The sequence below is a fragment of the Shimia sp. genome (assembly GCF_039969785.1).
GTDB lineage: Bacteria > Pseudomonadota > Alphaproteobacteria > Rhodobacterales > Rhodobacteraceae > Shimia.
On sequence record NZ_JBDVNC010000039.1, the window covers coordinates 54,230 to 107,043 of the forward strand.

Below are 52,814 nucleotides of genomic sequence, written 5' to 3' on the forward strand. Positions count from 1 at the left end.
AAGTACCGTGCCGGGAACGCGATCTGTTCTCGCATAGCCTTAGCGGACTTGGTGCGGTAGCGCCGGGCAGTGGTGTTGATCGCCCGGGAAGCGAACTTCTTGACGCGCTCGGGCACCTCGTCAAAATCGAGAGCCGCAAGGCCCTCGACCGCCACAACGTAGTGTTGGGCATCGCTGGAGACGGTAGGTTGCGCCATCGCTCTACAGCGCGCTCGGCGGGACCGGCAGGCCCTCGGCCTGTTCTTCGGTCAAGCGGGTGCACTGGAATTTCTGAGTTAAACCTTCGGGAGGATTAGGAACCTCGACTCGGAAGGCTTCACCCGCGACGATGCTGAACACACCGCCACGGGTGGGGCTAACTTCTGCCGACAGGCAGATGATCTCCGGCACCTCCTCAAGTCGCGCGGCGGGCTGGAAGTCGAAACCCGCCATGTCGCCGAACGCCTTATTGTTGAGGTGGACCCGCACGTTGCAAAGCACAGGCTCGCTCTGTTCGTCGGCCTGGTAGAAGGCCGGAACCGCAAAAACGGCATGGAGCGCCTTTGTCTTACGCGCGCGGAGATCACGGATACTCATCAGCCCAGCATTTCGTCGTCGTTACCGGCGCTGCCGGAGTTGCCGTTGCCACCGGTCGGCTTCTTGGCCGGGGCTTTCTTAGCTGGAGCTTTCTTAGCTGGAGCTTTCTTGGCCGGGGTTTTCTTGGCCGGTTCGCCCGGCACCGTTTCCGCCGCCTCCTCGGTCCCGTCCCGTCGGGCCGCTTTCAGGTCCAAGTATTCCTGGCCTTCCGGGTCGGGGCAACTAAACGAACTCCCGGGCGCGACGCCCACGTCTTCGCCGTTGACCCGGCGGACAATTTTGTTGATGGCAATAAGTTTCATGTTCTGGCTCCTCTTTTAGCCGAAAGGTGAAATCGTCCCGACGCTTTGCCGGGACGATCTAGTGTTTACGCTTACGGTGCGACCGGGGTGGCCTTCACAGTGGCGTTCGGGTTGACCGGGATCATCAGTGGCGCGGACTGCGACATGATGAAACGGGCCGACGGGTCGTTCTCGTCCCACATCTTCGGGAAGATGTCGGCGGGCTGGAGCGACTCGACGTCGAGGATCGCGCCGAACGCTTTCACGCCGTCCACAGCGCGCGACGCCAACAGAACCTCATGCGGCTCCAGCACGTTCGCGGTAGCGTTGTTGGACTTGAACGTGTTGCCGATGCCCGAAACCAGCCAGACCGTGACCGCGCCGATGTACCCGACCTTGGTGAACGGATCGAGCGGGTCCTTGACGATGAGGCCCTGGTTCAGTTGAACCGAGTCAACGCCTTTGACGTCCTTGTCCAGTTTCTTCTGAACGTCCTCGTCGGCCATGAAGGCCGCGTAGGCTTTGGAACCCAGCATCACGTCAGTCGGAGCCGCGCCAAACTCAGCCGCAGCGGCCAGGTCGAACCACTCCTGCACGTCGTCCCACGCCGAGACGCCGGAATCGCCCCAACGCGCGCCTACGCCCTTGACGATGGTGTGCGCAGCGTCACGGCCAAAGTCGATGGTCACGGGTGCCGCACCCTCGTAAGCGATGGTGATCTCGCCGTCGATGATCGCGCGGGCACCCATGTACTCCCACAAGCGGGTGATAGCGTCGCGGTGGAACTTGGTGATCTCGATCACCTTTGCGTCGAAACGCGCCTTGGGCGACATCAGGGCCTTGCGGCGCGCCAATTCACCCGGTTGCAGCGAGAGCGCCTGCGACGGACGTACCGGGTCCTTCGGCTTGGTGTACGCCGGTTTGAAGGTCGAGATACGTTCGCCCTGCGGACGGTAGATCGGCTTGCCGGGCACGTTCGGAAGCATGAACGGGGCGATCTCGCGCGAAGCGTCGATCTTGTCGAACATGATTTCCTCTTGCTCGGACATGTGAGCGTTCGGGAAGAACAACTCCAGCCACTTCGAGTTGCGGACAGTCTGGCGCTTGTCAAACATGACAGCGTAGAGGTCCATCGGGGTATAAATATCCAGAGGCATATTCTGCGTCCTTTCAGGTTACGCGATCAGACCGAGAAGGTCGTAATCGAGCGGATAACGATTTGGGTGGGGGACGGCGCGCCGTTGAAGGCTGTGGCCTTCTCCGCGTCGGTGTCATACGAGGCGTCCCAGACGAGCATGTCAGGGTTGAACATGCCGCCCCGATAGACGTGACCCGGGGCGTCGCCACCGGTCGCGTCAACGGCGTAGACCAGGACGCCGATTGCCTGGACGGGCGTACCGCCGTCAGCGGCGACCGCCGGGACGATCTTGCCGTTGCCGTCAAAGCCGACCACGGTGAGCGCTTCCAGGTCCTCGCCGCTAAGGATCGTTTCGTCGGTGCTGAACACCGCTGGCACGTCGCCCGTTACCAGGGCCTCGGCCTCGGGGTTGATGCTTTCGGCGTATTGACCGGCAATGCCCGCCGTCAGATCGCCGTTATTCGGAGTGATAGTCATAGCGTTTTCTCCCTAATGACTGATTTCAGTTAGCTCGCCGGGCCGTGGCCCGCCGACGCGAAGATCGAGTCCGATACGGACATCTCGTCGTCACCACTTTCGTTGGTTCCCAAGCCGAGGTCGGGGTTGTCGCCAGAGGTCATTGCGTTCTCGAAGGTGGAGGTGCCGGGTGCGGTTTCCTGCTTGGCTTCCTCCGGCAGCCCGGCCAGGAACGTCGCGGCGGCCTCGGCGGTCATGTCGGTGGTCATCGCAACTTGACGCGCGGCGGAGGGGCGAGTTTTCGCCTCGTCCGAACCGAGGATCGTGTTGATGCGGTCGCGTTCTGTGGCGGCACCAGCGGTCAGGCCCTCAGTCTTGCCGCTGGCGTGGCCCTCGGTGCGCGCAGTCTCGACTGCGGTGTCGTGGACGGCCTTATCGACCGCCGTGGTGTCGTTCTTCGACATTTCGTCATCCTCATTTTCGTTGGAGGGATCGGCGTTGGCCGATTGGGAGTCGATTAGGCCGACGGCATCCGCCAGGCCGTTTTCGACGGCTTCGTGAGACAGGAACACGGCGGCTTCGGTGCCACGCACCGCCCCCTCGTCCAGGTCTCGATTCCGCGCCACAGTGGCGACGAAAATTCCGTAGGAGTTGTCCACTCGGGCCTGCATACGCTTGCGGGCTTTCTTCGAGAGCGGGATCGCTGGGTGCGCGTGGACCTTTTCGTCGCCAGCATGGATAAGGCTCACCGTGACGCCCCGGTTTTCCAGAGACTTTGAAACCTCGGTGTGGGCAGCCAACACGCCGATGGAGCCGACCAGGCCCGTGCGGACAACGTTGATAGAATCTGCGGAGGACGCGACCGCGTATGCAGCGGAGGCCGCGACGCTATCGACAAAGGCCCGAATCGGTTTCTCGCCGCGTAGGGCGTAAAGCCCGTCGGCGCATTCAAAGCAGCCGGGGACGTACCCGCCGGGCGAGTTCACGTCCAAGACGATTTCAACTACGTTGGAGTCCTCGACGCCACGCTGAACCGCGCGCAGCACGTAGTCGTAGCCCGTGAGCCAGCCGCCGAACGCGTAAGTGAAACGGCCCATGAGTACACCCTGGACCGGGACGGTCAGAACGCCGTCCTTCACCTTGTACGGACGCGCCCAGGCCATCCGTGGGTCCCAGAAGTCAGGCTCGTCGTCGCTTGACGCCATTTCGGCCTCCACCATATTCACCTTTTGGGTGAAATTCTGGGCAAACTCGTCAGACATCATTTTGGTGAGAGCAGTTTCAACCCAGGTTTGGTGTTCCTGGGCGATCAGTAGATCGCCGTTGGGCAGTGCAAACTCATTCATCTTTGGTCTCCGGTGCTTCCCGCGTGTCGCCAGAGGCGGCGTTCATCATGTTCGTGTCAGGCGTAACCGCGATCCCTTCGTCCTCCTGCATCCGCATTTCGCGGCCACGCTGACGGAACAATTCGCGATAGTCCTTGCCCAGCCGGGCGGCCTCGTCCTCGTGCGTGGAGAGGTTGTATTTCAGGCGCAAGACTGCCGCCTGCGTCTCTTTGAGTTCATCAATCTGGCCTCGCGAAGCGCCGATCCAAGTGCAGTTCGACAGCATATCGAGGTGCTGGTCTTCGTAGAGCCAGCCATCGCGTCGGGCCACAGATGGCATCGACGCGATCCGGCGTTTGTTGATGGCTTCCTCCAACCACAGTCGGTAGACCGTGGTGGCGAAACGGTCAGCCACGCGTGCTTTGAGCGTGCCCATGTGCTTCCAGGTCTCGGCCATCGCCGCGCGCGCCGAGGAATAGTTCGTATTCGTGTAGTCGCGTGAAAGCTGCTCGTAGGAGACACCCAGGGCTGCCGCGATATACCGCAGAAGCGACTGTTCGAACTCCTGGCCGAGAGGGCCGCCCTGCCCTGCGGGCATCATGTGCAGCTTCGTGCCGGGGAACAGGTGCGGAATCTTCACGCCGTCAAGCTGGAGGTTCTTCGCGCCGCCCGAATACTCCGCGACCTGACCCAGGTATTGCTCGATGTACTGCCCCATCGCGCCTGCTACGTTATCCGTGCCGCCGAGAGTGGCGAAAGCGTCAACGGGGGGAAGATCGGACTCGATGGCCGCCGCGTAAGTCGCGTTGACCACGGCGTTCTGGAGAACCACGTCGCGAAACTGCTTGGTGATTTTTATCTCTTTCAACGCCGCAACCATCTCGGCCACGCCGCGCGATTGCTCGGGGCGTTGTTGCTCGTAGATGTGGAGCATCTGAACCCGGCCCCAGGGCTTGCGGACTGGCACGCGTTTCCAGCGGTAGTTGTCCCCCGCGACGCGCCAATCTGCGGGGTGGGCCACGCGGATGTGGTGCGCTACGGCGGCACCATACTTGTCGCTTTCAACGCCTGCCACCAGTCGGGGGTCGTTGTACTTGCTCGGAGGGGTCGAGAGTCGGTCGGTGTCGATCATCTGGACCGCTGTATTGTAGGGCCGCCCGGCTCCGCGTAGCCACTCAGCCGATGCCAGGACTTCCCCGCCTGCGGTGTGGACACCGACGGCAAGGCGGACCAGTTCGGTCAAAGTGTTGTGGCGGCTCGCGTCCACCCAATTGTCCGGGGATTCCGCCCAGAGGGTGAAGCGGTCCTCCGCCTCCTCTTGGAACTCCTCGACCCAGATTTCGTCAAAACCTGCCCCCAGCAAACGTTCCTTGGGCTTGGCGCTCAGTGCGTAGAGCGCGCCGACGATGTTGTCCTGGTGGATCGTCGCACCGCCGCGCACATAGGCGTCGTTGCGGAGCGCGTCGCGTGTTCGGGCGTCCATAGTCGCCTTTTCGGGAATCAGGTCCATGTCGGCGGACTGGAGGGCCGGTTGCCAGCTTGCCAGCGTCCGGTCATTCCGAGTAGCCGCGTCAAACGCGCCGCCCACGAAGGCGGTCTCTCTCGTCGGCTCTGGGCCGAGCATTTCGAGGGCTTCCTGGTCCAGTTCTGCCATCAGAAAATCACTTTCATCGGGCCAGGGCGCGTCCCGGCAACTTCGCGGTCGAGGCGTTGGATGTACGCGAGCAGGGCACCGCGATTCGCCTGGGTGTATTCGACGCGTTCGCCGTTCTGGTCCACGAAGACCTTCGCCTGTTGGCCTGTGACAAGCAGGTGATACTGCGCCTTCGCGTCGTCCAATTTCTCTTGGGTGGTCACGTCTGCCTCCGTCATCCCAGCCGCTCGGCCAGTGTTTTGAGTGTATTATCACCTTTTGGGTGAATTTCAAACCGAAAGTTGTTTTCGCTGCCGATAAGATCGTTCACATCCCACTCGGCGGCCCACGCAGGCGGCTTGTCCCAGTTGATGTGCGGGAGGCCGATTTTCGAGGAGTGGCAGAGCGCCACGCAGTAGACTAAAAGGTCCCACGCTTCGTTGCGTTGTTGGCCGGGGTTCACCCACCCTTTCGCGGTTTTGGTCTCCGCGCAAAGTTCCACGAACCACCAGTCGGGCAGCCAGTCCGGGAACTCGACAAATCCGCCGCCGGGCATCTCACGCGAAAGCATGTTGTTCACCATGTCCTTCGCTTGGTTCGTGTTGACCATCAGCACGGGGACTTCCCCCCGCGCCTGCGCTCGGCGGTCCTTGCGCTCGGCGTTCGGGTAGTCGATCCGAACCAACGGTATCTTGTCCCGGCCATCCCCTTTCAGGAGTTGAACTCGCCGGTGGTAGTTCCGGCCTTCCGGGTCCGAGCGAAGCTGCCGCCAGAACTCATACGCGTTCGCGGTCGCGGATTCGGCACCGCCGGAGTCCACCGCCATCATGCGGATTTGCATGTGCCGTCCCGAGTCGTCGGCCAAGTCGTAGGTTTTCTCCAGAACCTTGTCGATCAGGAGCCACCAGTCCTCAACATAGGTGCCGGGCTTGAGGGGCCGGGGGTCCCCGTCCTCGTCCAGCCGGTTCGCCTTGCGGATTTTGAAGCGGTCGATCACGACAATATCGCCGTGAGGTTTGACGCCGTGGATTTGCACCTCAAAGCGCGATTTCTGCGTGTCCACCGTGGCGATCAAGAACCGGACTCCCTCGGGCACGACTTTCTCGCCGATGTCCTTGGCCCGGGTTTTGACTTCCTCCGGCAGCCTCTCGGCCTCGATCCCGGCAGGCAGGAACGGCAAGCCTTGGTCGGTGTTGACGGTCGTTTTCAGGGCCTCCTCCGAGCCGGTGGCCTCCATCTCGGCCAGGGCTTTTAGGTACTTAAGAGTCATGTCTGTCCAGTCGGCGAACGCCGCCGCCGGGCCTTTCAGCCAGAAGGACGCCGTGAGCGAGCGGATAGGTTCGCCGATGATCTCACCGGATTCCGGGTCCATCTTCTCGTTGTCCCGCAGCCAGAAGCCGCGCTTGTTCATCCCGCGCTTGCCGGGGGTGCCGCTTTCCTCGTGGTAACTATCCCGGAACGGGTGGGCGCAATGCGGGCACTCCAGGACCACCTGTTCGGCGGCGGCCAGCAAGTCGTCGGTGTCAGGCCACTTGAACAGGGAGAAGTCCGGTTCAAACGGTGTACCACACGACAGGCAGGGCCAATACCACCGACGCCGATCTCCCCGATTATAGAGGGCGAGGATGCCCGAGGTTGGCGGTGCCTGGTGCGGAGTCTGAGGTATCCAGCGGGAGTTCTCGATGACCCGGCTGGGCGAGGACTCTGCGGCGCACATGCCGAACCGCTTAAAGGTTTTCATCCGCTGGGACGCCAAGTCGTAGGGCGAACCTTCGCCGCCGACGTCTTCGTCCATCCGGTCATAGTCGGCGAGCCACAGACGGCCCACGGGCTTACCCGAGAGTTCGTTCACCGTAGGCCAGGACAGCGTGTATAGCATCCCGGAGGTGAACTTGGTCGAATACGTGGACGAGTTTTGCTTGCCGGGCAGAAGCCGGTTTCTGATCTCCGGGTTATCCCGGAACAGCTTTTCAACCCGGCGTTGGTGCCAGTCGCGCGCCGCCGACTGTGATTTGTCGATGTGCATGAAGTCCGCCGGATCGCAGATCGCGCTATGGTTCAACCAATTTAGAGACATGTCGGACTTGCCACATTGGGCCGGGCCGACGAACGCCATGCCGGTGAAGTCGAGGGAGTTCAAAACCTCCATCGGCTCAACCAAGTACGGCGTGGTGTCATTCTTGAACGGGCCGACGTAGGAGCCGGGGTTGTTTACAAAACGGTATTTCTCGGCGGACTCCGCCACCGTTAGCCGCTCGGGCGGGCGCACCGCCTCGGCGGTCGCCAGAACCATATTTTCGAGGGACTGGAACTTACCCATCTATCACACCCTCGTCTTCGCCGTGGTCCGCCTCCTGAGAGGGCGTCGTTCGATCTTTCGGCATCTCGACCAGGCTGTTGTGCAGGTCGGTCTGGAGGCCATCCACGAGACTCATAAGTTCGGTGCGCGCGTCGGTGGTTAGAGCGTTGTTCTCGGCCACCTGGTCGATCCAAAGCTGGGTAGTGGTCTTGAGGCGCTGAAAGGTTTCACCCAGGACACTCAGCACGTCCTCCGTGGCCCACAGTTCGCCCGCTTGCTCTCGCCATTTCTGTTCCTTGAGCCGCGCGTCCCAGACGTCCTTCTGGAGTGCGACAGGCAGGTCGGCCACGCCCATCTTTCGGACGTAGGCCGCAATATCGACCTTGGGCTTAACCAAGAATTGCATCGCCTGGCGAAAATCGTATAGCGGGATGTTTCCCCGGTGGTGCGAGATCGGAGTCAGTTCTGCCAGCTTCTTCGTGACCGTCTTGCGGTCCATCGACATCGCCTCAGACAGGAACGTGATTGATACGGGGCGGTGGAGGGCCTGGACCGCAGCCGCGTCCGACTTGCGACGGGCGCTCGGTTCGGGCGTCTTCCGGGGCTTCGTCTCGGTCACGCCTTTGGGCCGACCGGGGCTACGTTTTGCCGGGCTGGTTTCTTCGGGTTCGGGGCCGAGGAGGTCGTCCAGTTCCGCGCTCATGGGCGGCCCCCTTGGGCTTCAAGCCATCCCGCCCACTTCGTCGGGGCGTTCGAGTTCGGGCTTCGCAGAGCAATCCGCCACGCCATCCAGGAGTCCACCTCCGACTCTAGAAACCCTACCGCGCGTTCGTGAATTTGGATGGGCTGCGGGAAGTCGCCTGCGCTGACCATCCGCTGAACCGTGCGCTTCTCAAGACCGATTCGCTCCTCGACCTGGTTCATGCGGAGGAATCGCATGGCCGGGGGCGGAGCGCTCGGCTTTTCCGTTGTCGCGTCTTGAGGCGTCATAGGGTGACTCGCTTTCTGTTTGTCACTACCTAAATCACCTTTTGGGTGAATTTCAACCGAAAAGTTATTTATCCCCTTTCGGGTTCGTGTAAGGTGGTCGTGTAGGGGAAACCCTTTTCGCGGGGCCGGGTCGATGTCGCTCCTCCCTTCCTGGCCCCGCAACCAATTGCGTACAGCGCGCCGAGAGTCATTTCTCCGCTCTCACCAGCGCCATCTGTTCGCCTAGCCAGTCCGCCCACCATTGCATCATTTCCGAACGCTGCTCTAGGTACTCCGCTGCGTTGTACGCGCCGCGCACCTCGTTGCGCTCCTCGTGGCTCAGTTGCTTTTCGATCCAATCTCGGTTCCAACCGCCCTCATTTGCGTTCGTGGAGAACGTCGAGCGAAACCCGTGATGGGTGTGTTCGGTTTTGGTGCAGTAGCCCATGCGCCGGAGCGCTGCGTTTAGGGTCACGTCTGAAATACATTTTTGGTCGCTGCGCGGAGCAGGGAACATTAACTCGCCGTTGCCCGAGAGCGCGTGGAGCCACTTCAACACCCCTAGCGCTTGATCCGAGAGAGGGACAATGTGATCACCGTGGTCGCCCTTGGTGCGCGCCTCCGGGATCGTCCAGCGGCGGCGCTCCCAATCAATCTCGCACCACCGCCCGGCGCGCAACTCGGTCGAACGTAGGAAGCAGTACCCGGACAGGAGGAGACCGGCTCGGGTTTGCGGGCCGCCCTCGTAGCCGTGGATCGCCAGCAAGAGGCCGCCGACCTTCTTCGGGTCGGTCAGGCCGGGGCGCTTGGTGTGCTTCCGCTTGACCGTCGCAATCGTGATGACGGACGCCGGGTCGTGGAGGCACCTGTCTTGGGCCGCCGCGAAACGGAACACCTGGCTCATTTTCTGTCGAACGTCCTTGGCGGTATCGAACAGTTCGGCGGCCTCCAGACGGCGGACGATCTCCAGGACCTCCGATGGTCTGATCGTCGCGATGTCGCGCGCGGCGAAGTCCTGGTAGGTGCGGCGCAGGTTGCGCTCCAGCTTCACGAAAGTCAGCGGCGAGATGCCGTCGGCTTTCCTCTTAGCGATAAACTCCTCGCAGTTTGTCTCCCAAAGCTGCGAGTCCGCTGCGGGCGTCTGAGCGTCGTCGCCAAGGTCCGCCCGCTTGAGGTCCACCCCCGACCGGGCGAGGTGCTTCACACGTCGGGCCATTTCGCGCGCCTTCGCCAGTTTGAGCGCCGGGTACTCGCCGAGGGTGTGGGTCTTTTTGTGCTTCTCACCCCTTGACCGGAACGTGACGCGGAAAATCTTTTTTCCAGTGGGCCGCACTTCGACGTACATTCCCTCGCCGTCCGTCAGGCGTTGGGCTTTGGTTCGCGGCTTGGCCGCCTTGATTTGTGATTCAGTCAGCATGATTTGCTCCTCTACTTGGGAGAATCGAGGGTGGTGTAACTTTTCCCGGGGGGTGGTGTAACATTAGCCTTAAGTTGATCTTTCAACCAATTATACTAAAAGTTACACCAAGTTACACCACTTTTTTCCCGCATTAAGTCGCCTTATGTCGCGCTATGTCGCAAATAAAAGCTAATAAAATCAGCCTGTTGTCGCGTTGCGTCGCTTTATGTCGTGTGAAATTGGCGCTCTGGGGAGGATTCGAACCCCCGACCCCCTGATTCGTAGTCAGGTACTCTATCCAGCTGAGCTACCAGAGCGCGGTGGAGTGGGATTTAGAGGGAGTGCGGCGGGTTTGCAAGGGCAAAAAGCAAGAATTTTCAAGTATCCGCCACATCGCCTTTGGGCAGGCAAATTTCAAAGCACGTTCCGTCTGATCCGGTCTTCTTTAACCGAACAGTTCCACCATGACCGCGCACCAGTTCTGCCGAAATCGCCAGCCCCAGACCGGACCCGCCCTTGCGGATTCCCCCCTGAAACGGCGTGAACAGATGTTCCTGCGCCTTTGGCGGCAACCCCGGGCCGGTGTCACTGATGAAGATGAACCAAACGTCGTCGTCTTCCTGACAGGACACCGATATTTCCCCGGCCTCACCACTGGCCATGATCGCCTGTCGCGCATTACGCACAAGGTTTGAGATCACCCGATAAAGCTGTTCCGCATCCGCGCGCACCATCATTCCCGCAGGGATATCTTCGGCAAAACTCAGATCATAGTCACCCACGGCAAGCCGTTCGCTTTCGATGACGTCCGCAACGATATCAAGCAACGGTAATCGCGTCAGCTTGGGCGGCGGCTCTTCGGCCTTGCCAAATGCCAGCGTGGATTCGCACAGATGCACCGCGCGGGTGATCGAGTTCACCAGCTTGGGCGCCAGCCTCGTTACGGTTGGATCCTGACTCATTTCAATCCGGTCAGTGAACAATTGCGCCGACGTCAGGATGTTGCGCAGATCGTGACTGACCTTGGCCACTGCCCCGCCCAACTGGGCCAGCCGTTCTTTTTGCTTAAGCGACGCCGTCAGCTCGACCTGAAGGCTCTGCAGCGCCTCTTCGGCTTCGCGCAGCTCGATAATACCGGCCGACGGTTGGATGATCCTGCGCGCATCCTCCGGGGCGTCCGCGTAAGATTGCATATACCCAATCACGCCCTTGATGGGGCGCACCAAAAACGCCCGCACGGCCAAAAACAACAGGAATGCGGTCACGACCGAAATCACAGCCGACAAAGCAAGAATGCGCACGCCATAGTCCAGCATGGCCAGTCGCAACCCCCTTGTGTCCATGGTCACTTCGATCAGTATACCGGCTTCGCGCACCGGCGCGCCCATCACGCGGATCACACGGTCTTTGCCGTCGAAACATCGCACCAAAGCATCGCGGATCAAGCCAAATGCGCCGGCATCGCGCATGTCAAATGTCGCGTGAATTGGGCTTGGGATCGGGGAACTCAATATCAACTGGCGCATCTCATCACGCCGCAACACAACGTTAAAGACTTCGGCATTCTCCAACAGCTCTGTCTCAAGTTCGGCATCGATCATATCATCTGCCAGCAACGCCAATGACGCGATTTGCGCCCGCTCCAGACGCAACAGCAAATAGTCCTCACGAAACCGGGCAACCGACGGCACAAAGATCAACACTTCGGCCAGCATCACGAAGATGACTGTCAAAATCAGAAACCGACCCGAAAGTGAGTTTAGCATATCATTGGCCCGTTGGTGTCATGGCAGCCATCGCTGAACCAGCCCGACCACCATCTTGACCTTTGGACTATCAAATAGCTTCGGCGAAAAATAGGCCCCGGCCACGCGCTTGTTAATTTCACCCACGGTCGGATAAGGCGCCACCATGGCCGCGACGGCCGACATCTTGAGCCTATTTGCGATTGCCAGTGCCCAAAGATTGATCAGCTCGCCCGCATGAGGCCCTGCAATCGACACGCCAACCGGACGTCCTTTGACAACCATCGCCTTGACCAACCCTTTTGCCTTACGCTCCGCAATCAGCCGGTCGTTATGTTCGATATCAAACCGCACAACGGTCAGCTTGTCGCCGTATGTCTTACGGGCTTCGGCTTCGGTTGGACCAATCTGGGCCAGTTCCGGGTCTGTATACGTGGCGTAAGGAATGTGGTCCGTGCGCGCCTTGGCGGGCAATCCAAACAAGGCCGATCGGATGATAACCCCTGCGTGATACCCGGCCACATGCGTAAACTGCGCACCGCCCGCAACATCTCCAATCGCGTAAACCTTGCGGTTGGTCGTTTTCATGCTGTCATCCACTTTGATGCCGGTCCGCGTGGTCTCGATCCCTGCCGCCTCAAGGTTCAGCGTGTCCACGTTTGATTTACGTCCAACCGCCATCAACAGGTGTGACCCGGAAAAGCTCCGCCCGTCTTTGGTCTCGACCGTAATCGTATCGCCGCTCTGGCTGATATGTGCAGCCAGAGCGTCTTCGGCAATTTCGACACTTTCGGCGCGCAGATTATCCAGCACAAAAGCCGCCATTTCCGGATCGTCACGCCCCAAGGCCTTCATGCCCTCGATGACCGTGACCTTACAGCCCAGACGCACATGCGCCTGCGCCATTTCCAGACCAATCGGCCCGCCACCAATCACCAAAAGATGGTCGGGCTTTTCCTTCAGATCAAACAAAGTCTCGTTGGTCAGCCATGCCACATCTTCCAACCCCGGAATCGGCGGCACCAATGGGCTAGACCCCGTGGCGATCACGACCCGCCGCGCAGTAATCCGATGCGCGCCAGCCTCAACAACCGAAGGCGAAACAAACTGGCCGTATTCGCGGATCACCCGCACGCCCATGTCTTCGAACCGTTCCTGACTATCAAGCGGTGCGATCTGCGCGATCACGTCTGCCACATGGTCCTTGGCTGCCGCATAGTCCACCTTTGGCGTCACATCCGCGACGCCGTAAATGCTGGCATGCGATTGCGCATAGGCCGCCTTGCCGCTGGCGATCAGCGCTTTGGACGGGACACACCCCCAGTTCAGACAGTCACCGCCCATGACATGGCCTTCCAAAAGCACAACACTTGCGCCCATCTGGATTGCGCCCGCCGCCACAGACAATCCGCCGGATCCGCCCCCGATGACCAAAACATCGGTTTTGATCTCTTCCATTACAGTGCCTCCTTGCCGCGCACTGCTTTGAGAATGATTGGCAACGCCGCCAACGCACACAGGCCCAGAATAGGCAACAGAATGTGAGGCTCGAAAATAACACTCAGGTTGGGCGTTTCACCCCGCGCAAACACTTCTCCCAGCCCCGCGCCCACAGACGTGAACACCAGACCACCGGGAATGATTCCAATGAATGTCGTAACAGCAAAGCGCCAAAGGCTGACACCAACCAACGCAGGCACCAGATTGGCCACAAAGAATGGCACCAATGGCACCAGACGGATCAGAAACAGCATCGACCACTGATTCTCATCGATCCCCTGCTTGATCGCTTTGACTTTGCCACCTGATGAATCCATCCGCGCCGCCAGCCGTTCGCCAAGCCCCCAACGGGCAGCAAGGAAAATCAGGACCGCACCCAACGTGGCCGCACTGACGTTGAATAACACGCCCGGGAACGTCCCAAACAGAAATCCGCCAGTCAGCGTCGCAACCGTTGCACCGGGCAAGGAAAACCCGACAATCACAATGTAAACCGACATGAAAACCAGAACAGCGGCCAGATAATGACTGTCACGATACGCAATCAGCATCTCGCGATTGGCGCTCAGCGCCTCAAAGGTCAACACATCGCGCAATGTAAAAAAGCCAACAATGGCTGCAACCAATATGCCAACAAGAGGCAGCGCTCTGGTCCAACCGGCTTTATCTTTGTCGTTCGTGTTCATCACATCCGTCATATTCTTTCCAAACCTGGCCTTGGCAACACAAACCGTGTGCCGCTTGCCAGTCAAAATGCGCTGACACGCGCTGAAACAACACCCAACTCACGGCGGGTTGATCACAAACACCCGTTATCGTGAAGAAATCCGCCCGTATCGGCGAGATTGAAACATTAGCGCCCCAAACAGGTTGCTTTTTTGTTGCAATACCGCGATCTGCCGTTTGACTTATCCCCGCCACAGTCCTATAGACCGGGCTTCAAATAGCACTTGGGCCAGCGATTCCGCGCTTGGCGCCCTGATCAGACGGAGACGGAGCGATGAAACGCACCTACCAACCCTCGAACCTAGTTCGTAAACGCCGCCACGGCTTCCGTGCGCGCATGGCTTCTAAAGCAGGCCGCAAGATTCTGAACGCACGCCGCGCACGCGGTCGTAAGTCGCTGAGCGCATAAGCTCACCGACACAGTTCTGACGAACATGACACCGCCGGAGGCCCCCACGAATGGCATTGCCGTTCCTGAGGAAACGCCCCCGGCGGTGTCCGTTTGTCTTGAGGTCATCAAGAACCGCCGCGATTTTCTGCTGGCGGCCCGTGCCCGTCGACAGGGTACAAAGGCCATGATGCTTCAGGCCCGTCAGCGCCGCGAAGGCGAAGACGTGCCGGATCACGTTATCCGTATCGGCTATACCTGTTCCAAAAAAGTTGGAAACGCAGTTGCACGCAATCGCGCCAAACGCAGATTGCGCGAAATCGCACGCCTGACGCTGCCGCAACACGGTAAACCGGGTTGGGATTATGTCCTGATCGGGCGCGCCACCGAAACCGCCGCCCGTGATTTCGAAGCGCTGCAATCTGATCTGAGATACGCGCTGGGCAAGATACATTCCCAATAGATCACCTGCTGCATGGGCATACAGGCGTCGCGCACCGCACGGTTTGTTAACGGTGTCGCTGGCAGGAAACGATACCGACGCAATACCGACGTGATGCCGACGCGCCGCCGATGGCCAAAACCCCGCAAACCAACGGCGTTAACCATGATTCGCACCAAATGCCTTTGTCACGGCAACGCCCCCTTGGCACTGCGGCGCTGAGCGGCTAACACCTTTTGTCAAAGAGGTCAGCCGAGATGAAGAAGCAAAACATGAACCGCGATTGGATCGCCACCGCCAGCACCCTGTCCCAAGCCCTGCCCTATTTGCAGCGTTACACGGGCGCAATTGTCGTCATTAAACTGGGCGGTCACGCCATGGGCAGCGATGCCGCGATGGATGATTTTGCCCGAGACGTCGTGCTGATGCGACAAGTCGGGGTCAATCCGGTGATCGTGCATGGCGGCGGTCCGATGATCAACGCGATGTTGCAACGGCTTGATATCAAATCCGAATTTGTGAACGGGAAACGCGTCACTGATACAGCAACGGTCGAAGTTGTTGAAATGGTGCTCTCTGGGCTGGTCAACAAACGCATCGTTCAGGCGATCAATCGCCAAGGCGGCAAGGCCGTCGGATTGTCGGGCAAAGACGCCAATCTGATGATCTGCGACCAGACCAACCCGGATCTGGGATTTGTCGGAACACCCGCCGATATGAACCCAGAATTTCTACATGAACTGTTTGCCAACGACACAATCCCCGTGATCGCGCCACTGGGTGCTGGCCGCAATGGCGAGACATTCAACGTCAATGGCGACACCGCCGCAGGTGCCATCGCCGCCGCGCTCAAGGCTGACCGTCTGTTGCTGTTGACCGATGTGGCAGGTGTAAAAAACGCCGAAGGCGAAGTCATGACAGAGCTGAAATCCCAACAAATCCGGGACCTTACCAATTCCGGCGTCATCGCAGGCGGCATGATCCCCAAAACCGAAACAGCGCTGGATGCCATCGACGGTGGTGTGCGGGCTGTGGTCATTCTCGACGGGCGTGCACCCAATGCCTGTCTGCTGGAACTCTTCACCGAACACGGCGCCGGCTCGCTGATCCGACCAGACTGATCCGCGATGGCTATTAATATTCTCAAACGGGAATATTATAGGGGGTGATGACAACGCCCGAGGCTTCATGGATTCTGACACGCTAATCCGGTTTGGCACCTTTGCGTGCCTCTTTGCACTGTTTGCGATCGTTGAGGCTTTAGTCCCTCGCCGCCCGCGCGCGCAGCCTCGCAAGACCCGGTGGCTGACCAATCTGGCCATTTCTGCGCTCAACAGCGTCTCTTTGCGTTTATTGTCCTTTGCCCTGCCTGCACTGACCGTAGGCGCCGCACTGGACGCGAACAACAACGGCTGGGGTCTGTTCAACACTCTTTCACTTTCACCGGTAATTGAAACTGTTCTGGCGATTTTGATCTTCGACTTTGCGATTTGGTTTCAACATCTTATCACACATAAAATACCGATCTTGTGGCGCTTGCACCGTGTGCATCACGCAGATCGCGACATCGACGTGACCACCGCGATCCGGTTCCATCCGATTGAAATTGCATTGTCGATGCTGCTCAAAATCGGATTGATCTACTTGATTGGACCGTCTGCACTTGCCATCATTTTGTTTGAAATCCTGCTGAATGGTACGGCCATGTTCAACCACGCCAATATTGCCCTGCCACCCGCGCTGGACCGCATCCTGAGACGGATATTGGTCACTCCCGACATGCATCGCGTTCACCATTCAACCCTTCGCAAGGAGCACGACAGCAACTATGGGTTTGCCCTTTCGATCTGGGACCGTGCGCTGGGAACCTATATCGCGCAACCCCGCGACGGGCATGATATGATGACCACCGGCCTTGAGTGGCAAGATGAGCGCCCGTCACGCCTGGGGTGGAGCCTCGCGCTGCCATTTCTGCGCAAATGACATATGAACTGATCGCCCGCGCGGCTGCGGCCATGCAACTTGAACTCCTTGGCGGGTTTCATCCTGGCGATTCCGATGCGGATTTGGCGGGCTTTGAAACATTGATTTTGCTTGGCCCGCGTGAACCAGGGTTTTGGAGCGCATTCTCGCAATCACGTGAATTTCTGGATGGTGCGCCCAATCCGATGGATCGTTGGTCAGTGCGGGTTTTGACCGGACTCGCCGTCGCCTTTAATGCACAGCCATTTTATCCCTTTGGCGGTCCGGCCTATCGCCCCTTCTTCCAATGGGCCTTGCGCACCGGACGTTGTCACCCTTCGCCAGTCTCTCTGCTCGTGCACGATCAGGCCGGACTTTTCGTCAGCTTCCGGGGCGCACTTGCGCTCACTCAACGTCTGGACCTGCCACCAACGGACCCAAATCCGTGTTCAACCTGCGCCGGTCAACCCTGCCGTTCGGCCTGCCCGGTCGTCGCGTTTGAGACTGGTCAATACGATGTAGCCGCCTGCCGTGCATATCTGAAAGGCGTTCCGGATAATGATTGTATGACAATGGGTTGTGGTGCCCGCCGTTCTTGCCCACTGTCAAAGACATACGGCAGGCAAGCTGCGCAGTCAGCGTTTCATATGAAGGCATTTCAAACCAATGGCTCTTAACCTCATCCTCGTTCGCCACGCCAAATCCAGCTGGCATATTCTGGACCAGTCCGATCATGACCGCCCGCTGAACCAGCGAGGGCGGGCTTCCGCCGCAGCACTGGGCGATTGGGTTCGAAAAGAAGAGGTGCAGCCGGATCAGGTACTGTGTTCATCCGCCCAAAGAACGCGCGAAACATTTGAGCGGATGCGTCTGGACGCGCCACTTATCGTCACGCGATCGCTCTACCTAGCCAGTGTTGATACCATGCTGGCCCAACTGCAAACCGCGCAGGGTGCCAGCGTGATGATGATTGGGCACAATCCTGGCATTGGCGAGTTAGCCTATCGATTGGCGCAAAACTCACCATCTCACCCACGTTTTGGCGACTATCCAACAGGCGCAACCACTGTGTTTCAATTCAATTCAAAAACTTGGCCCGATGTGAAATTTGGTCAGGGCGAAGTGCGAAAATTCGTTATTCCACGCGACCTTATCTCTTGAACTCGTACGCCAAGAACGAAGAAAAGGGCGGGAGAAACCCGCCCTTTCTTGTCGTTTTACAGAACGTTGAAGACGAACTTCAGTGCCCCAGAATTTGGCTGAGGAACAACTTGGTCCGCTCGCTCTTGGGATTGTTGAAGAACTCTTCAGGCTCGTTTTGTTCAACGATTTGGCCCGCATCCATAAAGATCACGCGGTTCGCCACCTGACGGGCAAAGCCCATCTCGTGGGTTACGCACAACATGGTCATGCCCTCTTCGGCCAGTTCGATCATGGTGTCGAGCACCTCTTTGATCATCTCCGGGTCAAGAGCCGACGTAGGTTCGTCAAACAGCATGATACGTGGCTTCATGCACAAGGAACGCGCAATCGCCACCCGCTGTTGCTGACCACCCGACAACTGGCCGGGATACTTGTCGGCCTGCTCTGGAATCTTCACCTTTTCAAGGAAATGCATCGCTGTTTCCTCGGCCTCTTTGCGCGGTGTTTTGCGCACCCAGATCGGGGCCAGCGTACAGTTCTCAAGGATCGTCAGATGCGGGAACAGGTTGAAGTGCTGGAAACACATGCCAACTTCTGATCGGATTTTGTCGATGTTTTTCAGATCCGAAGTCAATTCGGTTCCATCGACAACAATCTTGCCCTGCTGGTGTTCTTCCAGCGCATTCAGGCAGCGGATCAAAGTTGATTTTCCCGACCCCGAAGGCCCGGCAATAACAATCCTCTCACCCTGATTGACCGTCAGGTTGATATCGCGCAGCACGTGGAACGTGCCGTACCATTTGTTCATGTTGTTGATTTCAATCGCGACCTCGTCAGAGACCTGCATCTTGGATCGGTCGATTTCGCGATCTGTTGTAAGTTCAGACATTTGCAGAACTCCTTACTAGTGGCCGGTCTGAAGCTTGCGCTCCAGATACATGGAATAACGTGACATCGAGAAACAGAAGACAAAGAACAACAAGGCGATAAAGCCATACAGTTCCCAGACAACTCCGTTCCAATTCGCGTCAGCGCGGATGGCTGTGGACAATCCAAGCGGGTCGAGCAGACCGATGATCGACACAAGGGTTGTATCCTTGAAAACGCCGATAAACGTACTCACGATCCCCGGGATCGAAATCTTCAACGCCTGAGGCATAATGACAAGGCGTTGTGCCTGCCAATAGTTCAGCCCCAGCGAATCCGCACCTTCGTATTGCCCGGTTGGAAGCGCCGCGAGGCCACCCCGCACCACCTCGGCCATATAGGCCGCGGCAAACAGGGTCACCATGATCAACACACGCAGGATGATGTCAAAGTTGGTGCCCGGAGGCATGAACACGTTCAGCAGCGTTGACGCCACAAACAACAGCGTGATCAACGGAACACCGCGAATGAACTCGATAAAGCCCACGCACAATGCTTTGACGATCATCAAATCCGATTGCCGCCCCAGCGCCAGAACGATGCCAAGCGGCAATGATCCAACAATGGCTACAACACCGATTGTAATTGATAGCATAAAGCCACCAAATTTACGGCTTTCGACAACCTCGATCGACAATGGAATGATGCTCTCGGCCACCCCTGCGAATGTCCCGGACAGGAGTAACCACCAGACAATCGCCGCCAACGGCCCAACGATTAAACCGATCAGCCCGCTCACAGTCCTGGCTAAAATGCTGTAAGCGAAATAGCCAATTACAAAACCGAGAATAGCGCCGATGGGTACCCAGGCTGATCCCCCCCACAACAACCATGGAAAGACAAATGGGAACAGGGCTGTAAAGATCAGAGGATTGGGCAGACGTTTCGCGCCTCCCGCGATCTGCGTCGCACGATCCGCCTTATCAGTCGATACCAGAGTGTACGCCAGATACGCCAGCCCAAGGCCAGAAATGATGCGCAGCATCCAGGCAAACACGCCGCCAAAGGCAAATGTCGTCAGAAACACCAGCAAAGCCAACAGAAACCAGTTCATCCGACGTGAGATCATGCTGAACAGAACCGGAATGACCGCAACGAACAGCAACCCAAATGTTACAACCGGTCGCCAGTACAGCTCGGATGGGTAAAACCCAAACATAAGCTGGATCCAACGCTCCCGGATCACGCCCCAGCATGCGCCGCCACCGTGTCCACCACCACCGCCATTGACGGCAAAGATTTCACGGCATTCTTTCAGCGATCCCGCACTCCAGGTTCCGCTAAACACCCAAGGTAACAGCGAAACCAAAACGTAGAATATCACCAGCAATGACGAAATCGTCAGCACCGAGTTTAATATGCCGGAAAACAGGTTCTCGCGCATCCAACCGACAATACCCACATTAGACGCAGGTGGCGCCTTCTCTGGGAGCATGTCTTCGCGAACAAAAGCAATATCAGACATATCAGCGCTCCTTCAGCTTAACGGATTCGTTGTACCAGTTCATTACAGCCGAAATGCTCAGCGAAATGACCAGGTAGCAAAGCATCAACAGCAACAGTGTCTCAAGCTCTCGTCCGGTTTGGTTGAGGGTAATTCCACCCAGTGTACCGGTGATGTCCATGTAGCCCACAGCAATCGCCAGCGACGAGTTTTTCGTCAGGTTAAGATAGTTCGAGATTAGCGGCGGAATGATCACCCGTAACGCTTGTGGCAGCACAACAAGGCTCATGATCCGGTTGGATCTTAGGCCCAGTGCGGCGGCGGCTTCCGTCTGACCATGGCTGATCGCCAAAATCCCGGCTCGCACGATCTCTGCGATGAACGCAGCTGTATAGAGCGACAAAGCCAACCAGAGCGCAATCAGCGAATTGCGCATGTATGTGCCGCCTTTGAAGTTGAACCCCTTCAACTCTGGATAGCCAAGGTGGAAACCCAGAACGACCAACAGAATGATCATAGGCACAAACAAAATGGCCAGATTCACATACCATGTCTTTGGCCGGTCCCCGGTTGCCTCCTGAATGCCCTGCGCACGTGCGTTGACTTTTCTGATCGCAAATATCGACGCGGCCAAAAGAACCAGTATCGCAATCAGGTCCAGCGAAACGTCAAACCGCAGGGACGAAGCCCCGAACAGGTGAATGTCGCCCAACGAATTTGAAAACAATGGCTCAGGAACATAGACGCCCCGGTTGGTAAACACGACGCTACCGGTTTCGACGCCCTTAAACGCGCGTGGAGACGGCAATGTCTCGATCAGAACTGCCATTGTGAACACAATCCACAACAACACAGGTACGTTGCGGAAAAATTCCACGTAAACGGTCATCAGCTTGGCAATGAGCCAGTTCTTGGAAAGACGAAGAACCCCGATGACCACGCCCAGTATTGTCGCTGTCACGCAGCCCATAAAGGCCACGAGCAAGGTGTTCAGTAGGCCGATGAATGATGCACGCAGATGCGTATCTTGTGAATTATAATCCAGCAGTCTTTGGTTGATGTCATACCCGGCAGGTTCGCCGAGAAACCCAAAATTTGGTTCCTTGCCTAATGTTGCAAGGTTTTGAGCTGTATTTGAGATCAGCCAGCCAATCAAAAGTAAAAACCCGATCAGCGCAACGATCTGAATAGTCATCGAGCGATACCGGGTGTCATAAATCAGCATAGACGGCCGGAACGACTCCCTAGGAGGGTCGGTCAAAGTGGTCATTTGGATATATCCCCGTTACTCGGCCGATTATTATTTGTCTGGCGACGTTGCGCCGTGGCCGAATTAATTGGTGAGATGTCACTTCAGGTGACAAAAAAGGGCGCGAAATTTTCGCGCCCTTCTTGATTTGGATTTTACCGGAAAGGTGGCGAGTAAATCAGGCCGCCTTCGGTCCATTGTGCGTTCAGGCCGCGAGCCAGTCCGATTGGTGTGCTTTCACCAATGTTGCCCTCAAACAGCTCACCATAGTTGCCGCCTGCCATAATGGCGTTTTTCGCCCAGTCAGCCGACACACCCAGCATTTCGCCAAGGTTACCCTCTGTACCCAGAAGACGGTTAACTTCTGGGTTGTCGGTACCGGCAGACATTTCACCGATATTTGCCGATGTCACACCCAGCTCCTCAGCTGTAACCAGCGCGTTGAGCGTCCAGCGCACAACGTCACCCCATTCGTTGTCGCCGTGGCGGACAAGCGGGCCAAGAGGCTCTTTGGAGATGATTTCAGGCAGCAGAACATGTGCGCCTGGGTCTTCAAAGGTTGCGCGTGTCGCAGCCAGACCAGATGCATCCGTGGTGTAAACGTCGCACGCACTAGCAAGATACTGCTGTTGCGCTTCGGCGTTGGTTTCGATCGGAACCGGCTCATAGCTGATGTTGTTGGACCGGAAGAAATCAGCAAGGTTCAGTTCGGTTGTTGTACCGGTCTGAATACAAACGGTTGCACCGTCCAGCTCTTTTGCAGACGAAACGCCCAGTTCCTTAGGAACCATAAAGCCCTGACCGTCATAATAGTTCACACCAACAAATGTGAACTTCAGGTCCACATCGCGCGAGAATGTCCAGGTCGTGTTGCGCGCCAGCATGTCGATTTCGCCCGACGCAAGTGCGGTGAAACGAGTTTTACCGGTCGTTGGAACAAATTCCACAGCTTTTGGATCGCCCAAAACGGCCGCAGCAACCGCACGGCATACGCCGACATCAAAGCCATCCCATTCGCCATTGGCGTCAGGGGCCGCAAAGCCAACAAGACCCGTGGTCACACCACAGTTCAGTTTGCCGCGTGCTTTTACATCGTCAAGTGTTCCGGCAGCCGCTACCCCAGCGGCGATACCTGCCATGGCGAGTGTACCATAGAATACAGATTTTTTCATTTTTACCTCTTCCTGATGTTCCGTCCTTTGCGAACGGTCTTTCGGCCTTTTTGGCCGTGCGAAGGCACTAGGATTGCTCCCCTAAAACCTCACTCCTTAGTGTGGGCGCAATCATCTCGAAACGTCAAGTGCCACTTCAAGGAAATTGATCAAGAACAAAGATTTGAAGATGTACCGGCAAGCATCTGGAAAATATTGTCTTTAATATAGCATTTTCGCAAATTTGTAGGCGTGAATAAAGGCATGGTATTTTTGAGAAGCCATCATTTGCGCTTCTTCATCCACGCCCCATTGTTCTTCCTGCCAGGTTTCATCGATTCTTGACAACTGCCAAAGTTCATCAATGGGTCGGAAATCCAGCAAAGCGGCAAAACCTAAAACAAGTGAGCCAGACAAGCTGACAAGGTCATGAAACGCGGCAAGCTGAAAATTATCCAGCGCGTGAACGCGGTTGCGCAGGTTGGCCAAACTCGTCTCGTTTTGTGCCATATGCATGACGCCGGAAACGGATTCCAGCGGCGCCGCCAGGACATTTGCAGACCAGTCAAGTAGAGGGTCCCAGTTTTCGGCCTGACGTTCGATCAACTCTTGCGGCGACGTTGCGCGGTAACACAGCAAATCACTTCCGCCATATTCCGCCAAAAGGTCGGCAACTTCGCTATGTTGCGTGGCGACTTTGTCGATGGCGGCGTTAGCAGACCGTGTCACTGGCATTGTTCCGGGATCGATTTTGTCAGTCTGAGCGTTCCATTCAGCGGCAATGCTTTCAGCCATAACGCGGCTTGGAACAATCAGGGCCGCCTTTGCAGGTGTTTTTAACGCGCGCCCGTCAAGCTTTACGGAAAACCCTTTGGGTTCCTGTGTGACTTCTGCCAGTTTCCAGAACCGTTTCTGCGCCCATTCGCTGCTCATTCTAAATTCCCCATACGTCCAGAAGCGCCGCTTGCAGGTCTTCAAAGCGGTCGATCACAATGTCAGCAGCCACGAGCGCAGACCTGTCGTGATAACCCCAACTTACACCAATTGCAGCCATGCCAGCGGCACGTGCCATTTCCATATCAAAGCTTGTATCGCCAACCATCGCAGATGCCTGCGCAGAAGCGCCGGTCTCTTGCATCGCCGTCAATAGCATTGAAGGGTGCGGTTTGGATGGGTGATGATCCGCGACTTGCTGGGTTACGAACATCTGTTCAAGCCCGTGACCTTGCAACAATTTGTCCAGCCCACGGCGAGATTTACCCGTAGCCACGCCCAAAATCATGTGGTCGTCCGAATTCAGCTGAGACAAGGTGTCGATGGCGCCGGGATAAAGCGGTGATGAGTTAACTGTGCCAGCTTGCTCTCGGTGGAGCATGTAGCTGTCTTTGTAAGCCTGAACCATCTGGTCCCTTAGCTCCACAGCTGCATCGGGAACCAGACGCGCCATCGCGACATCAAGGGACAGACCAACAATACCCAACACCGCATCGCGGTCGGGGTTCGGCAGACCGACGGACTGGAACGCCACATTCATTGAACGTAGAATATCCGCCTGACTGTCCACAAGTGTGCCGTCGACGTCAAAAACGACCAATCGCAATTCGCTCATTGAAGCGTCTCAAACGGGTCTTCAGCGGCCATGTCAGGCGTCCATTGAAACGTATCAAAGGTACGCTCCATATGCTCTGGCAGGGGGGCAACTATCGACAGCGGTTTTCGGGTCACCGGATGCTCAAGCTGCATGGTTCTTGCGTGCAGGTGAAGCTTGTTGCTGATGATGCCGCCCAATTGAGCACCCCACCCATCGCCCTGATTTTCCTGCCCCGAGCCGCCATATTTGCCATCTCCGATAATCGGATGGCCAATTTCGGACATGTGCGCGCGCAATTGATGCGTGCGCCCGGTAATCGGTTCCATGGCAACCCACGCCGCACGGCTCGCTACGCGGTAAAGCGTTGCGTATTGCGTGATGGCGCGTTTTGCGCCCGGCGTACCGTCAACGTCCCGAGGATGCAGGCAATGCATTTTCTCGCCTTCACCACCGCGCCCATGTCCCGGCGCCTTAACCAGCCCGTATTTGATTTCGCCCAAATACGGCGTTGGAACGCCTGCAACCACAGCCCAATAGATCTTGCGGGTCTGGCGGTGACGCAAGGCGGCAGTCAGCGCTGCGGCCATCTCTCTTGTGCGGGCAAGCAACAAGACACCAGACGTGTCTTTATCAAGCCGGTGAACAAGACGGGGTTTGTCATCAAACCCAAACCTCAGCGCCTCCGACAATCCATCGACATGGCGTTTTTGCTTACTTCCGCCCTGACTTGGCAAGCCGGGGGGCTTGTTCAACGCAATAATGTGATCGTCACGATAAATTACGCAGTCGCGGATAAGCTTGGCGTCGGAATCAGACACTTTGGCAGCCGTCATCACGCGAATTTCATGGGCTTCGGGCAAAGGCGGAATACGCACCTGTGCACCTGTCGTAAGACGTGTGGACGCTTTGACCCGCCCACCATCCACACGGATTTCGCCCTTGCGGCACATCTTTTCGATACGACCCTGCGAGACATGCGGAAACAGTCTTCGAAACCAGCGATCAAGGCGCTGATCAGAATCGCCCGGCCCAACAGTGACGGTTTGTACCTGGCTCATGTTATTGCTCCTCGTGTTAGCATTATGCCCAATGCCAAGGCCCCGACTGAGCCAAACACCGAAATCAGCACATAGATGACAGCGGTCCCGATTTGACCGCGTTCAAACAAATTGACCGTTTCCAGCGAAAATGCAGAAAACGTCGTGAACCCACCAAGCAGCCCTGTCATCACCAGCGGCGACAAATGGGTCAAACCCCGATGGCTGGCCAGAACAACAAATGCGCCCATTAGAAACGAGCCAATGATATTGACTGTGATAATCGCCATAGGAAACCCATGCCCCAACAACCGGACAACGCCAAGCCCCGTCAAATAACGAAGACTCGCCCCAACGGCACCGCCGAGTGCCACATATATCAAGCTGTTCAACATGCCCGGTCTCTCGCGTGCGCCAAGTCAGATGTCAAGCGTGCTGCCCTGTGTGGCACGTCGAAAACACCTAAAAACCGGACCCGTTCCAAATTTAGGACGGTTCACCACGCTTCAGTCTTAACTTGGTAAAGTAATCCAGCCGGCGCTTTAGCTCTCGCTCATAGCCACGTTCCACAGGGGCATACAGAACAGGCCTTTTGACGTCGTCGGGGAAATAGTTCTGGCCCGAAAATCCGTCCTGCGCATCATGATCATATTGATACCCGGTGCCGTACCCCTGATCCGCCATCAAAGAGGTGGGCGCGTTCAAAATGTGTTTTGGCGGCATAGCCGAACCGGTTTTCTGCGCCAATATGCGCGCAGCTTTATACGCGACATATCCAGCGTTGCTTTTGGGTGCGAGCGCCAGATAGGCCACCGCCTGAGCAAGCGCCAATTCTCCTTCCGGCGACCCAAGCCGTTCATATGTTTCCCAAGCGCCAAGGCAAATGCCCTGCGCCTGTGGGTCGGCAAGGCCAATGTCTTCGACGGCCATACGGGTGAGCCTGCGCGCCAGAAACCGAGGGTCTTCACCCCCTTCCAGCATACGCGCAAACCAATACAACGCAGCATCAGGATCAGACCCGCGAACCGATTTGTGAAGCGCTGAAATCAGGTTGTAATGCTCGTCACCGGATTTGTCGTATTTCGCCGCACGCCGCATAAGCCGTGTCGACAAGGCGTCAGTGTCAAGCTTGCCATCGACTTTCCATGCCGCGACCTGCTCTACAAGGTTCAACAACGCCCTGCCGTCACCATCGGCCATTTCCAACAATGCTTCTCGTGCAGGCCCATCCAACGGCAGACCGCGACCCAGTTCCCGTTCGGCGCGTTGAACAAGGCGTTCCAAATCCGCCAGACTCAACCGTTCCAGAACCAACACCTGAGCACGACTCAGCAAGGCTGCATTCAGTTCAAAAGACGGATTTTCCGTGGTCGCGCCGACAAGCAAAATGGTCCCGTCTTCCATATGCGGAAGAAAGCCGTCTTGTTGCGCTTTGTTGAAACGATGGATTTCATCGACAAACAACAACGTCCCCTTGCCGTTCGACCGTCGCAACCGTGCCGCTTCAAACACTTTGCGAAGCTCAGGCACGCCTGTGAAAATGGCGCTGATCTGAATAAAATGCAGATCTGTTTCATCAGCCAGAAGGCGCGCAATGGTTGTTTTTCCGACGCCGGGCGGACCCCAGAAAATCAGAGATGATAAAGACCCCGCCGCCAGCATAACACCAAGCGGTCCTTGATCTCCCAAGACTTGCTCTTGTCCGATAACCTCTGACAAATTGTTGGGACGCAACCGATCTGCCAGAGGACGATGAACGTTCTCTGTTTTGGCGTCTGAGTGATCTGTGGTGTCAAAGAGGTCGGCCATGGGTTTTACAATCGAAAGCGCATTACGACGCGTTGTGCGCCACGCTGCACTTCCATCGTTAACCGTTGCCGCGCGTCCCGCAAAGCCTGTTCCGCTTCTTTGGGGTCTGCGACCTCCTGCCCGTCAATGGCACGCAGAACATCACCCGGCTGAAGGCCAATGCGCGCGCCAACCTCTCCTGTGTTTTCGACCACCACCCCTGTTGTCCCCAACGGAAAGCCATATTGCCAAAGGACCGCAGGGTTAACTCTGGACAAGATTAGCCCGGGGACCGCGGTGCGGCGACCAGTTTCCAAGGTGTTGCGTGCAGGCGTTTCCGGTGCGACATCCAGTTTCACGGTTCGCACCTCTACCACACCGTCACGCACCATCTCAATTTCAGCCTCTGCCCCCAGCCCGGCAACCGACATCCGAAAGATCATCTCTGACGGTGTGTTGACCGGGTGGTTGTCCACTTTCACGATAACATCACCGGGTTGAAGGCCAGCCTTTTTGAACGGGCTCACCGAATGCAAATCCGAAATAGCAATCCCGCCAGGGCGCGCCAGCCCCAAACCATTGGCCATGTCAGCGTCAACAGGTTGCCCAAACATGCCCGCCCATGGCCGCATAAACACGTCATGCCCTGCCCGCGCCTGTTCTACAAATTGCGCCACGAGACGTGAAGGAATGGCAAACCCGATACCATTTGAGCCGCCAGAGCGCGTCAAAATCGACGTATTGATCCCTATCAGATCACCGTTCACATCAATCAGCGCTCCGCCAGAGTTTCCCGGATTGATCGGCGCGTCAGTCTGCAAAAAATAGCCGCGCGCATTGCCTGTCGCGACACCTGACCGTGCCAACCCCGAGACAATCCCGCTGCTAACTGTTTGTCCGACGCCAAATGGATTGCCAATCGCCAACACCAATTCCCCAACCTCGACACCGTCGCTGTTGCGCAGTTCCAGAAATGGCATTTCCTCTGACGTATCAAGCTGCAGGATTGCGAGGTCGGCTTCTTCGTCTGCAAGAAGCACTTTTGCCGAAAATTCGCGCAGGTCGTTGAGATGCACGCGGATATCTGTCGACATTCCAACAACGTGATAATTTGAAACAACAATCCCATCCGAAGACAAAATCACGCCAGACCCAAGAGAGTTCTGGACCTGAGGTTGTGACTTTCCAAGATCCCGAAACAGGTTTTCAAAGAATGGGTCGCCCTGAAATGGGCTAGACCGCACATTCACAACTTTCTTCGCGTAGATGTTTACAACCGCCGGCGCGGCTTGTTTCACCAGTGGCGCGAACCCCAACGAAATCTCAACCTGGTCCCGAGGAACCTTGGTTTGCGCCGTGACGACACTGGCCACCGAGATAATCAAGCACGTAAGAACAACTCTGAACATGACGCCTCCTTGGTATCATGTCAGCATATGCGAGAGGCTTTCCCGATTTGCAAGGTAACGCCGCGTATTGTGTTCGTGCCGAAACGTCTATTGGCGCGGCAATCGGCTCTGAACGCTGTCAGGCAGGTTGATGCGCTTGAACAACAATTCCGCCATACGCCGCAAACCTATGCCGGTTCGGATTTCAAACTCTTCATACCGAAAACGCCGCCCGGTCACGCCCTGACGCTTGAAACCTTCCAGCAAGTCTTTGCGCATCTGCTTGGGTCCGCAAAACGAAACCGTGACGTCATTGGCATCAAGCCCAGATCTTTCAAGCAGCATGTCCGCCGACACCCGTCCCTGATCTGAGGATGTGTGCACGCGCAAGACAAAATTCTCAAAACTGTCGGCGACCGACCTGATCTCTTCCAAATGCGCAGCACTGTTCAGATCACGTGTGCAATAAAACAGGTGCACAGGGCCTGCCGTCTCTGCCAAATTTTGTGACCAGGCCAGAAACGGTGTAATGCCAATACCAGCGGCAACCCAAATCTGTGGTCCCTTTTTTGGGCATTCGAAATGTCCAAATGGGCCTTCGACTCTGGCATGCGTCCCGGTTTTGAGTGACTTATGCAACCGCGATGTATAATCCCCCAAACGCGCAACGCTCATCCGAATGCGACCATCTTCTGAAGAGGCCGAAGAAATCGTGAACGGATGTGGCTCTGACCCATCAAAGCTCACAAAAGCAAATTGCCCGGCGCGGTGACGCAACGGTTTTCCATCCGGGGTCATCTCAATCGACAAGGCGTTCCCTGTGGTTTCAACCTTTTCAACCACATAGGATCGGGACGGCCGCATCGCAGACGGCAGCAACCGCCAAGTGAACGCCAGAATGCCGACCACACAAAACGCAGACACGTACAGACCCAACGGATCACCGTTTTTAAAAGGTTTCAGGATAAAGAGGTAATGCGCCGATCCTGCGACAAAAAATGCGCCCATGAACCGATGCGTCCACCGCCACAAGTGGTAAGGGATAAAGGTCGCGATGGTGATGACCACCAAAATCAAAAGCCCGTACAAGCTGAGTTCGCCAAGCGTTTCCGCAAGTTCCTCAAGCATGTTCTGACGGCCCAGATTTGGCATTTCCGCATCTATGGTATCGTGCAGCAGGATGAACCCCATCGCCAGAATGCCCAGCCATTTGTGTACGATATAGCTGCGGTCGAGACCACCAAACAGCCATTCCACAAATGCAAATCGGGTTGCGATGACCTGAACAATGGCCATTGCAATCAGAGCGGCAATTCCCATGTACTGGCTCGCTACCGCGACAACATCCCGGCCTTGCGCCACGCCTCCGAACCAGATGAATGGAAACAAAAGCGAAATTGCGGTCAGGATCAGGCCCCAGGGTCTCATACTATTAGTCTACTCTCTTTATTGCATCGGCGCGCACATACGAAATGGGGCCCCTACTAATACCAGTAGAGGCCCAAATCTCAATTCAGAAATCAAGAAATCAAGAAATCAAGAAATCAGTCTTCTGCAGCTTCTTCGACTGCGGCGCGTGCTTTGTCAGCTGCGCCCTTGGCATCGGGATCACGATCTACAAATTCGATGATCGCCATTGGCGCCATGTCACCATAACGAAAGCCAGCTTTCATGATACGGATGTAACCACCCTGACGCTCGGCAAAACGCGGGCCAAGCACGTCAAAAAGACGCGAAACATACTGATCTTCTTTCAACTGTGCAGCGGCCTGACGGCGCGCGTGCAAGTCGCCACGTTTGGCAAGAGTGATCAGCTTTTCAACGATCGGACGCAGTTCTTTGGCTTTTGGCAAAGTGGTCTTGATCTGTTCATGTTCAATCAACGAACCCGCCATGTTTGCAAACATGGCTTTGCGGTGTTCATGTGTACGGTTCAGGCGGCGGTAACCACGAGCGTGACGCATTTTCTATATCCTTCTTTAGCGTTATGCTTTGTCTGGCGGCCGATGCGTGTCAGCCGCTCTCCTTGGGGCGGATGTGCCCAGATTTCCCCGGATCTCCCGGGCATTTGTGGAAGACGCGTTTAAAACGCGTCTTCAAATTTCTTAGCCAGATCTTCGATGTTGTCCGGTGGCCAATCTTCGACGTCCATTCCAAGATGCAGACCCATGCCCGAAAGCACTTCTTTGATCTCGTTCAAGGACTTGCGGCCAAAGTTCGGCGTGCGCAGCATCTCGGCTTCGGTTTTCTGGATCAGATCACCGATGTAAACGATGTTGTCGTTCTTGAGACAGTTCGCAGAGCGGACCGAAAGTTCCAGCTCGTCTACCTTCTTGAGCAACAGCGGGTTGAATTCCAGCCCGTCGTCTTCTTCCTGACGCCCGGCGGCTTCTGGCTCGTCAAAGTTCACAAAGATCGACAGCTGATCCTGCAGAATGCGTGCAGCAAAGGCCACAGCGTCTTCTGGTGTGATCGAACCATCGGTGTCGATTTTCATGGTCAGCTTGTCATAGTCCAGAACCTGACCTTCACGGGTCGGCTGAACATCGTAAGACACGCGTTTAACCGGCGAATAGATCGCATCAATCGGAATAAGACCAATTGGTGCATCTTCCGGCTTGTTCTTTTCAGCCGAAACATAACCTTTGCCAGTGTTGACCGTCAGTTCCATGTACAGGTCTGCACCATCATCAAGGTGGCAGATGACATGGTCCTTGTTCAGAACTTCGATGCCAGCGCTATCGCTGATATCACCTGCGGTAACTTCACCCGGGCCCTTTGCATTGATTGAGAGACGCTTCGGGCCCTCAACTTCCATACGCAAAGAAACACCCTTAAGGTTCAGGATGACGTCGGTGACGTCTTCACGTACACCAGCAACCGAAGAGAATTCGTGCAAAACGTTGTCGATTTGAACGCTGGTGATTGCCGCGCCTTGCAGGCTCGACATCAGAACACGGCGCAGCGCGTTCCCCAGAGTCAGGCCAAAGCCCCGCTCAAGTGGTTCAGCCACAGCCGTGGCTTGACGGGCGGGATCATTGCCCGGTTTGACTTCAAGCTGTGTCGGCTTGATCAGTTCAGCCCAATTTTTATGGATCATGCGTCCCTCCATTCCTGTCCGTCTCCCATGTCCAGAAGAGCCGGACTCCCGAGGTTTCTAAACGACAAACTGGGGCCGTGAAAAATTCGCGGCCCCAGAAAGAAAAATCTGTGATTAAACGCGGCGGCGCTTTGGTGGGCGGCAGCCGTTATGCGCAATTGGTGTCACGTCACGGATCGATGTGATGTTAAAGCCAATAGCGGCAAGGGCGCGCAGAGCCGATTCACGGCCCGAACCGGGTCCCTGAACTTCGACTTCCAGCGTCTTTACACCGTGATCCTGAGCTTTTTTGCCTGCATCTTCTGCGGCCATCTGAGCAGCATAAGGTGTCGATTTACGCGACCCTTTAAAACCCATGGTGCCTGCCGAAGACCATGCAATTGCATTGCCCTGAACGTCGGAAATCAGAATTTTCGTGTTGTTGAACGAAGAATTCACGTGTGCAACGCCAGAAGCGATATTCTTGCGTTCTTTTTTCTTAGTACGAGTCTTTTCGCGTGCCATTGATCAAACCCTCCCCTTACTTCTTCTTACCAGCAATAGCCCGTGCAGGACCTTTGCGAGTGCGAGCGTTGGTGTGGGTGCGCTGACCACGCACAGGCAGGTTACGACGGTGGCGCAGACCGCGGTAGCAACCCAGATCCATCAAACGTTTGATGTTCATCTGAACTTCACGACGCAGATCACCTTCAACGGTGTATGTTGCGTCGATGTGCTCGCGGATCGCAAGAACTTCGGCATCGCTCAGTTCGTTTACACGACGAGCTTCATCGATTTTCACGGATGCGCAGATTTCTTTGGCCGAAGTCGGGCCAATACCAGTGATATAAGTGAGGGCGATCGGGACCCGTTTGTGGGTCGGGATGTTTACGCCGGCAATACGTGCCACGTGCTACTTTCCTTTTCGTTGCGATTCCGTAGCTCCGGAACCTTTTTTCACAACACTCGACCAAGGCTTTCGCACTTAAATGTCCAGTATTTCTGAGGTGTTCTGTGTACAGACGAATCTATCCACAAATTCGATTCCCTTTAGGGATGGGGGTCGATATGGGGTTTTTTAACACGCGTCAAGAGGGCAGGTTCGCGAAACTCAATCTATCGGCACAACAATCGATAAAATCGTGATTCATGCCATTTTACTGGCACGCGACATGCGCACTCTTGCACTTGGCGTATTTCGACGGCAACATCACCCCAATTAGACGATGTCGCCTCTGAAAATGCGACTTTCGAGATATTTTTGGTACGATTTTCCCGCGCCGCCGTATTGCAGCGTAACCCTATTGGAATTGATTGCGATGGACGACTTTCTGTCGAAAAAGAAGCTCATTCAGGTGGCCGAACAGGTCCAGGCAGGCAATCGGATCGAAGCGCGGTTTGCCAAGCCATTCCTCGCGCACCAATTTCCCGAAACGTCTCCGGTCGGCAAAGCTATGCTTCGGCTCGCAGGATGGATATCCCTGTTCTTTGCTTCTGTCTTGGTGATCTTTCCGGAAGTCGGCGAATGGCTGATCGCTGTTTTGCCGGAAGTCTTTTTGCTGCCCGAACGTCTTGCCAAAGCGCTCGACTATGTTTGGGGTCTGCTTGGCAAGCAGGTCAAGAAACAGCATCTAATGTATCACCTGCCCAATATCATCATCTATTCCTTCGGTGTTGTTGGGCTGCGTCAGCTTTGGCGCAAGCTGAACAAAAACAACTGGAAGGATCTGATTGAAGACTCACAGAAAAAACTGCGGTCTCAAATCGAAAACGGAACTGCCCGCTTTTCGTTTCAACCCGGGTTCTCTTTGCTGTTCGTCGGCGATGGCGATCAGGTGGCAAAAAGTCTGGTGACAGACGATCCTACAATTGGCCCCTCTCTGTCTTCTCAGCGCCCCGGGTACAGTCCTCTTTGGGGAAAATACGTGAGCGCGGATGGTGACGCTGGTATGGAGCGCGTACTTGACCAAATAAACTGCGAAGACGCCGGTGAATATGTTCTGTTCCCGGTCGTCGACGATCAGCTTTTCCTGCCGGGACAACAAGAATATGATATTCCACCACATCGGGTCGAGATAGCCGTTCGGCGCATTCGTTCGTTTGAACAGGAACAGGGCTGGACTCCGAAGCGGATCGTCATCGTGGGGGACAAGGTTCAGACCAGCCGCTTTGTTACGACAAGCCAAGGTGGCGAGAGCTTCGAGCAAAGTGACGACGTGAGCCTGCAAACTCTCGGACAAGATTATGAAAACGTTATTGTCGCGGATCCCACGGACATCACCATTCAGCGTATCATCGACATTGCTGACGGGCGGAAAATCCTGTTTCGCGCATCCCAGAAAGGGGCCGAGAAATACAGTAGCCGTTTCTTTGAACGTCTGGCCATGCTCGGATACGAACAAACACAAGACGCAACACTCACTGTTGGCTATGACATCACCGATCTGGAAACGGAACATCAGATCGTATCAAGAACAAGTGATCTATACCTACCTGTCATCTTGTCACGCGATGTGTTCGACCTTCTTTCCAAGCGCTACCTCAAAGACAGAAACTATATTTTTGTGCCACGTCTGGTCAAAGAAACCCTGCAGGAACTGGTCAAATAAAAAAAGCGCCCCTCGGGGCGCTTTCTCGGAATGGCTTGTGTCTTGCTAAGATGGCGCTTTAGCCTGCCAGCACGGCGTCAATCTCGGCCTTCACTTCGTCAATCTCACCCAGACCATTTACCGACTTCAGATCACCCTTGGCATAGTAATATCCCAACAACGGCGATGTTTTCTTGTAATACTCCATCAAGCGTTGCTTGAGGCTGTCTTCGTTGTCGTCCGCGCGGCGTTTCACGTCTGTCCCACCGCAATTGGTGCACTTACCGTCAGCAGGCCAGGGTTTGGTCTGGTCATTGTAAACTTCGCCACATGAACCACAGGTCGACCGAGCCGTAATCCGCGCAACCAGCGCATTGTCATCGACTTGCATCTCGACAACGGCATCAAGGGTTTCGGACTTTTCCGCCAAGAGCTCACCCAAGGCGTCGGCCTGAGCCAACGTGCGTGGGAACCCGTCAAAGATAAAGCCGCCAGCCTTGTCGCCTTCCAGCTTTTCCCGGATCAACCCGATAACGATCTCGTCTGTTACCAGATCACCGCGTGCCATCACGTCTGCTACGACCTTACCCATTTCGGTGCCGCTATCTTTGGCTTCGCGCAACATGTCGCCAGTGGACAGCTGAATCATATTGCGGTTTTCAACCAGAAAGCGTGCCTGAGTGCCTTTACCGGCGCCGGGTGGGCCTAGCAGAATGATGTTCATCGACGAGCAGCTCCCTTTTTGCCGCGCTTTTTGTTTTTGCCGCGCAGCTGTGATTTTTCAATCAGCCCTTCATATTGGTGGGCAAGTAGATGGCTCTGAGCTTGCTGAATAGTATCCATGGTCACAGACACCACAATCAGAACCGACGTTCCGCCAAAGTAGAAGGGGATCGCGAACTGACCACGCAAAATCTCAGGAAGGAGACAAACTGCCGCAAGGTATGCAGCACCAAGCGCCAAAATGCGGTTCACGACGTATTCCAGATACTCCGCCGTGCGCTTGCCCGGACGAATGCCAGGAACAAACCCGTTTTGGTTTTTGAGATTGTCGGCCACTTCATCCGGTTTGAAGCTGACGTTGAATGTATAGAAATACGCAAAGAACACGATCATTGCGACAAAGAACAACAGATACAGCGGCTGGCCGGGGCCAAAGTAAGCCAAGAGTGTCGACATGATCGGACCCGTTTGCGAGCCTGAAAACGTCGAAATCGTGGTCGGCAACAGCAAGAGAGAGCTGGCAAAGATAGCTGGGATCACGCCCGCTGGGTTGACCTTAACCGGAAGGTGGCTTGATCCACCGTCATAGACTTTCATGCCAACTTGACGGCGCGGATACTGGATATGGATTTTGCGCAAGGCGCGTTCCATGAACACCACGAAAGCGATCACCGCAACGACCATCACAATCACACCGATAATCACGGCAGGGCTGATCGCTCCGGACCGGCCGGAAGCCAGAAACTGTGCCAGAGCGGCAGGCAGTTCAGCAACAATGCCAACAAAGATAATCAGCGAAATACCGTTACCAATGCCGCGTGCTGTGATCTGTTCACCCAACCACATCAGGAACATCGTACCGCCAACCAGCGTGATAAGGCAGGAGAATCGGAAGAACAGGCCCGGGTCAGTGACCAACTCGCCAGCTTCGAGGCTGACAGCCAGACCGTAAGCCTGCAAAGTCGCCAGCGCCACCGTGCCATAGCGGGTGTACTGGTTCATCTTTTTGCGGCCCTGCTCGCCCTCTTTCTTCATCTGTTCAAGCGCAGGCACCATCGAGCCCAGCAACTGAACAATAATCGAGGCCGAGATGTAGGGCATGATGCCTAGGGCGAAGATCCCCATGCGACCCAGCGCGCCACCGGTGAACATCGACAAGATGCCCCCGAGACCCGCCGCAGCGCCTTCCATAAACTCACGCAACGCAACTCCGTCGATGCCCGGCACGGGAATCCATGTTCCCAAGCGGTAAACAATCAACAATCCAAGTGTGAACAGGATTCGGTTACGAAGGTCGGTGGCTTTTCCAAGCGCGGCCCAGCTCGTGTTGGCCGCCATTTGTTCAGCTGCAGATACCATGCGGATCTCTCTTAGAATGACAACGCCGCCACAACCGTCTTCCGGTCTGGCGGCGTTTGGAAAACTTGGAAGGTTATGTAAGCGGATGCGACCCCGCTCACAACCTCTTATTCAGCCGCTGGCGCTGATTTGATCGTCAACGTACCGCCGGCCTTCTCAACAGCTTCCACTGCCGACTTGGACGCGCCGGTGACTTCGATCGCCAATTTGGCCGTAACGTCACCCTTGGCCAGAACCCGAACGCCATCCAGAACGCGACGCACGAGACCCGCTGCGACCAGCGATTCTTCTGTGATCGGGTCGTTAGCGTTGACCTTGCCCTCATCCACGAATTTCTGGATCAGACCCAAGTTTACAACGGCGAATTTCTTGCGGTTCGGTTTGTTAAACCCACGCTTGGGCAAACGTTGGTACAATGGCATTTGACCGCCTTCGTAACCGTTGATCGCCACACCCGAACGGGATTTTTGACCTTTGATACCACGGCCACCCATTTTACCTTTGCCGGAACCTGGTCCACGGCCAACGCGCATGCGTTTTTTGGTTGCGCCTGGATTGTCGCGCAGTTCATTCAATCTCATTTCGCTTCTCCTTTTGCCGGAACTGACCCCTGAAGCGTAAGCGGGTCAAACACGGCGTTTCTTACTTTTTGATTCTGTGGCACATCGTGACCACTGGAGGCGTATATGACCTGACAGATTAGGAATCAAGAGGCAGGTTTGATGCGCAAATCAGGGAAGGTGACACGCGAATCAAAAAGCGCCCCGGCAATTTGCAGGAGCGCTTGAAAATCGAATTGTCAGATAGCTTTACAGGCCGTAGACCTGCTCGCGTGCGATGCCTTTGATATCGTACCGGGCGATACCGATGTCGCTCAACTCATTGTCGGTCAGGCCATTCAGCTCGGCATAGGTTCGATTGAATTTTTGGCGAAGTTCCCGCGCCTTCGTGATTTCTTCCCAAGCGCGAACTGCGCGCCCAGAAAACGGAAACTCAAAATGAACTACTGTGTTTGCGTGTGCCATGATGCACTCCTTTAGGTGGTGGTCCGAACCGATCTTCGGTCCGCGATCCTTGTTCCTCCCGCTGACACAAAGAAGATAGCGAGACCGGGTAGCGCTAACAACTGACTCATTCTTTGAACCCGCCATGCAGTCAGCGCATAGCTCATTTTGATTGAAACACAAAAAAACGCCCCTGACTAAATCAGAGGCGTTCAAAAAATGTTTCGCTCTTTCGAGCAGCGGGAAACTCAGCCTAGCGGATGAATGTCCCGGTACATGCGTCTGCAATGTCACACCGGCGAAGACCAATGTCAGCCAATTCGCGGTTGGTCAAACGTGACAGTTCTTTGAATGTACGAGTGTATTCTACCCGTTCTTGCGCGTGAAGGCGCAGGTTTGAAAACAGGGTCCGGATGCGATCTGCGAATCCGACGGGTGCGTGAGTTGTTGTTGCGTATGCCATTGTTCATTTCCTTTTGAGCGGTTCGGGGACTAGGTCGACCCGGAAAAACTAAGTTTGTCATCTCTTGGCGACACGGTTCAGATAGGACCTGATTTGCGTTCCAACAACCAATATTAAGGAAACACCGTTATGCAACTGATGCATATCTCAGCTAATGGCGGCTAAGCCCGCCCATTTTTGGAGCAGCTTGAGAATACTCTTGCCTGGGCACAAAAAAACGCCCCGCAAACAATTGCGAGGCGTTCAAATCGATTTGGTAAAACGCTTTAGCCGCGTTCTTCGATGATCTCAACCAGATGTGAAATCTTGTTGATCATACCGCGAACCGAAGGTGTATCTTCAAGCTCACGGGTCCGGTTCATCTTGTTCAGACCCAGGCCAATCAAAGTGGCGCGTTGGTCTTGAGGGCGGCGGATCGGGCTGCCCACTTGTTTCACAACGATGGTTTTTGCCATGACGTGCTACTCCTTACGCTTCTGCAGCTTCAGCGGCGGGGGCTTCGTCCCGGCGCAGAATGTCAGCTACTTTTTTGCCACGACGGGCTGCGACGTGACGTGGGCTGCTTTCTTTCTGCAGTCCGTCAATCGTTGCGCGGATCATGTTGTATGGGTTCTGTGATCCAATCGACTTGGAAACCACATCCTTCACACCCAACATTTCAAACACGGCACGCATCGGACCACCGGCGATGATTCCGGTACCTTCTGGTGCAGTCCGCATCACAACTTTACCAGCGCCATGACGGCCCTCGATGTCGTGGTGCAGCGTGCGGCCTTCGCGCAATGGTACGCGGATCATCTGACGCTTGGCTTGCTCAGTGGCTTTACGAATGGCCTCAGGGACCTCTTTCGCTTTACCTTTACCAAAGCCAACGCGGCCTTTTTGATCGCCGACAACAACAAGCGCGGCAAAGCCAAAACGCTTACCGCCTTTGACAGTTTTCGACACACGGTTGATCGCTACGAGACGATCGGCGAATTCCGGGGTTTCGTCTTCGCGGTTGCGACCACGTCCCCGACGGTTTTCACGTTCTGCCATTTGGCACTCCATTCATTTGACGCAAAAGGTGCGTCTCAATATGTCCAATCCTGGTGGGCAGATTGCCCCCGGATCATCGGGGGGACGCGAACGTCCCCCGCAGATTTTAGATTTTCAAGCCACCTTCACGCGCAGCGTCGGCCAGAGCCTTCACCTTGCCATGAAAGAGAAAGCCGCCGCGGTCGAAGTAAGCTTCGCTTACACCGGCCTTGGCCGCACGCTCTGCAATCGCTACGCCAACTTTGGTCGCTGCTTCCACGTTGTTTTTGCCAACAACGCCAAGATCCTTTTCCAAGGATGAAGCGGACGCCAATGTCACGCCGTTCACATCGTCGATCAGCTGAACGCTGATGTTCTTGTTTGAACGGTGCACGCTCAGGCGCGGGCGCCCTGCATTGACCTTGCGAAGTTTGTTCCGGACGCGCAGGCGGCGCTTTAGGAACAGTTCCCGTTTGCTGTTTGCCATCAGTCTGGTCCTTACTTCTTCTTGCCTTCCTTGCGGAAGATATACTCGTCTTTGTACTTGATGCCTTTGCCCTTATAGGGCTCGGGCTTACGCCATTCGCGGATATTCGCCGCTACCTGGCCAACGAGTTGTGCGTCGGTGCCCTCGATGATGATCACAGTGGGCTTCGGAGCGGTCACGGTTACACCGTTAGGCACTTCGAAGTTCACATCGTGGCTGAGGCCAAGTGCCAGCTTTAGGACATTGCCCTGCATCTGCGCACGATACCCAACACCGTTGATCTCGAGTTCTTTTTTGAAGCCCATAGTCACGCCGGTCACCATATTGCCGATGACGGTGCGGGACATGCCCCACTGCTGACGCGCACGCTTGGAAGTTCCGCGTGGTGTCACTTTGACAGTGTTGTCTTCAACAGCAATTGTGACGTCGTCACTTGCTGTGAAAGACTGGGTGTCTTTTGGACCCTTGATTTCGATGGTCTGGCCGGAGACAGAAGCAGTTACGCCACTGGGCAGCTCGACCGGTTTTTTACCAATACGAGACATCTGGTTCTCCTTAGAAGACCGTGCAGATTACTTCGCCACCAACATTGTTGGCACGAGCACTTGCATCCGACATCACACCTTTTGAGGTGGAGACAATCGACACGCCCAGGCCCTGACGGACAACGGGGATGTCATTGACGTTCATGTAAACACGACGACCAGGTGTGGAAACCCGTTTCACTTCGCGAATGACAGGAGTGCCTTCGTAATATTTCAGGCTGATTTCAAACGCCGAGTGGCCGTTTTCTTCAGACGCTTCGTAGCCACGGATGTAGCCTTCGTCTGCCAGCACATCCAGAACCCAGCCGCGCAGCTTGGAGGCCGGGGTGGAAACCACCGACTTGCCACGCAACTGACCGTTACGGATACGGGTCAGCATATCACCGATAGGATCGTTCATTTCTTAACCCTCCTTACCAGCTAGATTTAACCATGCCGGGGATCTGACCAGCAGAACCCAGCTCGCGCAGCGCAATACGGCTGACCTTCAGCTTACGGTAGTAAGCGTGAGGACGACCAGTGAGCTGGCAACGGTTGTGAAGACGAGTTGCCGAGCTGTTGCGCGGCAGTTTCGCCAGTTTCAGACGCGCTTTGAAACGCTCTTCCATTGGCAGACTCTCGTCATTTGCGATTTCTTTCAGCTCGGCACGCTTGGCTGCATATTTTGCCACCAGGCGCTCGCGCTTCTTTTCGCGTTCGATCATTGCTTTTTTAGCCATGTCTTAATTCCTTCCCGATCAAGCGGTGAAAGGCATGTTGAAATGCTTCAACAGGCTTTTCGCTTCCGCATCGGTTTCAGCGTTGGTGGCGATCACGATATCCATGCCCCAGTTTTCGTCGACTTTATCAAAATCGATTTCTGGGAAGACGATGTGCTCTTTCAAACCGGTGGCAAAGTTGCCACGGCCGTCAAAGCTCGACTTTACACCACGGAAGTCGCGAATACGCGGCATCGCAACAGTGATCAGACGGTCAAGGAATTCGTACATACGGTCGCCGCGCAGCGTGACCTTGGCACCCATTGGCATACCTTCGCGAACGCGAAAGCCAGCAATCGAATTCTTGGCAATGGTTGTCAAAGCTTTCTGACCAGCAATCAGGGTCAGGTCTGCTTGCGCTGACTTGGCTTTCTTGCTGTCTTTAACAGCCGCACGACCGCAACCGATGTTCAGAACAATCTTGTCCAAACGCGGGATCTGCATGTCGTTTTCGTAACCGAACTCTTCTTTAAGAGCGGCACGAACGGTGTCTTTATACGCAGCTTTCAAACGCGGGGTATAATTTTCAGTATCAAGCATCGATCACGTCCCCCGTGGTCTTGGCAAAGCGAACCTTCTTGTCACCTTCCATACGGAAGCCAACGCGAGTTGCTTTTCCATTTGCGTCAAGAATAGCAAGATTGCTGAGTTGGATCGGCATCGCTTTCGGGATGCGGCCACCTTGCTCAGTCTGGCTCTGGCGTGTGTGACGAACCGAAATGTTCAGGCCATCTACAACAGCTTTTCCGGCTTTGGGGTCAACTGAGGAAATTGTTCCCTCTTTGCCTTTGTCCTTACCGGCCAAAACGACAACTTTGTCGCCTTTTTTCAACTTAGCAGCCATATCACAGCACCTCCGGCGCGAGCGAGATGATCTTCATGAAGTTCTTGGCACGCAGTTCACGAACAACCGGGCCAAAAATACGGGTACCGACCGGCTCGTTGTTGTTGTTCAGAATAACTGCTGCGTTGCGATCAAAGCGGATCGCTGTGCCATCTTCACGACGGACTTCTTTAGCGGTGCGTACGACGACGGCCTTGCGGACATCACCTTTCTTAACACGACCACGTGGAATGGCTTCCTTAACCGAAACGACAATAACGTCGCCTACGGATGCGTATTTACGCTTGGAACCACCCAGTACCTTGATGCACTGAACACGGCGAGCGCCGCTGTTGTCAGCAACATCCAGGTTGGTTTGCATCTGGATCATATGGTTTCTCCCGACCTTTGGGGCGCCGATGCGTGGCGCGATCCCCAGGGTTTCGACTAACTGTTCAGTTTAGTCGCCAGGAGTCTCGACAAGAGACTCTTAGGCTTCCAGAACTTCCCAGCGTTTCGTTTTCGATTTCGGCGCGCATTCGATGATGCGAACTTGATCGCCGACCTTGAAAGCGTTCTGCTCATCGTGCGCCCGATACTTTTTGGACTTACGAATGGTCTTCTTCAGAACCGGATGGGTGAAACGACGTTCAACCGATACGGTGACTGTTTGGGCGTTGGCATCGCTGGTCACGGTGCCAGTCAGGATACGTTTGGGCATCTTTCGGGCTCCTCTTACTCAGCTGCCGACTTGGCTTTTTCGTTCAGAATCGTCTTAACACGCGCGGCGTTACGACGAGCTGCACGAATCTGCGCAGGGTTTTCGAGCTGACCGGTGGCCGCTTGAAAGCGCAGATTAAAGCTTTCTTTTTTCAGATTGGACAGCTCTTCACGAAGCTGGTCCGGCGTTTTATCACGCAGTTCGTTGGCGTTCATCGCCTTTTCCTTTCTCATACATCAGAAGGCCCCTGAGTTATTTGCAGGGTTACCTTTGACCTGATGGACAAATGACAAACACACGAGTCCCGTCAAAATCGGAATCCGTGAGATGGCGCTCTATACGGGGTGGTTGCTTGCATGGCAAGTGCAAGTTTCCGATTCAACGTCTATTGATCGAAACAAGTCGGACATCAGGTTTCGGAGCGAGCATTCGATGCACGCTGATCGTTCTGAAACACCAGCTTTGTACGCATATCGCGTGCAATCCCAGCCTCGACGACCGCCATCATCGCGCTGTTCGTTTCACGCAACCGAATGAGCTTTGCTCTCTCTATGCGCCACACGCGGGCCGGGCCCTGAACGGCTGTCGTTGCGATCGCGACACCGCCGCCCATCCAAGACATCTCGCCGATAAAATGACCACCCGATACCACCCTCATGAAATGCCCGTCAGCCTCAACGCAAACGTCACCTTCTGCGAGATAGGTCAAAAATTCGGGTGTCCGCGACTCGGCGGTCAGGATGGTTCCATCAGGCAAGTCTTCCCACCGACCCAGATCAAGAAAGCTCCGGGTTGCCCCGGGCGACAGGCCTTCCAACAATTCAGCGCGAAACCGGTCCTCTTCGGATGAAAACTGCGCCTTATGGTCCTTGCGCCACAACAGAACCAGTTCACCGATATTCACAACGATAAGAAGCGATTGCCAAAACACCCCGACTGGATTGCCAAGCCAGAAATAATCAAACGCAATCCCAACCAACGCAGAGGCAATAACGCACAGGCGCAGCCACAGCATTCTGCGCATGAGCATGGACAAGACCAACAGAAGATAGGACAGGTGCCCGGTCCAGCCATCAGTGATGAAACTAGTGTCCAAAGCCAACGTCATGAGCCGAACACCTCGCCGCAGATAATTTGTCCAGTTGGCGTTCTGGTTAAGTGCTGGTTCAGTCCCATCTGTAATTGAAGCTCACAGAGATCCGCTCTTCCTCAGCAAAGTTGATCGGCACTTCATGCCGAAGCCAGCTTTCCCACAGCAATACGTCACCAACTTTTGGGCTTAGATAGATAAACGGCTGCAGATCGCGGCGGGCCTGCTTTTTCCGTACCGGAGCCGCCATCATGCGACCTGAACGCGGGTCTTCCAACTTAAGCGCACTCGCGCCTTCAGGCATGGCGACGTAGGTCGTTCCACTGATCACCGAATGTGGATGCAAATGAGAGCTGTGCATTCCGCCCTCCGGCAAAATGTTGATCCAAAGATCTTCAAGCTTCAGGCTTCGACCGTCCAGATCAAACTCCAGATCCTGCGCAAAGTCGTTCACATGGGCGTCCAATGCTTTGACGATGTCTGCAAAGATGGGAAACCGCCACGGAAGGTCCGTTAAAGAGGCATAAGATGTATAGCCGGGATAATTGTTTTCTTCGCACCAGTTTTGGCCCGCCTCATCGTCCTCGGCAATAGAGTAACAAGAGGACTGCAGCTCGTCCTGATCCACGGGTTTGCCAAATTCAGCGAGTTCAGCGCGATATAGTCGGGTCACAAAGAGAGATTCGATCTGGGCCATGGCTCTTTCATACCCCAGTGCAATTTCCGGTGCGAGCGATCAATCACTCTATACATGCCCTCAGGCAGTGCGTTTGTTCTCTGATCGTTGTTTGTCGGTAAGAGAATGTCCGCGCGCCATCATATCATCCAAGGCATCCAACCACGCATTGGCCAAATCCATGTCGCCTTGGCGCAAGACTTTCAAAGCCATGTCACGCTGCGGACAATCCGGGTAATTCAAAAGAATATACTGCACTTCCGTACTGCGTCTTTGTTCGCGCATCATGTCCCCTATCTATTGGGGACGTAACGTAACACATAAATTCGAAATCGGGCAAATAAACATATATTCACACGAATTTCACAACTCACGCGAAAGCTATTTCTAGAACCCAGCCGTATAACGAGAAACCCCCACTGCAAAAAGCAATGGGGGTTCAATTATATTACCAGACAGAAAACGCCCTTGTGGGAATTTACCAGTCTTCGCGCACCACAACGCGGGTTTTGATCGGAAGTTTCATCGCAGCAAGGCGCAGAGCCTCACGCGCGACGTCATCCGAAACACCGTCGATTTCAAACATAACGCGGCCAGGTTTGACCTTGCATGCCCAAAAATCAACAGAACCTTTACCTTTACCCATACGAACTTCGGTCGGCTTCGAGGTGACCGGAGTGTCGGGGAAGATACGGATCCAAACACGGCCCTGACGTTTCATGTGACGTGTCATCGCGCGGCGAGCCGCTTCGATCTGACGCGCCGTGACACGCTCGGGTTGGGTGGCTTTCAGACCGTATGAACCGAAGTTCAGGTCAGAACCGCCTTTTGCAAGACCTTTAATCCGGCCTTTGTGCATCTTGCGGAATTTTGTACGCTTTGGTTGAAGCATTTGTCAGTCTCCCTTAGCGACGGCCGCCGGCACCGCGCGGTGCTGGACCATCCTGGACTTCCTGAGCCTTACGGTCACGCGCCGCTGGATCGTGTTCCATGATCTCGCCTTTGAAGATCCAGACTTTGATCCCGATGATCCCATAAGGAGTCATCGCTTCGGAAGGTGCGTAATCGATATCGGCACGCAGAGTGTGCAATGGCACGCGGCCTTCGCGGTACCATTCGGTACGCGCGATTTCAGCGCCGCCCAAACGACCGGCAACGTTCACCCGGATACCCAGGGCGCCCATACGCATGGCGTTCTGCACGGAACGCTTCATTGCACGACGGAATGAAACCCGACGTTCCAGCTGCTGGGCGATGCTTTCGCCAACCAGCTGAGCGTCCAGCTCAGGCTTGCGCACTTCAACGATGTTGAGGTGCAGTTCCGAGTCCGTCATTGAGGCAATCTTTTTGCGCAGAACTTCAATGTCTGCACCTTTCTTGCCGATGATGACGCCGGGGCGCGCAGTGTGGATCGTGACGCGGCACTTTTTGTGCGGACGTTCGATGATCACACGTGCAACGCCAGCCTGCTTGCACTCTGTCTTGATGAATTCACGGATTTTCAGGTCTTCCAGAAGAAGATCACCGTAGTCCTTGGTATTTGCATACCAACGGCTGTCCCAGGTACGGTTGACCTGAAGACGCATGCCGATTGGATTGACTTTATTACCCATTAAGCTTGCTCCTCAACTTGGCGCACCGTGATGGTCAGTTCCGAGAACGGCTTCATGATCTTGCCGAAACGGCCACGGGCCCGGGGGCGACCGCGTTTCAAGACCAGGTTTTTACCAACATAGGCCTCGGACACGATCAGTTCATCGACGTCCAGGTTGTGGTTGTTCTCGGCGTTGGCGATAGCGGACTGAAGGCATTTCTTCACGTCTGCTGCGATCCGCTTGTTGCTGAAAGTCAGGTCGGTCAACGCCTTCTCGACTTTCTTGCCACGGATCATTCCAGCGACCAGATTCAGTTTCTGCGGGCTTGTGCGAAGCATACGGACTTTGGCCATTGCTTCGTTGTCTGCCACGCGGCGGGGGTTTTTATCCTTGCCCATGACTTACTTCCGCTTCGCTTTTTTGTCTGCGGCGTGACCGTAATAGGTACGAGTTGGCGAATACTCACCAAACTTCTGACCGATCATGTCTTCCGTGACGTTCACTGGGATATGCTTATGGCCGTTGTACACACCAAATGTCAGACCCACGAACTGGGGCAGAATGGTGGAACGACGGGACCAAATCTTGATAACTTCGTTGCGGCCTGACTCGCGCGACGCTTCGGCTTTTTTCAGCACGTAAGCATCGACAAAGGGGCCTTTCCATACAGAGCGAGACATATATTAACGTCCCTTCTTCTTGGCGTGACGCGAGCGAATAATAAGCTTTTGCGACGCTTTGTTCTTGTTGCGGGTACGAGCACCTTTGGTCGGTTTGCCCCAAGGCGAAACTGGGTGACGACCACCCGAAGTCCGGCCTTCACCACCACCATGAGGGTGATCGATCGGGTTCATGACCACACCACGGACCGACGGACGCTTGCCTTTATGGCGCATACGACCGGCTTTACCGTAGTTCTGGTTGCTATTGTCGGGGTTAGACACGGCACCAACGGTGGCCATGCATTCCTGACGCACGAGACGCAGTTCGCCCGAGCTCAGGCGGATCTGAGCGTAACCACCATCACGACCAACAAACTGAGCATATGTACCAGCGGCACGTGCGATCTGACCGCCTTTGCCGGGTTTCAGTTCGATGTTGTGAATGATGGTACCGATCGGCATGCCCGAGAATGGCATTGCGTTGCCCGGCTTGATGTCGGCTTTGGCCGAGGCCACAACCTTGTCGCCAATCGCGAGACGCTGAGGAGCCAGGATATAGGCCTGCTCGCCGTCTTCGTATTTGACCAAGGCGATGAATGCGGTCCGGTTCGGGTCATACTCGATCCGTTCGACGGTTGCCGCAACATCCATTTTATTACGTTTGAAATCAACGATACGGTAAAGGCGTTTCGCCCCACCACCGCGGCGACGCGATGTAATCCGTCCGGTGTTGTTCCGGCCACCCGATTTCGTCAGACCCTCAGTGAGGGCTTTGACGGGGCGTCCTTTCCAGAGCTCCGAACGGTCGATCAGCACCAGCCCGCGCTGGCCCGGCGTCGTCGGCTTATACGACTTAAGTGCCATGCTTTCTGTCTTCCGTTTAGCAATGCGAGGATTATGTCCTCGCTATGTGTGAGGCCCCTGCCCGCGAATTTCATCAGAAATCCACTACTAAGGTGCCAAAGGTATAGGCCCCCGTAGGTGCCCGATTAAACAACAACCGGCCCCAGAACGAATCTGAGGCCAGTCGACTGGCGGGAATTAACAGGGATAGGTGTAGGTGTCTATAGGATTTGTAAGGGTTCACCGCGCAGAACAGGTTTCCAACCTCTCAACCGCTCGCTAGCGTGAATTTAACGTCACACATTCCACCCCGAAAAGGATCCCGATGAAATTGGATGAGATCGTAAACCTAAACGCCTATCCCCTTGCTGACCCGACATTCAGAGCAACGTGCAAGGAGACGTATGACGCGACAGGCCTCCTGTCGATGCCGCAGTTCGTGAAGCCTGACGCGATCACCGCCATCCGCGACGAAGGACACGCAAATGAAGACAAGGTGTATGCCAAAACGGAACAACACACCGTCTATCTGAGCGCCCCCGACCCTGCCTTTGGCCCAGACCATCCGCGCAACCGGCTGGTGACGTCGTCCAAAGGCTGCATCACAGATGATCTGATCCCAAAAGAGTCGGCCCTGCGCGCACTTTACGACGCTGAGGTCTTTCGCGATTTTCTATGCGAAGTCCTGGGCGAAGCCGAACTCTATGAATATGCCGACCCGCTGTCGTCGATCAATCTGCACTTTGCCAAAACCGGACAAGAGCTGGGCTGGCATTTCGACAATTCCTCGTTTGCGATCACGTTGATGGTTCAGCCACCGGAACAGGGCGGGCAGTTTGAGTATGTCGAAAACGTACGTGATGCCGATGCAGGCGATATGAACTTTGCCGCCGTGGGCGAGATTCTGGACGGCAAAACGCCGGTAAAAGAACTGGTTGTCGAAGCCGGAACGCTGGTGTTTTTCCGAGGGCGCAACTCTATGCACCGCGTGGCCCCGAATGAGGGCACCCGCACCCGGATGCTGGCCGTGCTGGCCTATAACACCGAACCGGGCGTCTCGCTGTCAGAAGAGGCGCGGATGACGTTTTACGGGCGGACAGGCTGAGACACCTCTCGGCTGAACTCCGGGCATCGCCGACGCGCATGGTGGCGATCTTTCGGAGAAGGATGGCAGTTTATCTCGATCAAATCCATGTACCTTATAGTGTTGCGCCTACCTAACCAAATCGCCGCCGCGTGGGGGTGGGAGCGTCAGACTTCCGCTCTAAAAGTGAAGCTTGAGCAACCCTTAAGAGCAAGCTTGAGCACCAGCGCGTTTTCGATCCTTCAAGAGAAAGTACGTGCTTCCAGAAAACAACAAGACCTCTCCACGGTTGTTAAGGGGCCAAGACCATCTTTCGGACCTATGAACACTTTCGCCTAAATCGCTCCCATCTAACTCATGAACATTGCCGTCATCTGCAACAACTCTGACTGAGCCTGCCATCAGCCCTACTGACATTTCCCAATCTCGCAATCTAAGAGTCCGACTTGCGTATAGACTGGGGCCCGACGAGCGATCCATGGTGAATTTGAGCCCCTTCGGCAATGTGTTGAAGAGTGCTACGTCGGTTTCATCCACTTTCTCAAAGCCCTTTTCGCCCATCAAGTATAACCCAAAGGAAGCCTTGCGCGCCTGACTGGAAAAAAACCCAAGAAACCGCTGAAAATTGCCCTTGTGTTTTTGGCCATAGAAAAAGTATCTGGCGCTTTCCGGATCATACTCACGACGACCATTGCGCCGCTGATTGGGCCCCAAGTCTGGAAATTCCTCCATTAAGTTTGACCAGTTTTGCTCTAGCGCGGGTTTCCAGGCACCTCCCGATTTTTGTAGTCGGATCAGGTAATTTCCGCGAAAAGATCCTAGAGCTTCCCTTGCCTCCAACAACAGCCGCGGTGGGTCAGGTAGAAAAAATGCTTGGGAAACATAGCGCCAATCGCCAAGATTCAATTTCTCGAGTTCGTAAAGCGTTTTTTCCGCATCAACGATGTAAATCTGATTGAGTTCTTCAGTTGCTAACAGAGTGAGTTTAATATCTGGGAAGTCAGTGACGTGCGTCACCCATTGAGAAACGCCTTCCAGCCGAACAGCTTGATTGCCTTCCAGTATCAACACTTGATTTGAACTATTTTCGCTACCACCGATTAACAACAAAGGAGCGTTGAAAGGTGAAGACCAAACGATATCCCGGGCATCCAAGATACCAAAAGGGCTTTCTATCGCCATCTCTACGAAATGGCCTGCTGCGTCGTTGAACCGGTAAAAGGAGCGACTTCCTAAAAACCCACCCAACCCAAAAATTTCTCCATCCGGAGTCTCAATAATTGAATTGCTGTCAAATTTAGTGGGGAACTCTTCAGTGACGGGAACGAAAATGCCATTGATGAGGCGCGCCGGGCGATCACCGTCTTTTGCTTTTAGAAAGAAAATGTCATGCTCTGGAGTTTTTGTTTCAAGCACCCCTTCAATTCCCGAAAAAATTGTCTTTTGAAACAAGGGGGCAAAATTGAGCTTCTTGAGGCAAAACCTTTCTTCATCGGCATGCGTTGGCTCTGAAAAAACGACTACAAGAGTTGCGGCCACTTTGAAAAAAGTGACAAGCGTAACCGAAGTAAACCGAAAAATGACCACAGACGCACGCATACGTTTCAACCTCTAGTAGAGCTTACTCGTTTCACTCCTGATTGCAATTGCGAAATTGAGCTCTCTCGGTGAAGCAAAACAGAAAACCCCCCCGGTTCACACCGAGGGGGGTTTCTATTTCTTCAAGGCCAACCGGGTCACCCCGTCTAAACAATCTTACAGTCCGGTGGACACGTCGATTGTATTGCCTTCTTCCAGGGTCACATATGCCTTTTTGACGTCTTTGCGTTTGCCCAGCTGTCCTTTGAACCGCTTGACTTTACCCTTGGTGATGGTGGTGTTGACCGCTTTGACCTTTACACCAAAAAGCGCCTCTACGGCCTCTTTGATCATCGGTTTGTTGCTGTCGATTGCCACTTCGAAAACAACTGCGCCATGCTCGGACGCCATGGTTGATTTCTCGGTGATGATCGGCTTGCGGATCACATCGTAATGTTCTGCCTTCGCGCTCATTTCAGTCGAGCCTCCAGTGCTTCGATCCCCGCTTTGGTGATCACAAGAGTGTCACGCTTGAGGATGTCATAAACGTTCGCACCCATCGTTGGCAGGATATCCAGACCTTCGATGTTACGCGATGCTTTCAGGAAGCCTTCGTTGACCGATGCGCCATCGATGACCAGAGCGCGTTTCCAGCCCAGGTTTGCAACCTGTTTGGCCAGAGCAGCAGTCTTGCCTTCGGTAGCTGCGTCTTCGATCACAACCAGCTCACCCGCTTTGGCCTTGGCCGACAGCGCGTGCTTCAGACCCAGCTTGCGGAACTTCTTGGTCAGGTCGTGACCGTGCGAACGCACAACCGGACCTTTATAGACGCCACCCCCGCGGAAGATCGGTGCCGAACGCGCACCGTGGCGTGCGCCACCGGTGCCTTTTTGGCGATAGATCTTCTTCGTGGAATAGGACACTTCCGAACGGGTCTTAACCTTGTGAGTACCGGCTTGCGCGTTGTTGCGCTGCCAGCGAACCACACGGTGCAGGATGTCCGCGCGCGGCTCCTGACCGAACAGATCTTCACTCAGTTCAACGGAACCGGCTTTGCCGCCGTCAAGTTTGATCACATCAAGTTTCATGCTTCACCACCTTCCGCAGGCGCTTCTTCCGCCGGTGCTTCGGTTGCTGCAGCCTTCAGACCGGCCGGGAATGGCAGTCCTTCAGGTGCTTTCTTTTTCACGGCGTCCTTGACAGTCACCCATCCACCTTTGGAACCGGGAACGGCGCCTTTGATGAATACCAGACCACGGTCGGCGTCAGTTTTGACAACTTCCAGGTTTTGGGTGGTTACACGAGCCGCGCCCATGTGTCCGGCCATTTTCTTGCCTTTGAAAACCTTACCGGGATCCTGACACTGGCCAGTCGAACCGTGCGAACGGTGGCTGATCGAAACACCGTGTGTCGCGCGCAGACCACTAAAGTTCCAACGTTTCATGGCACCGGCAAAGCCTTTACCAATCGACGTGCCGCTGACGTCAACTTTCTGACCTTCAAGGAAGTGTTCTGCTGAAATTTCAGCACCCACTTCGATCAGAGCGTCTTCGGACACGCGGAACTCAGCAACCTTGCGCTTGGGCTCAACTTTTGCCGCAGCAAAGTGACCGCGCATAGCTTGCGAAGTGCGTTTCGCCTTGGCCGAGCCGGCACCCAACTGAACGGCAGTGTAACCGTCTTTGTCAGACGTGCGCTGAGCAACAACCTGAAGGCCATCAAGGTGAAGTACGGTCACAGGAATCTGTTTGCCGTCTTCCATGAACAAGCGGGTCATGCCCACTTTTTTTGCGATAATACCAGAGCGCATAAATCTATACCCTCCTTAAACCGAAATCTGGACGTCCACGCCAGCTGCCAGGTCGAGCTTCATCAGCGCGTCCACAGTCTGGGGTGTCGGGTCTACGATGTCGAGCAGACGCTTGTGCGTACGGATTTCGAACTGATCGCGGGATTTCTTGTCAACGTGAGGACCACGCAGAACAGTGAACTTCTCAATTTTGTTGGGAAGTGGGATCGGGCCACGGACGGTCGCGCCGGTGCGCTTTGCCGTGTTTACGATTTCCTGTGTGCTGGCGTCCAGAACACGGTAATCGAAAGCCTTCAGCCGAATGCGAATATTTTGACTTTGCATTTCGTCAGCCTCGTATAGGCGTGAGAGTTGAGAGGAGGATGTGCGACCACCGCCAACCCTCATCGAACCCAAAAGGCGGGAATCACCCCGCCCAGTTGTCGCAACTGCGAACTGCCGCCATCTACACGGGCGCAAGCTTGCAAGCAAGCCCTATATTGAGGCGTTGTCGAAGAAACAAAGACGCAGGTGAACCGAACTCGGTTTCCGGCGCTGAAAGAGGTTTTGTTCGATCACTAAGACAGTGCAAAGCTTAAGACCGTGGAACAATTGTCAGCGTAGCGTCTATCGCAAGAAAACTGTCACAGATACCTTTACTTATTTCGCCTCGGCTCCGATGTTCTTCTTTAATTTCCGGGTCGGCGCACTTATTTTTTGGTGAACACCATGCCGAATTGGTATGCCACCAAAAATTTCAAAACAGAAAGTTCAACATGCAACATTACAAGCTCCTCATTACCCTTCCTGTTGTCCTTGGCCTTGCGGCGTGCGCCAACTCGGGTGCGAATTACCAACCCGTCGTGGATGGCCCTGTCGGGCCGAACTACAACGCGGATTTGGCGCAATGCCAGCAACTGGCCGCCTCACAAGGCGCGTTGGACAGCAACGCAGGTGGCAAGGCAGCAGCCGGGGCTGGCGTGGCGGCAGCAACCACCGCAGTGTTTAACAACGAAGGCAATAACGTGCGCGACGCTGCCGCAGTGGGTGCGCTTGCCGGTTTGACCGCCAGCGCAATTGACCAGAATTCGAAGAAAGAAGCCATTGTCAGAAACTGCATGAGCAAGCGCGGTTACAACGTCGTAGGCTAAGAAGGACAGGTTGGAATGCGCTCCAGTCTGAAAGTGCCTTTCAGACTGGCGGATTATGCCAACATTGCGCGCCCCCAAAAAACACAAAAAGGGCCGCTCTTTTGAGCGGCCCTTTTGTCATGTCTTTTGGTCAGCCTGAGGCTTAGGCGATGACTTTGGAGACAACGCCGGAACCAACGGTGCGGCCGCCTTCGCGGATCGCAAAGCGCAGGCCCTGTTCCA

General features: G+C 55.4%; 68 protein-coding genes and 1 tRNA gene (1 of these 69 cut by a window edge). 9 read left to right on the forward strand and 60 right to left on the reverse strand.

Annotation, left to right across the window (positions count from 1 at the left end; translation table 11 throughout):
• The 15 genes from ABJI08_RS18625 to ABJI08_RS18695 all read right to left on the reverse strand — a co-directional run.
• On the reverse strand, positions 1-197 hold the beginning of the coding sequence (locus tag ABJI08_RS18625) for a hypothetical protein (protein WP_348403364.1). Its footprint begins 412 nt before the window's first position; the window shows 197 of its 609 coding nt (coding positions 1-197); the start codon lies at positions 195-197; its stop codon lies off the left edge, out of view.
• 4 nt (positions 198-201) lie between these two features.
• Positions 202-576 carry a hypothetical protein gene (locus ABJI08_RS18630; RefSeq protein WP_348403365.1) on the reverse strand — a complete coding sequence of 125 codons (375 nt, stop codon included), beginning with the start codon at positions 574-576 and terminating at the stop codon, positions 202-204.
• Positions 576-878 (reverse strand): hypothetical protein, encoded by a 303-nt coding sequence (locus ABJI08_RS18635; RefSeq protein WP_348403366.1) that lies wholly within the window; start codon positions 876-878, stop codon positions 576-578. Before ABJI08_RS18635 ends, ABJI08_RS18630 begins: the two co-directional genes overlap by 1 nt.
• Positions 879-949: 71 nt before the next feature.
• The gene (locus ABJI08_RS18640) at positions 950-2,014 is read right to left on the reverse strand and encodes a major capsid protein (RefSeq protein ID WP_348403367.1); all 1,065 of its coding nucleotides are present in this window, start codon (positions 2,012-2,014) and stop codon (positions 950-952) included.
• A gap of 26 nt (positions 2,015-2,040) precedes the next feature.
• On the reverse strand, positions 2,041-2,472 hold the full coding sequence (locus ABJI08_RS18645; RefSeq protein WP_348403368.1) for a head decoration protein: 432 nt from the start codon (positions 2,470-2,472) through the stop codon (positions 2,041-2,043).
• A 29-nt stretch (positions 2,473-2,501) separates the two neighbouring features.
• Positions 2,502-3,797: a S49 family peptidase gene (locus ABJI08_RS18650; RefSeq protein WP_348403369.1), complete on the reverse strand. Its 1,296-nt coding sequence runs from the start codon at positions 3,795-3,797 to the stop codon at positions 2,502-2,504.
• Entirely contained in the window at positions 3,790-5,430 is a 1,641-nt protein-coding gene (locus tag ABJI08_RS18655; RefSeq protein WP_348403370.1) for a phage portal protein, read from the reverse strand. The genes ABJI08_RS18650 and ABJI08_RS18655 overlap by 8 nt, the downstream gene beginning before the upstream one ends.
• Complete coding sequence (gene gpW, locus ABJI08_RS18660; protein ID WP_348403371.1) at positions 5,430-5,633, reverse strand: gpW family head-tail joining protein; 204 nt, start codon at positions 5,631-5,633, stop codon at positions 5,430-5,432. The genes ABJI08_RS18655 and gpW overlap by 1 nt, the downstream gene beginning before the upstream one ends.
• 11 nt (positions 5,634-5,644) lie before the next feature.
• Positions 5,645-7,729 (reverse strand): terminase gpA endonuclease subunit, encoded by a 2,085-nt coding sequence (locus tag ABJI08_RS18665; RefSeq protein ID WP_348403372.1) that lies wholly within the window; start codon positions 7,727-7,729, stop codon positions 5,645-5,647.
• On the reverse strand, positions 7,722-8,411 hold the full coding sequence (locus ABJI08_RS18670; protein ID WP_348403373.1) for a hypothetical protein: 690 nt from the start codon (positions 8,409-8,411) through the stop codon (positions 7,722-7,724). Before ABJI08_RS18670 ends, ABJI08_RS18665 begins: the two co-directional genes overlap by 8 nt.
• A gap of 474 nt (positions 8,412-8,885) precedes the next feature.
• A complete protein-coding gene (locus ABJI08_RS18675; protein ID WP_348403374.1) occupies positions 8,886-10,094 on the reverse strand; it encodes an integrase arm-type DNA-binding domain-containing protein in 1,209 nt (402 codons plus the stop codon).
• 222 nt (positions 10,095-10,316) lie between these two features.
• Positions 10,317-10,393 (reverse strand) — tRNA-Arg (locus tag ABJI08_RS18680).
• A gap of 60 nt (positions 10,394-10,453) precedes the next feature.
• Positions 10,454-11,842, reverse strand: coding sequence for a HAMP domain-containing sensor histidine kinase (locus tag ABJI08_RS18685; protein WP_348403375.1), 1,389 nt, complete (start codon positions 11,840-11,842; stop codon positions 10,454-10,456).
• 18 nt (positions 11,843-11,860) lie between these two features.
• Positions 11,861-13,279: an FAD-dependent oxidoreductase gene (locus ABJI08_RS18690; RefSeq protein WP_348403376.1), complete on the reverse strand. Its 1,419-nt coding sequence runs from the start codon at positions 13,277-13,279 to the stop codon at positions 11,861-11,863.
• On the reverse strand, positions 13,279-14,007 hold the full coding sequence (locus ABJI08_RS18695) for a VTT domain-containing protein (RefSeq protein WP_348403377.1): 729 nt from the start codon (positions 14,005-14,007) through the stop codon (positions 13,279-13,281). The genes ABJI08_RS18690 and ABJI08_RS18695 overlap by 1 nt, the downstream gene beginning before the upstream one ends.
• Positions 14,008-14,321: 314 nt before the next feature.
• Here ABJI08_RS18695 and rpmH point away from each other — a divergent pair, with 314 nt between their 5' ends.
• From rpmH to ABJI08_RS18725, 6 genes are all read left to right on the forward strand, one after another.
• Positions 14,322-14,456, forward strand: a complete 135-nt coding sequence (rpmH, locus tag ABJI08_RS18700; RefSeq protein WP_043752316.1) for a 50S ribosomal protein L34 — start codon at positions 14,322-14,324, stop codon at positions 14,454-14,456.
• 25 nt (positions 14,457-14,481) lie between these two features.
• Complete coding sequence (gene rnpA, locus ABJI08_RS18705; RefSeq protein WP_348403378.1) at positions 14,482-14,898, forward strand: ribonuclease P protein component; 417 nt, start codon at positions 14,482-14,484, stop codon at positions 14,896-14,898.
• A 236-nt stretch (positions 14,899-15,134) separates the two neighbouring features.
• Positions 15,135-15,998: an acetylglutamate kinase gene (argB, locus tag ABJI08_RS18710; RefSeq protein WP_348403379.1), complete on the forward strand. Its 864-nt coding sequence runs from the start codon at positions 15,135-15,137 to the stop codon at positions 15,996-15,998.
• 67 nt (positions 15,999-16,065) lie between these two features.
• Positions 16,066-16,860: a sterol desaturase family protein gene (locus ABJI08_RS18715; RefSeq protein ID WP_348403380.1), complete on the forward strand. Its 795-nt coding sequence runs from the start codon at positions 16,066-16,068 to the stop codon at positions 16,858-16,860.
• The gene (locus ABJI08_RS18720) at positions 16,857-17,516 is read left to right on the forward strand and encodes a ferredoxin (protein WP_348403381.1); all 660 of its coding nucleotides are present in this window, start codon (positions 16,857-16,859) and stop codon (positions 17,514-17,516) included. Before ABJI08_RS18715 ends, ABJI08_RS18720 begins: the two co-directional genes overlap by 4 nt.
• Positions 17,506-18,000 carry a histidine phosphatase family protein gene (locus ABJI08_RS18725; protein WP_348403382.1) on the forward strand — a complete coding sequence of 165 codons (495 nt, stop codon included), beginning with the start codon at positions 17,506-17,508 and terminating at the stop codon, positions 17,998-18,000. The genes ABJI08_RS18720 and ABJI08_RS18725 overlap by 11 nt, the downstream gene beginning before the upstream one ends.
• A 79-nt stretch (positions 18,001-18,079) precedes the next feature.
• Here ABJI08_RS18725 and ABJI08_RS18730 read toward each other — a convergent pair whose 3' ends face one another.
• The 15 genes from ABJI08_RS18730 to rpsM all read right to left on the reverse strand — a co-directional run bounded on the left by ABJI08_RS18730 (position 18,080) and on the right by rpsM (position 32,546).
• Positions 18,080-18,871, reverse strand: a complete 792-nt coding sequence (locus ABJI08_RS18730) for an amino acid ABC transporter ATP-binding protein (protein WP_348403383.1) — start codon at positions 18,869-18,871, stop codon at positions 18,080-18,082.
• A gap of 15 nt (positions 18,872-18,886) precedes the next feature.
• Positions 18,887-20,374 carry an amino acid ABC transporter permease gene (locus tag ABJI08_RS18735; RefSeq protein WP_348403384.1) on the reverse strand — a complete coding sequence of 496 codons (1,488 nt, stop codon included), beginning with the start codon at positions 20,372-20,374 and terminating at the stop codon, positions 18,887-18,889.
• Between the two features lies 1 nt (position 20,375).
• Entirely contained in the window at positions 20,376-21,623 is a 1,248-nt protein-coding gene (locus ABJI08_RS18740; protein WP_348403385.1) for an ABC transporter permease subunit, read from the reverse strand.
• Between the two features lie 134 nt (positions 21,624-21,757).
• Positions 21,758-22,774 carry an amino acid ABC transporter substrate-binding protein gene (locus tag ABJI08_RS18745; protein WP_348403386.1) on the reverse strand — a complete coding sequence of 339 codons (1,017 nt, stop codon included), beginning with the start codon at positions 22,772-22,774 and terminating at the stop codon, positions 21,758-21,760.
• Between the two features lie 201 nt (positions 22,775-22,975).
• On the reverse strand, positions 22,976-23,686 hold the full coding sequence (locus tag ABJI08_RS18750; RefSeq protein ID WP_348403387.1) for an ATP12 family protein: 711 nt from the start codon (positions 23,684-23,686) through the stop codon (positions 22,976-22,978).
• 1 nt (position 23,687) lies between these two features.
• On the reverse strand, positions 23,688-24,362 hold the full coding sequence (locus tag ABJI08_RS18755; RefSeq protein ID WP_348403388.1) for an HAD-IA family hydrolase: 675 nt from the start codon (positions 24,360-24,362) through the stop codon (positions 23,688-23,690).
• Complete coding sequence (locus tag ABJI08_RS18760) at positions 24,359-25,402, reverse strand: RluA family pseudouridine synthase (protein WP_348403389.1); 1,044 nt, start codon at positions 25,400-25,402, stop codon at positions 24,359-24,361. Before ABJI08_RS18760 ends, ABJI08_RS18755 begins: the two co-directional genes overlap by 4 nt.
• Complete coding sequence (crcB, locus tag ABJI08_RS18765) at positions 25,399-25,776, reverse strand: fluoride efflux transporter CrcB (protein WP_348403390.1); 378 nt, start codon at positions 25,774-25,776, stop codon at positions 25,399-25,401. The genes ABJI08_RS18760 and crcB overlap by 4 nt, the downstream gene beginning before the upstream one ends.
• A gap of 91 nt (positions 25,777-25,867) precedes the next feature.
• On the reverse strand, positions 25,868-27,190 hold the full coding sequence (locus ABJI08_RS18770; RefSeq protein WP_348403391.1) for a replication-associated recombination protein A: 1,323 nt from the start codon (positions 27,188-27,190) through the stop codon (positions 25,868-25,870).
• A 5-nt stretch (positions 27,191-27,195) separates the two neighbouring features.
• Positions 27,196-28,578, reverse strand: coding sequence for a trypsin-like peptidase domain-containing protein (locus ABJI08_RS18775; protein WP_348403392.1), 1,383 nt, complete (start codon positions 28,576-28,578; stop codon positions 27,196-27,198).
• An 87-nt stretch (positions 28,579-28,665) separates the two neighbouring features.
• The gene (locus ABJI08_RS18780; RefSeq protein ID WP_348403393.1) at positions 28,666-29,985 is read right to left on the reverse strand and encodes a ferric reductase-like transmembrane domain-containing protein; all 1,320 of its coding nucleotides are present in this window, start codon (positions 29,983-29,985) and stop codon (positions 28,666-28,668) included.
• Between the two features lie 116 nt (positions 29,986-30,101).
• On the reverse strand, positions 30,102-30,521 hold the full coding sequence (rplQ, locus tag ABJI08_RS18785; RefSeq protein WP_348403394.1) for a 50S ribosomal protein L17: 420 nt from the start codon (positions 30,519-30,521) through the stop codon (positions 30,102-30,104).
• 119 nt (positions 30,522-30,640) lie between these two features.
• A complete protein-coding gene (locus ABJI08_RS18790) occupies positions 30,641-31,657 on the reverse strand; it encodes a DNA-directed RNA polymerase subunit alpha (protein ID WP_348403395.1) in 1,017 nt (338 codons plus the stop codon).
• A 114-nt stretch (positions 31,658-31,771) separates the two neighbouring features.
• Positions 31,772-32,161, reverse strand: coding sequence for a 30S ribosomal protein S11 (rpsK, locus tag ABJI08_RS18795; protein ID WP_299356403.1), 390 nt, complete (start codon positions 32,159-32,161; stop codon positions 31,772-31,774).
• 16 nt (positions 32,162-32,177) lie between these two features.
• Positions 32,178-32,546: a 30S ribosomal protein S13 gene (rpsM, locus tag ABJI08_RS18800; RefSeq protein WP_348403396.1), complete on the reverse strand. Its 369-nt coding sequence runs from the start codon at positions 32,544-32,546 to the stop codon at positions 32,178-32,180.
• A 409-nt stretch (positions 32,547-32,955) separates the two neighbouring features.
• Here rpsM and ABJI08_RS18805 point away from each other — a divergent pair, with 409 nt between their 5' ends.
• Positions 32,956-34,245, forward strand: a complete 1,290-nt coding sequence (locus ABJI08_RS18805; RefSeq protein WP_348403397.1) for a hypothetical protein — start codon at positions 32,956-32,958, stop codon at positions 34,243-34,245.
• A 58-nt stretch (positions 34,246-34,303) separates the two neighbouring features.
• Here the strand turns inward: ABJI08_RS18805 and ABJI08_RS18810 are convergent, their stop codons facing one another.
• From ABJI08_RS18810 to rplB, 24 genes are all read right to left on the reverse strand, one after another.
• Positions 34,304-34,948 (reverse strand): adenylate kinase, encoded by a 645-nt coding sequence (locus ABJI08_RS18810; RefSeq protein WP_348403398.1) that lies wholly within the window; start codon positions 34,946-34,948, stop codon positions 34,304-34,306.
• Positions 34,945-36,306: a preprotein translocase subunit SecY gene (secY, locus tag ABJI08_RS18815; RefSeq protein ID WP_348403399.1), complete on the reverse strand. Its 1,362-nt coding sequence runs from the start codon at positions 36,304-36,306 to the stop codon at positions 34,945-34,947. Before secY ends, ABJI08_RS18810 begins: the two co-directional genes overlap by 4 nt.
• 107 nt (positions 36,307-36,413) lie before the next feature.
• Entirely contained in the window at positions 36,414-36,887 is a 474-nt protein-coding gene (gene rplO / locus ABJI08_RS18820; protein ID WP_348403400.1) for a 50S ribosomal protein L15, read from the reverse strand.
• A 228-nt stretch (positions 36,888-37,115) separates the two neighbouring features.
• A complete protein-coding gene (locus ABJI08_RS18825) occupies positions 37,116-37,331 on the reverse strand; it encodes a DUF1127 domain-containing protein (RefSeq protein ID WP_348403401.1) in 216 nt (71 codons plus the stop codon).
• Positions 37,332-37,563: 232 nt separating this feature from the next.
• Entirely contained in the window at positions 37,564-37,773 is a 210-nt protein-coding gene (locus ABJI08_RS18830; RefSeq protein WP_348403402.1) for a DUF1127 domain-containing protein, read from the reverse strand.
• Positions 37,774-38,039: 266 nt separating this feature from the next.
• Positions 38,040-38,228, reverse strand: coding sequence for a 50S ribosomal protein L30 (rpmD, locus tag ABJI08_RS18835; protein WP_348403403.1), 189 nt, complete (start codon positions 38,226-38,228; stop codon positions 38,040-38,042).
• 13 nt (positions 38,229-38,241) lie between these two features.
• A complete protein-coding gene (gene rpsE / locus ABJI08_RS18840; RefSeq protein WP_348403404.1) occupies positions 38,242-38,811 on the reverse strand; it encodes a 30S ribosomal protein S5 in 570 nt (189 codons plus the stop codon).
• 106 nt (positions 38,812-38,917) lie between these two features.
• Positions 38,918-39,277, reverse strand: coding sequence for a 50S ribosomal protein L18 (gene rplR / locus ABJI08_RS18845; RefSeq protein WP_348403405.1), 360 nt, complete (start codon positions 39,275-39,277; stop codon positions 38,918-38,920).
• Positions 39,278-39,288: 11 nt separating this feature from the next.
• On the reverse strand, positions 39,289-39,822 hold the full coding sequence (gene rplF / locus ABJI08_RS18850; protein ID WP_348403406.1) for a 50S ribosomal protein L6: 534 nt from the start codon (positions 39,820-39,822) through the stop codon (positions 39,289-39,291).
• 10 nt (positions 39,823-39,832) lie between these two features.
• A complete protein-coding gene (gene rpsH, locus ABJI08_RS18855; RefSeq protein WP_348403407.1) occupies positions 39,833-40,222 on the reverse strand; it encodes a 30S ribosomal protein S8 in 390 nt (129 codons plus the stop codon).
• Between the two features lie 13 nt (positions 40,223-40,235).
• Positions 40,236-40,541: a 30S ribosomal protein S14 gene (gene rpsN, locus ABJI08_RS18860; RefSeq protein ID WP_348403408.1), complete on the reverse strand. Its 306-nt coding sequence runs from the start codon at positions 40,539-40,541 to the stop codon at positions 40,236-40,238.
• Between the two features lie 18 nt (positions 40,542-40,559).
• Complete coding sequence (gene rplE / locus ABJI08_RS18865) at positions 40,560-41,120, reverse strand: 50S ribosomal protein L5 (protein WP_348403409.1); 561 nt, start codon at positions 41,118-41,120, stop codon at positions 40,560-40,562.
• Positions 41,113-41,424 (reverse strand): 50S ribosomal protein L24, encoded by a 312-nt coding sequence (gene rplX / locus ABJI08_RS18870; protein WP_348403410.1) that lies wholly within the window; start codon positions 41,422-41,424, stop codon positions 41,113-41,115. The genes rplE and rplX overlap by 8 nt, the downstream gene beginning before the upstream one ends.
• Position 41,425: 1 nt before the next feature.
• A complete protein-coding gene (gene rplN, locus ABJI08_RS18875) occupies positions 41,426-41,794 on the reverse strand; it encodes a 50S ribosomal protein L14 (protein WP_106609251.1) in 369 nt (122 codons plus the stop codon).
• 99 nt (positions 41,795-41,893) lie between these two features.
• A complete protein-coding gene (rpsQ, locus tag ABJI08_RS18880) occupies positions 41,894-42,124 on the reverse strand; it encodes a 30S ribosomal protein S17 (protein ID WP_073253018.1) in 231 nt (76 codons plus the stop codon).
• 14 nt (positions 42,125-42,138) lie between these two features.
• Positions 42,139-42,339 carry a 50S ribosomal protein L29 gene (gene rpmC / locus ABJI08_RS18885; RefSeq protein ID WP_348403411.1) on the reverse strand — a complete coding sequence of 67 codons (201 nt, stop codon included), beginning with the start codon at positions 42,337-42,339 and terminating at the stop codon, positions 42,139-42,141.
• A 194-nt stretch (positions 42,340-42,533) separates the two neighbouring features.
• Entirely contained in the window at positions 42,534-43,232 is a 699-nt protein-coding gene (locus tag ABJI08_RS18890; RefSeq protein WP_348403412.1) for a cyclic nucleotide-binding domain-containing protein, read from the reverse strand.
• Positions 43,233-43,290: 58 nt separating this feature from the next.
• Complete coding sequence (locus ABJI08_RS18895; protein ID WP_348403413.1) at positions 43,291-43,911, reverse strand: 2OG-Fe(II) oxygenase family protein; 621 nt, start codon at positions 43,909-43,911, stop codon at positions 43,291-43,293.
• 60 nt (positions 43,912-43,971) lie between these two features.
• Positions 43,972-44,175 carry a hypothetical protein gene (locus tag ABJI08_RS18900; protein ID WP_348403414.1) on the reverse strand — a complete coding sequence of 68 codons (204 nt, stop codon included), beginning with the start codon at positions 44,173-44,175 and terminating at the stop codon, positions 43,972-43,974.
• A gap of 193 nt (positions 44,176-44,368) precedes the next feature.
• The gene (gene rplP, locus ABJI08_RS18905; RefSeq protein ID WP_348403415.1) at positions 44,369-44,782 is read right to left on the reverse strand and encodes a 50S ribosomal protein L16; all 414 of its coding nucleotides are present in this window, start codon (positions 44,780-44,782) and stop codon (positions 44,369-44,371) included.
• A 13-nt stretch (positions 44,783-44,795) separates the two neighbouring features.
• The gene (rpsC, locus tag ABJI08_RS18910) at positions 44,796-45,503 is read right to left on the reverse strand and encodes a 30S ribosomal protein S3 (protein WP_348403416.1); all 708 of its coding nucleotides are present in this window, start codon (positions 45,501-45,503) and stop codon (positions 44,796-44,798) included.
• Positions 45,503-45,883 (reverse strand): 50S ribosomal protein L22, encoded by a 381-nt coding sequence (rplV, locus tag ABJI08_RS18915; protein WP_348403417.1) that lies wholly within the window; start codon positions 45,881-45,883, stop codon positions 45,503-45,505. Before rplV ends, rpsC begins: the two co-directional genes overlap by 1 nt.
• A 3-nt stretch (positions 45,884-45,886) precedes the next feature.
• Positions 45,887-46,165, reverse strand: coding sequence for a 30S ribosomal protein S19 (rpsS, locus tag ABJI08_RS18920; protein WP_348403418.1), 279 nt, complete (start codon positions 46,163-46,165; stop codon positions 45,887-45,889).
• A gap of 3 nt (positions 46,166-46,168) precedes the next feature.
• Positions 46,169-47,011: a 50S ribosomal protein L2 gene (gene rplB, locus ABJI08_RS18925; RefSeq protein ID WP_348403419.1), complete on the reverse strand. Its 843-nt coding sequence runs from the start codon at positions 47,009-47,011 to the stop codon at positions 46,169-46,171.
• Between the two features lie 304 nt (positions 47,012-47,315).
• On the opposite strand from rplB, the gene ABJI08_RS18930 reads away from it, so the two are divergent.
• Entirely contained in the window at positions 47,316-48,095 is a 780-nt protein-coding gene (locus ABJI08_RS18930) for a 2OG-Fe(II) oxygenase (RefSeq protein ID WP_348403420.1), read from the forward strand.
• A 183-nt stretch (positions 48,096-48,278) separates the two neighbouring features.
• Here the strand turns inward: ABJI08_RS18930 and ABJI08_RS18935 are convergent, their stop codons facing one another.
• The 5 genes from ABJI08_RS18935 to rpsJ form a co-directional block, all read right to left on the reverse strand.
• Positions 48,279-49,682, reverse strand: coding sequence for a hypothetical protein (locus ABJI08_RS18935; RefSeq protein ID WP_348403421.1), 1,404 nt, complete (start codon positions 49,680-49,682; stop codon positions 48,279-48,281).
• A 147-nt stretch (positions 49,683-49,829) separates the two neighbouring features.
• On the reverse strand, positions 49,830-50,126 hold the full coding sequence (locus ABJI08_RS18940) for a 50S ribosomal protein L23 (protein ID WP_348403422.1): 297 nt from the start codon (positions 50,124-50,126) through the stop codon (positions 49,830-49,832).
• Positions 50,123-50,740: a 50S ribosomal protein L4 gene (gene rplD / locus ABJI08_RS18945; protein WP_348403423.1), complete on the reverse strand. Its 618-nt coding sequence runs from the start codon at positions 50,738-50,740 to the stop codon at positions 50,123-50,125. Before rplD ends, ABJI08_RS18940 begins: the two co-directional genes overlap by 4 nt.
• Complete coding sequence (rplC, locus tag ABJI08_RS18950) at positions 50,737-51,462, reverse strand: 50S ribosomal protein L3 (RefSeq protein WP_348403424.1); 726 nt, start codon at positions 51,460-51,462, stop codon at positions 50,737-50,739. The genes rplD and rplC overlap by 4 nt, the downstream gene beginning before the upstream one ends.
• Before the next feature lie 15 nt (positions 51,463-51,477).
• Positions 51,478-51,786, reverse strand: a complete 309-nt coding sequence (gene rpsJ / locus ABJI08_RS18955) for a 30S ribosomal protein S10 (protein WP_093094483.1) — start codon at positions 51,784-51,786, stop codon at positions 51,478-51,480.
• A 431-nt stretch (positions 51,787-52,217) separates the two neighbouring features.
• Here rpsJ and ABJI08_RS18960 point away from each other — a divergent pair, with 431 nt between their 5' ends.
• Positions 52,218-52,592: a glycine zipper family protein gene (locus tag ABJI08_RS18960; protein WP_348403425.1), complete on the forward strand. Its 375-nt coding sequence runs from the start codon at positions 52,218-52,220 to the stop codon at positions 52,590-52,592.
• 142 nt (positions 52,593-52,734) lie between these two features.
• Here the strand turns inward: ABJI08_RS18960 and ABJI08_RS18965 are convergent.
• A partial coding sequence (locus ABJI08_RS18965; RefSeq protein WP_348403426.1) for a hypothetical protein occupies positions 52,735-52,814 on the reverse strand: 80 nt, incomplete at its 5' end.

Coding starts and splice junctions, on each gene's coding strand:
- ABJI08_RS18630 (WP_348403365.1), bottom strand. CDS start 576: ATGAGTATCCGTGATCTCCGCGCGCGTAAGACAAAGGCGCTCCATGCC.
- ABJI08_RS18635 (WP_348403366.1), bottom strand. CDS start 878: ATGAAACTTATTGCCATCAACAAAATTGTCCGCCGGGTCAACGGCGAA.
- ABJI08_RS18640 (WP_348403367.1), bottom strand. CDS start 2,014: ATGCCTCTGGATATTTATACCCCGATGGACCTCTACGCTGTCATGTTT.
- ABJI08_RS18645 (WP_348403368.1), bottom strand. CDS start 2,472: ATGACTATCACTCCGAATAACGGCGATCTGACGGCGGGCATTGCCGGT.
- ABJI08_RS18650 (WP_348403369.1), bottom strand. CDS start 3,797: ATGAATGAGTTTGCACTGCCCAACGGCGATCTACTGATCGCCCAGGAA.
- ABJI08_RS18655 (WP_348403370.1), bottom strand. CDS start 5,430: ATGGCAGAACTGGACCAGGAAGCCCTCGAAATGCTCGGCCCAGAGCCG.
- ABJI08_RS18665 (WP_348403372.1), bottom strand. CDS start 7,729: ATGGGTAAGTTCCAGTCCCTCGAAAATATGGTTCTGGCGACCGCCGAG.
- ABJI08_RS18670 (WP_348403373.1), bottom strand. CDS start 8,411: ATGAGCGCGGAACTGGACGACCTCCTCGGCCCCGAACCCGAAGAAACC.
- ABJI08_RS18675 (WP_348403374.1), bottom strand. CDS start 10,094: ATGCTGACTGAATCACAAATCAAGGCGGCCAAGCCGCGAACCAAAGCC.
- ABJI08_RS18685 (WP_348403375.1), bottom strand. CDS start 11,842: ATGCTAAACTCACTTTCGGGTCGGTTTCTGATTTTGACAGTCATCTTC.
- ABJI08_RS18690 (WP_348403376.1), bottom strand. CDS start 13,279: ATGGAAGAGATCAAAACCGATGTTTTGGTCATCGGGGGCGGATCCGGC.
- ABJI08_RS18695 (WP_348403377.1), bottom strand. CDS start 14,007: ATGAACACGAACGACAAAGATAAAGCCGGTTGGACCAGAGCGCTGCCT.
- rpmH (WP_043752316.1), top strand. CDS start 14,322: ATGAAACGCACCTACCAACCCTCGAACCTAGTTCGTAAACGCCGCCAC.
- rnpA (WP_348403378.1), top strand. CDS start 14,482: ATGACACCGCCGGAGGCCCCCACGAATGGCATTGCCGTTCCTGAGGAA.
- argB (WP_348403379.1), top strand. CDS start 15,135: ATGAAGAAGCAAAACATGAACCGCGATTGGATCGCCACCGCCAGCACC.
- ABJI08_RS18715 (WP_348403380.1), top strand. CDS start 16,066: ATGGATTCTGACACGCTAATCCGGTTTGGCACCTTTGCGTGCCTCTTT.
- ABJI08_RS18720 (WP_348403381.1), top strand. CDS start 16,857: ATGACATATGAACTGATCGCCCGCGCGGCTGCGGCCATGCAACTTGAA.
- ABJI08_RS18725 (WP_348403382.1), top strand. CDS start 17,506: ATGGCTCTTAACCTCATCCTCGTTCGCCACGCCAAATCCAGCTGGCAT.
- ABJI08_RS18730 (WP_348403383.1), bottom strand. CDS start 18,871: ATGTCTGAACTTACAACAGATCGCGAAATCGACCGATCCAAGATGCAG.
- ABJI08_RS18735 (WP_348403384.1), bottom strand. CDS start 20,374: ATGTCTGATATTGCTTTTGTTCGCGAAGACATGCTCCCAGAGAAGGCG.
- ABJI08_RS18740 (WP_348403385.1), bottom strand. CDS start 21,623: ATGACCACTTTGACCGACCCTCCTAGGGAGTCGTTCCGGCCGTCTATG.
- ABJI08_RS18745 (WP_348403386.1), bottom strand. CDS start 22,774: ATGAAAAAATCTGTATTCTATGGTACACTCGCCATGGCAGGTATCGCC.
- ABJI08_RS18750 (WP_348403387.1), bottom strand. CDS start 23,686: ATGAGCAGCGAATGGGCGCAGAAACGGTTCTGGAAACTGGCAGAAGTC.
- ABJI08_RS18755 (WP_348403388.1), bottom strand. CDS start 24,362: ATGAGCGAATTGCGATTGGTCGTTTTTGACGTCGACGGCACACTTGTG.
- ABJI08_RS18760 (WP_348403389.1), bottom strand. CDS start 25,402: ATGAGCCAGGTACAAACCGTCACTGTTGGGCCGGGCGATTCTGATCAG.
- crcB (WP_348403390.1), bottom strand. CDS start 25,776: ATGTTGAACAGCTTGATATATGTGGCACTCGGCGGTGCCGTTGGGGCG.
- ABJI08_RS18770 (WP_348403391.1), bottom strand. CDS start 27,190: ATGGCCGACCTCTTTGACACCACAGATCACTCAGACGCCAAAACAGAG.
- ABJI08_RS18775 (WP_348403392.1), bottom strand. CDS start 28,578: ATGTTCAGAGTTGTTCTTACGTGCTTGATTATCTCGGTGGCCAGTGTC.
- ABJI08_RS18780 (WP_348403393.1), bottom strand. CDS start 29,985: ATGAGACCCTGGGGCCTGATCCTGACCGCAATTTCGCTTTTGTTTCCA.
- rplQ (WP_348403394.1), bottom strand. CDS start 30,521: ATGCGTCACGCTCGTGGTTACCGCCGCCTGAACCGTACACATGAACAC.
- ABJI08_RS18790 (WP_348403395.1), bottom strand. CDS start 31,657: ATGATCCATAAAAATTGGGCTGAACTGATCAAGCCGACACAGCTTGAA.
- rpsK (WP_299356403.1), bottom strand. CDS start 32,161: ATGGCACGCGAAAAGACTCGTACTAAGAAAAAAGAACGCAAGAATATC.
- ABJI08_RS18805 (WP_348403397.1), top strand. CDS start 32,956: ATGGACGACTTTCTGTCGAAAAAGAAGCTCATTCAGGTGGCCGAACAG.
- ABJI08_RS18810 (WP_348403398.1), bottom strand. CDS start 34,948: ATGAACATCATTCTGCTAGGCCCACCCGGCGCCGGTAAAGGCACTCAG.
- secY (WP_348403399.1), bottom strand. CDS start 36,306: ATGGTATCTGCAGCTGAACAAATGGCGGCCAACACGAGCTGGGCCGCG.
- rplO (WP_348403400.1), bottom strand. CDS start 36,887: ATGAGATTGAATGAACTGCGCGACAATCCAGGCGCAACCAAAAAACGC.
- ABJI08_RS18825 (WP_348403401.1), bottom strand. CDS start 37,331: ATGGCACACGCAAACACAGTAGTTCATTTTGAGTTTCCGTTTTCTGGG.
- ABJI08_RS18830 (WP_348403402.1), bottom strand. CDS start 37,773: ATGGCATACGCAACAACAACTCACGCACCCGTCGGATTCGCAGATCGC.
- rpmD (WP_348403403.1), bottom strand. CDS start 38,228: ATGGCAAAAACCATCGTTGTGAAACAAGTGGGCAGCCCGATCCGCCGC.
- rpsE (WP_348403404.1), bottom strand. CDS start 38,811: ATGGCAGAACGTGAAAACCGTCGGGGACGTGGTCGCAACCGCGAAGAC.
- rplR (WP_348403405.1), bottom strand. CDS start 39,277: ATGGCAAACAGCAAACGGGAACTGTTCCTAAAGCGCCGCCTGCGCGTC.
- rplF (WP_348403406.1), bottom strand. CDS start 39,822: ATGTCTCGTATTGGTAAAAAACCGGTCGAGCTGCCCAGTGGCGTAACT.
- rpsH (WP_348403407.1), bottom strand. CDS start 40,222: ATGAACGATCCTATCGGTGATATGCTGACCCGTATCCGTAACGGTCAG.
- rpsN (WP_348403408.1), bottom strand. CDS start 40,541: ATGGCTAAAAAAGCAATGATCGAACGCGAAAAGAAGCGCGAGCGCCTG.
- rplE (WP_348403409.1), bottom strand. CDS start 41,120: ATGCTTGATACTGAAAATTATACCCCGCGTTTGAAAGCTGCGTATAAA.
- rplX (WP_348403410.1), bottom strand. CDS start 41,424: ATGGCTGCTAAGTTGAAAAAAGGCGACAAAGTTGTCGTTTTGGCCGGT.
- rplN (WP_106609251.1), bottom strand. CDS start 41,794: ATGATCCAGATGCAAACCAACCTGGATGTTGCTGACAACAGCGGCGCT.
- rpsQ (WP_073253018.1), bottom strand. CDS start 42,124: ATGCCCAAACGTATCCTGACTGGCACCGTGACCAGCGATGCCAACGCC.
- rpmC (WP_348403411.1), bottom strand. CDS start 42,339: ATGAACGCCAACGAACTGCGTGATAAAACGCCGGACCAGCTTCGTGAA.
- ABJI08_RS18890 (WP_348403412.1), bottom strand. CDS start 43,232: ATGACGTTGGCTTTGGACACTAGTTTCATCACTGATGGCTGGACCGGG.
- ABJI08_RS18895 (WP_348403413.1), bottom strand. CDS start 43,911: ATGGCCCAGATCGAATCTCTCTTTGTGACCCGACTATATCGCGCTGAA.
- ABJI08_RS18900 (WP_348403414.1), bottom strand. CDS start 44,175: ATGCGCGAACAAAGACGCAGTACGGAAGTGCAGTATATTCTTTTGAAT.
- rplP (WP_348403415.1), bottom strand. CDS start 44,782: ATGCTTCAACCAAAGCGTACAAAATTCCGCAAGATGCACAAAGGCCGG.
- rpsC (WP_348403416.1), bottom strand. CDS start 45,503: ATGGGTAATAAAGTCAATCCAATCGGCATGCGTCTTCAGGTCAACCGT.
- rplV (WP_348403417.1), bottom strand. CDS start 45,883: ATGGGCAAGGATAAAAACCCCCGCCGCGTGGCAGACAACGAAGCAATG.
- rpsS (WP_348403418.1), bottom strand. CDS start 46,165: ATGTCTCGCTCTGTATGGAAAGGCCCCTTTGTCGATGCTTACGTGCTG.
- rplB (WP_348403419.1), bottom strand. CDS start 47,011: ATGGCACTTAAGTCGTATAAGCCGACGACGCCGGGCCAGCGCGGGCTG.
- ABJI08_RS18930 (WP_348403420.1), top strand. CDS start 47,316: ATGAAATTGGATGAGATCGTAAACCTAAACGCCTATCCCCTTGCTGAC.
- ABJI08_RS18940 (WP_348403422.1), bottom strand. CDS start 50,126: ATGAGCGCGAAGGCAGAACATTACGATGTGATCCGCAAGCCGATCATC.
- rplD (WP_348403423.1), bottom strand. CDS start 50,740: ATGAAACTTGATGTGATCAAACTTGACGGCGGCAAAGCCGGTTCCGTT.
- rplC (WP_348403424.1), bottom strand. CDS start 51,462: ATGCGCTCTGGTATTATCGCAAAAAAAGTGGGCATGACCCGCTTGTTC.
- rpsJ (WP_093094483.1), bottom strand. CDS start 51,786: ATGCAAAGTCAAAATATTCGCATTCGGCTGAAGGCTTTCGATTACCGT.
- ABJI08_RS18960 (WP_348403425.1), top strand. CDS start 52,218: ATGCAACATTACAAGCTCCTCATTACCCTTCCTGTTGTCCTTGGCCTT.